Below are 48,058 nucleotides of genomic sequence, written 5' to 3' on the forward strand. Positions count from 1 at the left end.
CTCAGCTGGATAGAGTACTCGGCTACGAACCGAGCGGTCGGAGGTTCGAATCCTCCTGCGCCCACCACTTTCATAAACAAGCCGACATTAAGTAGGTTTTTTTGTGCCTAAATAAAGTGAAATGTAAACTACCACTCCTGTAGCCGCAGAGCTTGCTCGCGTGAGAAGCGGAAGCTTCTAATCACTGATACTTTATTTACGAGCTTTGCTCGTCGCGTCAGCAAGCTGCACGCCTACAAGTAAAACCAGCCCTAATCTTTAAATCTAAACTCCGAGTTTATTTATCCGTTGTAGACGCTGAGCTTGCTCGCGTGAGAAGCGGAAGCTTCTAATCACTGATACTTTATTTACGAGCTTCACTCGTCGCGTCAGCAAGCTGCACGCCTACAAGTAAAACCAGCTCAAATCTTTAAATCCAAACTCCGAGTTTATTTATCCGTTGTAGACGCAGAGCTTTGCTCGTCGCGTCAGCAAGCTGCACGCCTACAAGTAAAACCAACCCTAATCTTTAAATCCAAACTCCGAGCTTATTTATCCGTTGTAGCCGCAGAGCTTGCTCGCGTGAGAAGCGCCAGCTTCTAATCACTGTATCTGCTCAAGTCCACTAACCCTTTTCTAAAGCTGCTCTTTAATATTACCTATGTTATTTTAAACGCCTTGTTTAAAAGGATATTGCAGTATGTTCAAAACCCTATTTATTACGTTATTTTTTATTTTTAGCGCTATTTGTATTTCCAGCGCACAAGCCAACGAAGCTAATAACTCACTTATGGTAGGTGCGCAGCAATATGCTAAATATTTACCGCAGTTAAAAAATAAACGCGTAGGGCTAGTAGTTAATCAAACATCAATGGTAGGGCAAACTCACTTAGTAGATGTGCTGCTGACTAAAAATATTAATATAACTAAAATTTTTGCACCTGAGCATGGCTTTCGCGGCGATCATGATGCGGGCGCCCATGTAAAAAATGCCGTTGATAGCAAAACCGGTATTCCGCTTATTTCTATTTATGGTAAAAATAAAAAACCAAGCCGAGCTGCTTTAGCCGATGTTGATGTCATTATTTTTGACATTCAAGATGTCGGAGTGCGTTTTTATACCTACATAAGCTCTATGCACTACATGATGGAAGCCGCTGCAGAGCAGGGGATAGAATTTTTAGTACTCGACAGACCCAACCCAAATATTGCCTACGTTGATGGGCCAATATTAGAGCCAGAATTTAAATCGTTTGTAGGCATGCACCCAATTCCTGTGTTACACGGCATGACCGTTGGCGAACTTGCCAAAATGATCAAGGGCGAGGGCTGGATCAATAAAGCGCCCGATTTAAAATTAACGGTGATCCCTGTTGATCATTACACTCGCAAAAGTACTTACAGCTTGTCTGTAAAACCCAGCCCTAACTTACCTAACGATCAAGCCATTGCGCTTTATCCATCACTTTGCTTTTTTGAAGCAACACCTATCAGTATTGGTAGAGGCACCGACTTTGCATTTCAAGTAATTGGCTATTCGCCAGTTGCATTAGGTGATTTTAATTTTACACCGCGCGCAATTAAAGGCGCTGCTTTAAACCCTAAATTTAAAAACCGAACCGTACAAGGGCTCGATTTAAGACAAGCAAACATTACAGGCCTAAATTTAACTTACTTAATAAATGCGTACACGGAGCTTAGTAAAAATAACATCTCATTTTTTGAGCGCGCTGACTTTATGGATAAACTAGCGGGTACTAATAAATTGCGCTTAGCTATTGAAGCAGGGCAATCAGAGGCGCAAATAAAACAAAGCTGGCAGGCGGGACTTGCGCAATTTAAAGCGCAAAGAGCGCCTTACTTGTTATATAAATAAGGGCTAAGCATGTTTATTGCTTTAAAAAATCAAAGGTGTAGTTATATAAAAAAAGTATTTATAGCTACGTTAAGCCTTATTGTTGTGGGTTGTAGTACACCACCTGAGCCTATTAGCTCGGTGCTACCACTTACAAAGAGCCAACTTGTAGAGCTGCCTAATGCACAAGTGGTTGTAACGTTTCCTGAGGTAAACCCAAGTAGCCGGTTTTATGTAAATAACCGAGGAACGTTTAAAGCTTACAAAGGGCGCGGGCAATTATTAATACAAAACCACAACGCACAAAGCGCCGATATTTACATTAATAATCAAAAGCTCGACGTTAACCAGCTAAGCGCCAACACCTTATACAATTACAGTTTGGCAAAAAATACTCACAATGGTGTTAATACTTTTAAAGTTGAAAATATTTTCCCTGTTGGCGCAAGTTTAACGCTAAGTTTTGCATTTCCTACTTTAAGCGATGAGCCAATAAAGCTCGTAGATTTTAGTGAAGTAGATGAATTAATTGAGCGTGATGTAAAAGCGGGTTTTCCTGGGGCTGTGTTGGCCGTTGTTAAAAATGGTGAACTAATAAAATTAACCGCCTATGGCGATGCAAAGCAATATCAGCAAAGTGATTTAATGCTACTCCGCCCAGAGCCCATGCAAACTAATACCTTGTTTGATCTTGCCTCAAACACCAAAATATTTGCCACCAACTTTGCACTAATGAAATTAGTAAGCGAAGGGCTGTTAAATATTAATAAACCCGTGCAAAGCTACCTAAGCGAATATAAAGGCGAAGGCCGAGCGAAGCGCACAGTAAAAGACTTACTCACTCACAGCGCCGGATACCCGCCAGTATTTGACTTTCACCGTAAAGATGGCAGCAATGGCGACGCGTTTTATTCGCAAAACAGTAAAACCACCAAACAGCTATTACTTACCAGCGTGCCTTTTAGTAGTAAATCATCTGGGCAGCATGTTTACTCAGATATTGATTACATGATTTTAGGCGTACTAATTGAGCGCATTACAGGGCAGCCCCTTGACGAGTACCTAGAGCAGCAAGTGTACGCGCCACTAAAATTAACTAACACGTTATTTAATCCACTTAAAAAAGGCTTTAAGCCGCAGCAATTTGCAGCCACCGAGCTTAGCGGCAACACACGAGACGGGCGCATTAAGTTTGATAATGTTCGCACCGGAGTTTTACAAGGCCAAGTGCATGACGAGCGCGCTTACTATTCTCTTGATGGTGTAGCAGGGCATGCGGGATTATTTAGTAATGCCCACGACTTAGCTGTGCTTTGCCAGCTATTATTAAATAGCGGTGGCTACGGTGACCAACAATTATTTAGTGCCAGTGCCTTAGCACAATTTTTAACGCCGCAAAGCAGCGATGAAACTTACGGGCTTGGCTTTAGGCTTGCCGGTAACAACCAAGCAAGGCGTTGGCACTTTGGCCCTTATGCAAGCGCGCAGGCTTATGGCCACACAGGTTGGACAGGTACAGTGACCGTAATTGATCCCGCTTACGACTTGGCTATTGTTTTACTTACCAATGCTCGCCATAGTGCAATTAAAGGCTCGCTAAAACGTTACGAATTTATAGGCAAACAATTTGAAACCGCACAGTACGGATCGGTGGTGTCGCTTATTTATGAAGCGTTACTAAATCAATAAGCTATCGTATAGGTTAAAACGTACTAACCGTGCCACCTTAAGTGATTTATTTACAGGTGACTTGAGTAAGCCAATCCATTAAGCTAAGCGGTCTATAAAACTAAGCCGGTTTATGTTGTTAGGCTTAACAAATAAGCGTTAAAACGCGTACAAAGCGAGGTTTACTCGCTAATAATTAAGGTTAACTTTTTATGCATTGGTATTCTATTTTACCGCCGCTAATTGCGATTGCTATCGTGTTTTGGCGAAAAGAAGTGATTATGGCGCTACTTGTTGCTGTTGCTTCTTCTGAGTTTTTACTCGCCTTTCAGGGCGAAGGTAATAGCTTGTTTGATACTTTTTTAAATACCATTGAACGTATTATTTCGGTTGCCAGCTCGCCAGGTAATACACGCATATTAATATTTAGTATTTTAATTGGTGCACTGCTTGCCTACATTCGCGAATCTGGCGGCGTTGCAGCAACTGTTAATATGCTAATGAACAAAGGCATTGCAAAAAGTAAGCGCCAAGTGGGCTTTTTAACCATGTTTACCGGCATTGCGGTGTTTATAGAATCTAACCTGAGCGTACTCACCTCGGGTATTTTATCGCGAGGCTTGTTCGACAAATTTAAAATGAGTCGAGCGCGTCTAGCGTATATTATTGACAGCACCAGTGCGCCAGTGTGTATTTTAATACTACTTAACGGCTGGGGCGCATTTGTACTTGGTTTGTTAGGTAACTACGAGCTAGGTGAGTCGGCTGTATCGGTATTGTGGGGCAGCGTTGGGTATAACTTTTACGCCATAATTACCCTTGTTATTGTTTTTTACACAATCGCGTTTGATAAAGTGCACGGTCCAATGAAAGAAGCCGAAGAAAAACTAGAGCTTCAAACAACCGACTTAAAAGATGAAATAAAAGCCTCTAAAGCGCGTTACATGTTAATCCCGCTTATTACGCTTATTACCAGCATGGTTGGCTTTATGTACTACACCGGTAATGGTGTACTAGCCGAGGGCAGCGGTTCTAAATCAGTATTATATGCAACGGTTTTAGCCATTGTTGTTGCTTACTTTTTAATGATTGGCTCACGTAAATTTACCCATCATCAATTAGTTGATACCGGTTTTAAAGGTATGGGCGAATTAATGCCGTTAGTCGCCATTGTACTGCTTTCGCTTACACTTGGCGCAAGCTTAAAAGAATTGGGTACTGGAGTATTTGTAGCGTCGCTTGTTGGCGACTACCTACCTATTTACTTAATAGTACCGGTGCTGTTTTTAACCGGTGCAGTAATGTCGTTTACTACGGGTACATCGTGGGGCACGTTTGCTATATTAATCCCAATTGGTGTGCCACTTATTCAAGCGCTAGGTTTACCACCATCGCTTGTGGTAGGCGCTATTTTGGGTGGTGGTATATTTGGCGATCACTGTTCGCCTATATCCGACACCAGCGCTGTATCGGCTATTGCATCGGGGTGTGACTTACTCACCCACGTTAAAACGCAGCTACCATATGCCTTATTTGGTGGCGGCCTTACGTTTTTAGCGTACTTAGTAACAAGCATTATTGTTTTATAAAATACAATTGCTTAAATAGTCAAAAGCCGCTTATTGCAGGCTTTTTTGTTTATTAAAATTATAAATGAATACTCTTCAATAGAATGAAGCTAAATTGACAAGGTGGGATTGTCCTCGTATATTTATGCCCATAATGGAATTTAAATATATTAGGGATAAAAATGGTAAAGGAATACATTGTAAAAAAAGGTGATACATTATGGGATATATCTTCTAAGCACTTAGGGTCTCCAATGGAATGGCCTAGGTTGTGGAGGTTTAATAACCGAAAAGAAGTTTTAGCTATTACTAATAAGCCTATAACTAATCCTGACCTAATTTATCCAGGGCAAAAAATACTTATACCCTTGCTTGGCCAAGCGATTAAAAATCAAAAAGATATAGGAAAACCTCAAGTAAGGCCTAAGAAATCCCCCTCAGAAAATCTGAGAACATTAAAATCTCCAATTACTATTAGCTATAAACTAGATGATATAACACATCCTCCTATCGTTTTACCCAATGCTATCGTAGAGGTTAAAATGACGGGTAACATTACTTTGTCTAGTGTGGATAAATACCCTGTTAATTATGTAGTGAATGATAAAAAATTAGAAGCAACTGTCTCCTCTCAAGCAAATAAAGCTTTTGGATCGTTAATTGGCGAAACGAAACTAGCTTTCGACAAAAAAACTAATGAGTTAACTCTTGGAACTAATATTGTTTCTAAAAGTACCACACCAAATAGACCAACTACCTCGGTGGGAATAGAAATGACGTCTAGCTCTCCGATACCTAAATTGAAATATGAGGTGCGACTTCAGCAACTAAAAGGAAAAATAAATCAATTCAATTATATTGCTGAAAATGTGTCATTTGTATTAGAGGTGACATTTACATCTGCTGGTGATATTGGTACACGGAAAGGGAAACCGGATAACTCAACCCCTTGGGATAAGATTGTGGCCGTTGGGTTATTTGCTGGGGCAACTGTAATTGTTGTAGGGACTATTGTTGAGGATTACGTTACATTTGGTGCAGGTGTTGCAGATGATCCTGCTAGTTTTGCATTGGCTGCGGGTATGACTGCTAGGGGGGTTGCTTTATGGGGAACAGCGAGGGCTGTCGTAATATCAGCATCATTACCAGCGGTTGTTAGGTTTACTATTTCAGTAGTACCAGCTGCAACACTTAGACATGCACATTAAAGTAGGCCATACATGAAAATTAAAGCTTTTATTGTATTTACTTTATTACTATTTATCTACGGATGCTTAGATATAGAAAGTGAAATAGAACAAGCTAATAGGTTAGCAGAAACATACCAGCTCAATATAAAAACAGATAATCCAAAGCAATTTTATTCGAAAGATTTTACCGAAGAAGAGGGAAGTTTAGCGAATGTTGAAGTGACTATAACCTCTTTAGATAGTGCACCTGAAACTCTTGATGGGATTGAGTCTGCCTTGGGAGTTTACCCAGAAGGATTTATTTCTGAAGTAATTGATACTATCTATATTGCTGGCTCTATAACTATTGAAGGTGCTGCGGCTGGCGGAACTTATGGTTCTAGGTGGATAGCTTTATCTAATGTTGCACAATGGAATGGAACAAAAGCTAACTATGAAAATGCGCATCGTGGAGTACATCATGAACTTAGTTCACTCATATTTAATAACTCACCATTTAGCGTAATGACATGGCAAAGTTTATTAAATAGAGATTGGAAACCTGCAAAATCAAATTTTGAGGCACTTACAAAAGATGAGTTAGCGCCAGATTATAGCGCGGGCTTTTTATCTGATTATGGTAAAACATCTATGGGTAATGATTTTAATATTTACGCCGAATTTGCTTTTGCAGAGCCTGAAAAACTACGAGAACTCGCTGCAACGTATCCGATTATAGCTAAAAAGTTGAGTGTATTTATTACCGCGTATACGCAGTTTTCGGCCAAATATCAGCAAAACTTTGAAGATTATTTTGCGAGAACGGGTTTAAGCGATGTTGCCGTAGAACCTGATAATGTAGAAATGACGATTCATTTAGACGTGAGTAACGTTAAGCCACAAATAATTAGATAGTGCTTTGTAATTAGTATATTACGTTTGTAAAATTGTTTAGTATTTAATATGAATTTATACAAGTTGAATAAAAAACAATCCAAATATTTGTTTTTAGATATTAATATTATTGACCAACATGATATAATTTTGACCATAAAATGATTAATAAGGATATTTTAGTGGATATAATTATCGGCCAACATGCGCTAAAGAAAAAAACACAGCTAACGCAACTTTCTGAACGTGCGATTGGTAAAGCCTTTAAAGATCAAGCTGCTTTAGCAATACAAATGACGCAATGTAGTGCAGCTGTTTATCGTCGATTACAACGTACTTATAAATCAACTGTAACGCCACGCGATGAAAAAAGAGTTAAAGCAGGTGGCTTAAGTACACAATCAGTTACTTTTTCAACAAGTAATAGTAGCCAAAAATCCTTTAATAGCTTACTTCCTGCAATGCGAGGAAGAGGTGCACCTACAAATACTTCAAAAACGTCAAATGATGTTGCAGTTGCTTCTAATCAACCACAAGCAGTTAACTTACTAGCTTTGTTGCACCCGGTTATAAGTGGCGACATAATGAAAACGGGTAATGCTGTTGAAAAAACAGCGACTATATTAGGGCTAGTAACAACGACTGTTGGTTTTGTAGTTCCAGGCGGTGGAGCTGTTTCATCAATTGTTAGTTGGGTAGGAAGTGGTGCTACGTATTCAGGTTTTTCAATGTCTAGAATTCGCTCTGATGCGCCAGACCGAGCTTATCACCAACTAACAAATTATATTACATGGCTAGCCGCTTGGAATAAAAAAGCGTGTGAGTTAATTGATATAGCAGATCCTAATGGTCAATGGACCTTTAGGGATATCGAGCATGGACTTTCATAAGATTAGACTGTAAGCAGCGTTTTAAAAGAAAGTGTAAGTACGTTATACCTGTAACTTACGATTATTGAAAAGCCTGCTTAATTGCAGGTTTTTTGTTTTTAAAAACAAATAAAGTTAAGTTGAATGGAGCTAAGCTAAGTAATATTAAGTTCAATAACACTCTCTCTATTATCTAAACCACTTAAATATAGACTTAATTACCCGTATTTATATTTTTTAGGTTATTGTATAGCATGAGCTTTAAGCTTTTTAATAGCTATAAATTCTTACTTTTTAGTACCAATTCGCTTAATTAAGTGATCTATTTTGAGGCTGGAAAAACGTGTTGATAGCTAGGCAAAAAAATCGCTACTTAGTTGTTCTAAATGAGAATTTTTTTAACGCCGATAGCGACACGTTTAGCCCCGTAAAATGATTAAGTATTATTGCGGATTGGTATAACTCATATAAGGCTGTAAATCCACACTATGTTTGCAATTGATAATATCATTCTCGTTAGTGCCATATTAATTTTACTAGGAGTGATCTCGAGCAAGTTATCTGCACGCGTTGGCTTACCTGTGCTGGTGCTATTTTTACTTGTAGGCATGCTCGCAGGTGAAGATGGTATTGCAGGTATTTCGTTTGATAACGCAGAGGCTGCACATGCTTTGGGTACTCTTGCGCTTGCCATTATTCTATTTGATGGCGGTTTACAAACGCCTACCAGTTCAATTAAACAAGTGTGGAAACCCGCGTCTGCTTTAGCAACTGTCGGGGTGTTATTTACCGCTGTAATTACAGGCCTTGTGGCCACTTATATTTTAGACCTGCCCATATTACAAGGTGTATTACTGGGCGCTATTGTTGGCTCTACAGATGCCGCAGCAGTGTTTGCACTTTTACGAAGTGCAGGTATTCACTTAAATAAAAAGCTTAAATCTACCCTTGAAATAGAAAGTGCATCGAACGATCCAATGGCTATTTTTCTAACGGTTGGATTGCTCGAAATGCTCGTTAATGACATGCCAGTAGGGTTGGGCTTACTGCAGTTATTTGCTCAACAAATGGGTGTTGGCGCTATTTGTGGTCTTTTAATTGGTAAGGTATCGGTTTGGTTTATTAATCGAATTAAACTAAATGCATCGGGTTTGTACTTAGTGATGGTAACCGCATTTGGACTGCTTTCTTTTGGCCTTTCTGCAACGCTCGGCGGCAGTGGATTTTTAGCTGTATTTATAACAGGCGTCATTTTAGGTAACAGTAAATTTGTATATAAACGCGGTATTTTTCTGTTTCATGACGGCTTAGCATGGCTTGGGCAAATAACCATGTTTGTTGTATTAGGACTCCTTATTAATCCGTCGTCGTTGGTTGATGTATGGTTAGAAGGATTGCTTATTGCACTAGCACTTATTTTTGTTGCTCGGCCATTAGCGGTAGCGCCTATTTTAAAACTGTTTGGCTTTAATAATCGCGAAACCCTGTTTGTATCTTGGGTTGGCCTTAGAGGCTCAGTACCCATTATTTTAGCTATATTTCCATTATTATTTGGCCTTTCAGGGGCTGAACTTATTTTTAATGTTGTTTTTTTCGTGGTGTTAATTTCAGCCACGTTACAGGGCTCAACAATGCCTTGGATGGCTAAAAAACTAAATTTAGTAGAGCCGCCGCCCGACCTAGCCGCTGCAACACTCGAAATCACAGCCCTAAACGATATTGATATAGAAATTGTAGAATACACCTTAAGTGACGTTTCTCGGGTTTCTGGGCGCAGCTTGTCACATGCCGCACTTCCTGAAAGTGTGGTTGTTGCTATGATCACACGGGGTCCGTCAATCATACCGCCACGAGGCTCAACTAAGTTAAAAGCAAATGACCACTTATTTGTTGTTTTAAAACCAGATAACAGACCTTTTGTTGATTTAGTTTTTACAGCAACCGATAAAACAAACCACCAAGATAGCCACTTAGCCCACAACGAACTTAAAGTGAAAGGGGTAACGTTGGTAGGTGATATATTTTACTCTTATCACATGCAAATAGATGCCCCAGAAGAGATAAGCTTGGAAGAAGTGATCAACCAAAAGCTTTCAGGAGAAGTCAGTAAAGGCGATATTGTTGTTATTGGTAATGTGCAAATACGCGTTATAACCATGGTACATACACGCATAGTTACCATTGGCTTAAAGTACTTAAATAATCCAGAAAAGCGACTTTTAAAGCAGTAATCATTAACAATGATTTATTTAGCGCTAGGCTCACGTTTATAGCGTACGTAGGTTGGGTTGAGTGGCACGAAACCCAACGTGTCTCCAATGCAATAAGCACACTCAAAGCTAGTTATATGTAGTGTTTGTTGTAGGCGCATAGCTTGCTGGCGCGTCGGGTGTTAGCTCGGAGAACTCAGCGGCGATCGTTTTATATTGCACTATGGAAAAAAGACTATTTAAAGGGAATTAAATGAAAGAAATTAAAGAATTCAATTGGAGTAAAGCAACTAAGCCTCCATTAGAAGAATATTTCCCAGCAGATAAATTAGACAGAGCGCGCTATGCTATGTTTCTATCAAAACTTTTGGTTCAAGAGGGTTTTGATGAGAGTCGTACTGAAGCAGAACAGAAGCGAAATTATGTATTAAATTTAAATGCAGAGTGGGGCGCGGGGAAAACATATTTTCTAAAACGTTGGTCACAGGATTTAGCTGTAGATTATCCCATTGTTTATATTGATGCATGGCAGCAGGATTATTCGGACGACCCGTTTTTAACTGTAATTGCCGCAATAATTGAGCAACTAGGTAAACAAGCTTCATTTACTATTAAAATACCTAATAAAGCAGCATCAATATTTAAGGCTGTAGCACCTGCAATAGCGCAAGGGTTAACCAAAAAAATATCAGGCATTGATCTAGCAGAGCTTAATACATTATTATTTTCTGAAGAAGATGAAGAGAGTGAGGACAAAGATTCTGTAAAGCAAAATAGCTCCGAATTTTCACCAGCTATAAAAGCTTTAGCACAAAACTTGATTAAAGATCATGAAGCTAAAAATAAAAGCGTTGAAGTAATCAAAGCTAAGTTAGCTGATTGGGTCAGTAAGTTTGAAAAGCAGGAAGATAAGTCGTTACCCATATTTATTTTTATTGATGAATTAGATCGTTGTCGCCCAAGTTATGCAGTAGAAATGTTAGAGACGATTAAACATATTTTTGATGTTAAAGGTATTGTGTTTGTTGTAGCAACAGATACAGAACAACTCCAACATACAATCAAATCAATTTATGGTGAAGGCTTTGATGCTAAGATTTACCTAGGCCGTTTTTTTAATAGCCGCTATAGCTTAAAGCGACCTGTTTTAAATGATTTTTTATCAGTACACAGCGATATTACTAAATTTGAATCTGGGTACTTAGAAAGTAAAGATATTGAGATACTCCCTCGGACAAAGACACCCGAAGCCGCTTTAGCTAATATCTCAGTTGTATTAGATGCATTCCAGGTATCTCCAAGAACAGCCATTCAAATTACTGAGCGCATTACAGCAATTATTGTAAATTTACCAAGTGGTAAAAAAGTTGATGTAATTGTGCTCGCTATTTTGTTTTGTATCCATGAAAAAGACCACCCACTTTATGAAGAAATAATTAGTGGACTATTTCAGCGGAAAGAACCAAATAGTAAGGGTAATATGCAAAATATAAGTTTAAGCAGCTTTTTACAAAAAAATATTTTGGAAAAACATTTTTCGGCCGAGTTAACCTATTTTATTGACCCTGACTCATATACGAATCAATTTTACCATGACAATTTGGGTACAAAAGTAAGTGATTACTATGAAGACGATTATCCTATTTCACTATCTAAATTTATTGAGAATATTTTTTGCAGTATTTTTGTCTTAGAATCAAGTGCTTATGATGTTTGGATTTCTGATAGCGATGACGGTTTAACTGAGTTGCAAAACGCAGAAAAGAACCTAGCTCAGCATTCAATGCGAATTTCTCCAGAAGTTACTTTATTATGGCTTGAATATATCTATATCAAAGATGAATACAACAAAATTACTAAAGAGCAATATCGTGATTTTATAGAGCTTTCCTCACCATTAGATTACATGGGCGATAGTTAACTATCTCTGTGCAGCGCGAAGCGCCTCTGTGTTCTCGGTGGTAATATTTATCTAAATTACCACCAACCTAAACTGAGCCAAACCACCTAAGCCCCACATTGCCTAACCCCATTTCCCGCATGTTTAAGCGCAATAATCTGCCCTTTACCGTTATGCGCCATAGCGAGCATATCGCCTGTATTTATATTGCTTTCTACCGCGTGTTTACCCTTTAAATCACTCAACAGTGACTGCTTAATTTGCACGAGCACTTCATCATTGCAGCTGGCTATGTACCAGTCGTTATCTACCTTCACTAGAGTGCCGTATTCTATATGGCGTTGTTGGTGGCGGCGTAAATCGTTAGCTAATTGGCTATCGAGTGCGTCTTTTTGCTCTGTAATAGAGCTTGCGTAGCTACCAGCTTGGTTTATTTCGTGTGTTTTAATAATTGAATAGTCGTGAATGTCTATGGTGTTAAATACGCTGTTAAGCACGCTTTTAGGCGCGTGGCTAATGCTATCGTTATTATCAAACACAATAAAAGCAAATACACCCAGTGCGCAGGCAAGGCTGGTTAGCTGTAGCGTAAAGCCGAGCTTTTTAGGCTTTGTGTGCGTGGCCTTTTTAAGTAAAGATTTTTGCTGAGCGCTTGTAAGTGTTGTGCGCTCTTTTCGCTCTTTGTAGTGTTGTGTGAGCTTTTGATCAAACGGCTCATCAGGCTTGTTCATTGTTTGCTCCTAATAAACGTTTAAGATTTTGCTTGGCGTAGCGCAGCCTTGTTTTAATGGTCTCAAGGCTGCTTTGCGTTATAAGTTCTATGTCGGCGAGCGAAAAGCCTTCTTGTTGCAAGGTTATGGCTTCGCGCTGTACAAAGCTAAGTTGTTTTAGGGCGGCGTCGAACGCGTCGTAACTTATGTTTGAGCTGCCTATAGTTAAGCCACTTTCGCTTTTATCATTTTGTGCTGCTAAATGCGTGTTTTCGTCAAGCTCTACAAAGTGCTGTTGCCTGCGGTATTCGTCAATGAGTGTGTTGCGGGCAAGTTTAAACAACCACGCTTTGGGTGTGGTTTGGGCTTGGTAAAGGTGGCGTTTTTCGATTACTTTTAGCCATGTTTGTTGGCTTACGTCGTATGCTAAATGCGTATTAGATTGCGTAACAAGGTAGTGGTATAAGTCGTTACTGTAGAGGGCAATAAGCTGCTCTAAGTAACGATTGTCGCCACTTTTTGCGTAACTTGCCATGCAGTCCTTGCTTGGCGTTTCAAATAACCATGACTTAATACTTAGTAGCATAGGCGTTTAGTCCGTTAAATAGAGTTATCTAATTTAAAATCGAGCTGTACAGTTTGACCTGTTTGTAATTGTGCCACACCTTCAATTACTTTGGGGCGATATTTCCAGCGTTTAATTGCTCTTATTGCTTCGCGATCAAAGGTACGTTTTGGCTCGGCGTTAATAACTACTGGGTCGATTACTTCCCCCGTTGGCGAAATACTAAAGCTTAGTTGCACCCAACCTTCAATACCATCGCGTGCTGCTGTGGTTGGGTATTTAGGGTTTATGCGCACTATGGGTGTTGCATCCCCTGTTGGGCGATTAATGGTGTTGTTAATTTCGCCACCAAAATCGTCAATTGTAACCGGCGTAAAGTCGTTAATTGCCAACACAGGATCGGCTGATGTATCAAGCGGTGGAGCTTTTTGCGGCACTTTAGGCATCGGCGGTGGCGGCTGTATTTTTTGTATATGCCTTAGCTTTGAATCCTCAGGTGCTTGAAAAATCTCTACTATAATATCGTCCCCTGGTTTAACCGGTGCGCGTTGCTCGCCACTTATTAAATATTGCATAAACGCAAAAGCTGCAAAGGTCATAGCGGCGCCGCCGATAACGGCAGTCGATGTTTTAATAAATACTGGGTTGTTAGGTACTTCAAGTGTGTGCATAAGCCGCTCCAAATTTTATTGACCACTACAATTAGGGTATTTTCAAAGCTATAACGGGTGGCAAATCAAAAAGGGGTGAAATAATTTTATAAAAAATGTGGGGTTTAGTTACAATAGCCATTCGCAAATATTAAAACTTAACTTTTTAGGCTGTTATGCAACTCATTGAAATAAATAAAGCACGTTACCGTAAACATTTAAACCGTGTTATTGCAGGATGTGGTATTGGTTTGGCTGTAGGCAGCTTGGCTATATCGCAAACGCTGATTGCTTTATTTCCTGATGAAAGTGGTAGCCACTTTCATTGGAACTTAATAGGTGTTGCTATTACTAGCGTTGGGCTTGCGTGGTTACTTCATAAATACCGTACACATACGTTTATGACAGAAGTTGTTTATGTGTGGGAGCTTAAAAAAGCACTTAACAAAATAACCCGTAAAATGGCTAAGTTAAAAGCTGCTGGCCGTGAAGGTAATGCCGATGCGTTATTAGCGATTCACTATAGCTACGCGGGCTCTCGGTTATTGTGGCAGTTAGACGATAACCTAATCACTATGGACGATTTAGCCATTAAACAAGCTGAGCTTGAATCTGTTGCAGCGCAACATAACGTAACGCTTAACGTTGAAGATTACGACGCAAGTATTTTAAAACAGTTTTAAAGCTTAGGTTTTTAAATTAGTTAGAGGAGCCTTAATGAAAAAAGTACTCATAGTTTGTTTAGGTAATATTTGCCGCTCGCCAACCGCAGAGGCGGTATTAAAAGCCCGCGCTAAAAAGCTAGGTGTTAACGTTAAAGTAGATTCGGCAGGGACTATTGGTTACCACGAAGGTAAAACGCCTGATAGTCGCTCAATGGCAGCAGGGGAGAAGCGCGGTTACAGCTTTAAAGGTATTTATTCACGTAAAGTACGCACAATCGACTTTACTGAATTTGATTTAATTTTAGCGGCCGATACGCAAAATTTAGCTGATTTAACAGCGCAATGCCCTGAGCATTTACGCTATAAGCTGGAGCTATTTTTAGAATATGGCGAGCAAGCCCAAAGCGCTATTCCCGATCCTTATTACGGCGGCGATGATGGCTTTGAAAATGTGCTCGATTTAATAGAAGCGGCTAGCGATAAAATACTCGCTAAAATTTAATCCCTATTTTATTACTAAAGCTAAATTTAACGAGCTTTTTGTCGTATTGCATGATGTTCCTAAAGTAAGTACATTTTATACTTACTCAAAGGGAACTTTATGAAAATAAAAATATTACTACTCACTTTATCTATCGCTTCTTGTTCTACTTTTGCTAACGATGTTAGTTTTTCGATTGGGGGTGGCTATCCTTATTTAGTTATTCCTGAAGTGTCTTTGTCGGCTAACGACGACACACAACGCTGGTATGCAAACTATAAACTAGGCCTTGATGATGGTTTTTCAGCCGGTTTTGAACAAGCAGTTAGCGATAATAAAAAACATGCTTTTGGCGCGCTTGTAGGTGCAATTGGCGCAAGAGATACAGACCAAGAGTGTGAAAGTTCAACTAATGATGTAGCAACTGACTTTGCTAATACGCTAGGTTGTGTAATTGGCGGAATTTTTGATGAAGAAACAACAAACGGCATAGGGCTTACGTACAGCTATAACTTTAATGGATTGAACAGCGCTGGTTTTAGATTAGAGCTAGATGTGGGCTATGGTAAAGCAAGCGACAGCAACGAAAAAAGAGCCGATGGCGGTATTAGCGTAAGTTACGAATTTTAACTACGTAGAATTTGTATTAGTTGGTATTAAAAAAGGCGCATAAAGCGCCTTTTTTAATGAGCCGCTTTTAGTGGCGGTTAATTTTAAAGTCGAGCTGTACCTGAGAAATAGCGCTAACAGGTTTACCATTTTCAAACTTTGGCGCGTAACGCCATTGCTCAAGCGCTGCTTTGGCTGACTTTTCAAATGCGCTGCCGCCTTCAGAGCTAAGTACTTTTGGGTTTTTTACAAAGCCTGCGGCGTCTACCTCAAACTCCATAACAACGCTACCATCGGTACTAAATCTAGCTTTGTGTACTGGGTATTTAGGATTAACACGATAGAGTGGTGTTTGCTCTTGCGATTCTTTCCATGGCACCATTTGAGCGATAGCGAGGCAATGTTTAGTTGCTTCTTCGCTTTTGCCTTGTTTTTCGTACAGACCTACAAGTTTAGAGTGAGCGGTTAGCTCAGCACTGTGATCGTATTTTAAGTTATCGTTAAACGCGGTAACTATGTTGTTTAAGCGCTCAATTGCCTGATTATACTTTTTACTACCTTCGGCAAATGCGGCTATTAAAAAATTAGCTTTAATTTGCTCTACCGAGCTACTAGGCAGATTTTCACGGTAGTATTCGTCGGCTTCTTCTAGGTAGTTTTTCGCTTCGCGATATTTTTTAGAGCTAAACTTTTTAGCAAGCAGTGATGCTGCTTCTAGTTTCATGTCGGCTACAAATTTAGGCTTATTTTGTGTTTTAGCTATATCTATTACTTGTTCTAAAAAGTTAGCTGCTTTGTAAGCTGATGTTGTGTAGTTAGCTTGGCCGAGTAGTGCATCAATTGTTTCTATTGATAGTTTACCGTGGTTTGCAGCTAAAATAGTATGGGCTTCGTTATAGAGTGCAAAACGCTCTTCGTTTAGCTCATCGCCGTAGCCTTTTATTGCTTTAGCGTAATTAATAGCTAAGTTGGCAGTATTGTCGTCGCTTTTACCGTAAACGGCTTTACCTGATGTGTAAGCAAGTTTGGCAGTTTGTTGTACGTTTTCGTCTGCTTTAACTGCTGCTAAATAGCTTTGGTATGCTTGGCTAAATACCGTTTGAGGATCGCTTGCTTGGCTGGCAAGTGCTGTAGTACTTAAAGTTGTTGCGCTTAAAGCAGATAAACTTAAGCCTATAAATAAAGCGAGTTGCTGACGTTTCATAATAATCCCTATCGTTGTTTAAAATATAAAATACCAAACGCGCCTGTAAGTGTCACTGATTAAGGTAAATCAACGTAAATAACATTGGCTGTTATTTGTATTAATTTATTGCTAACAATCATTGAAAATAACGCCTGTCGTCGCCATATATTTGCCATAAACAGTCTTGTACTACGGTGTATTTATCCTATTTTGTGATATTATCACTTTATTGTCGTGTCGTAGTTATTTAAATATTTGGATTTGTCGTGGCGCAAGTAAGAGCAAGAGTCCAGCTTAATGTTGGCAGAAATAGTGATATCCCTGCAGAAATAATCTCATTTACTGATTTAAAAGATGGTAAAGAACATATTGCTATGGTGTTTAACAACGCTGATACAGAGCAAGATGTACCGCTTATTCGTATGCATTCAGAGTGTTTAACAGGCGATGTATTTTACTCATCGCGTTGTGATTGCGGCGAGCAGCTAAATGAGTGTATTGAAATGATGCACGAGCAAGGCGGTATTTTATTGTATTTACGCCAAGAAGGCCGTGGCATTGGTTTATACAACAAAATTGATGCTTACGTACTGCAATCGCAAGGTATGAACACCTACGAAGCTAATAATCATTTAGGCTTTGCTGATGATTTACGTGATTTTTCGGATGCGGTATTAATGCTTAATGCGCTTAATTTAAGCCACGTTAAATTAATGACCAATAATCCTAAAAAGCTTAACGCATTAAAAGATGCCGGTATTAATGTTGACTCGGTTGTGGGCACGCATGCGCACATTAAAGCGGGTGTTGCGGGTAATAAATCGTACCTAGAAACAAAAATTAAGCATGGCGCGCATATGTTAGATATTAAGAAAATTAAAAAACCTTAATCATTTAATTACGTTTCGTCTATTAATACCCCCTCACGCCAAGTTATACTTGGCGTGTTTCGTTTTAAATTAAGAGCAAGTATGTCTACACAATTACGAATTTTTAAAGCCGATGCAGGGCTAAAGTGGTTAAAAGCCGGATGGCTTATTTTTAAAACCCAGCCAGCAACCTTTATTTTTATGCATTTATTTATTGGTATTGTAGGGCTGCTGTCTTTATTTTTACCGCTGCTGCAAGTAGTAGCAGCACTAGCTACGCCATTTTTAACCGCAGGGTTTTACCAAGCGGTGCTTAGTAAGCAGCAGGGCGGAAAAATTATGCTAGCCGATATTCTCAAGCCATTTACGGCTAAGGGAAATCGTTTAGGGTTATTGCGTTTAGCACTTTATCAAATGGGTGCGGGCATTTTAATGGCGTTACTTGCTAATGGCTTATTTGCCGATGCAGTGGCTGTTATGAGCCAACCAGGACTAGATCCAAACGTAGCACTTGAACAAATGCTTGAGAGTATTTCGGGCGCGAATGTCATTTTGTTTTTTATGGCAATGCTAATTTATTTAACGGCGTTTGCTTACGCTGTACCGCTTGTTTATTTTAGTAAAGAAACACGTATTTTAACGGCGCTTAAAAAATCGTTAATGGTGTTTTATCATAACATTTTGCCACTTGGCGTTTTTGGCCTTATTTGCGCATTATTTATGGCGCTTTCGATGTTCTTATCGTTCTTACCACTGTTGATTTTAATGCCGATTTGCTACATTAGCTTTTTTGTATCTTATCAAGCCATTTTTATGCCTGTTGTACCACCAAGTGACGACATTAATGTTAAGCCACTTAGCAGTGAAACAAGCGGGCGTTTTGACGCTTAATGGATGATAAATTAAAGCAAAAACTAAAAAACTATGTACTTTGGTTACTAGGGCGCCAAGAATATTCGCGTCGTGAGTTAACGCTAAAATTACAGCAAAAAGAAGCCACAGAAGAGTTTATTGAAACGCTGCTTGATTGGTGCGAAAAGCATAATTTTATTAACGAGCAGCGATACTGTGAAGGCTTTGTAAGAAAACACATATTTAAATGCCACGGGCTTAAGCGAATACAAAGCGAAGCTATGGGCAAAGGGATTGATCGTTCGCTACTTGAATTGGTAGTTGAAGAGCTTGAAGTAGATTGGTTTGAGCTTGCGCAGGATGCGTACAATAAAAAATATTCAAATACACCGCCAGATCTCGATTACAAAGATAAAGCTAAGCGCGTGCGCTACTTAATGTATCGGGGTTTTAGCTACGATGAAATTAATTTTGCAATGCAAGCACAGTAAATACAGGTGAGACTTTCAAATGCAGCACATGACTACCGCACAAATTAGGCAACAGTTTTTAGACTTTTTTGCCAGCAAGCAACATCAAATAGTACCTTCTAGCTCGCTTATACCGGGTAACGATGCCACGTTGTTATTTAACAATGCCGGCATGGTGCAATTTAAAGATGTATTTTTAGGCGCAGAAAGCCGCCCTTATACACGTGCGACAAGCTCGCAGCGCTGTGTACGTGCTGGCGGTAAGCATAACGATTTAGAAAACGTAGGCTACACTGCTCGCCACCATACATTTTTTGAAATGTTAGGTAACTTCAGCTTTGGTGATTACTTTAAGCAAGACGCGATTAAATTTGCATGGGAGTTTTTAACTGAGGTAGTAAGCCTACCTAAAGAAAAACTTTTAGTAACTATTTATCACGATGATGAAGAAGCGTTTGGTTACTGGGCTAACGAAATTGGCTTACCTGAGGATCGTATTATTCGTATTGCGACCTCAGACAACTTTTGGTCTATGGGCGATACTGGCCCGTGTGGTCCGTGTTCTGAAATATTTTATGATCACGGCGAGCATATTTGGGGCGGGCCTCCGGGCTCTCCTGAGGAAGACGGCGACCGTTTCATCGAAATTTGGAACCTTGTATTTATGCAATACAACCGTCAAAGCGACGGTACAATGTTGCCTCTACCTAAGCAATCTGTTGATACGGGAATGGGCCTTGAGCGTATTTCTGCTATTTTGCAGGGCGTGCATTCAAACTACGAAATCGATTTATTTCAAGGCTTAATTGCTGCTGCTGCAAGTGTTACTAATGCACAAGACATGGACGACAAGTCACTACGCGTAGTGGCGGATCATATTCGTTCGTGTGCGTTTTTAATCTCAGACGGTGTTATGCCATCTAACGAAGGCCGTGGTTATGTACTGCGCCGTATTATTCGTCGTGCTGTGCGCCACGGTAACAAGTTAGGTGCACAAGGTTCGTTTTTCTATAAATTAGTTGCTGCGCTAATTGAGCAAATGGGTCAAGCGTACCCTGAGCTTGCTAAGCAACAAGAAATTATTGAAAAAGTATTACGCATTGAAGAAGAACAGTTTGGTAAAACACTTGAGCGTGGCTTAGCTATTTTAGAAGAAAGCTTAAGCGACCTTAAAGGCGATATTATACCGGGCGACTTAGTATTTAAACTTTACGATACGTACGGTTTCCCAGCTGATTTAACGGCCGATGTTGCGCGTGAGCGCCAGATGACAATTGATCATCAAGGCTTTGAAGAGTGTATGGCTGTACAACGTAAAACAGCGCAGCAAGCAGGTAAATTTGGTGCAGATTACAATGACCAATTAAAATCAGATAAACACACTGACTTTAAAGGTTACGACAGCACACATTACAGCGCGACCGTTATTGAAATTTTTGCCGGTGGCGAAGCTGTTCAGTTATTAGAAGATGGTCAACAAGGTATTGTAGTACTAGACCGCACACCGTTTTACGCTGAATCAGGCGGTCAAACGGGTGACACGGGTACTATTACAGTTGCTGGTGGCGAATTTAATGTTACTAATACCACTAAGCTTGGTAATGCTTTTGCTCACCACGGTACTGTACAAGGCCGTATTGGTGTTAATGACAAAGTTGACGCAACTATTGATGATACGCGCCGCGACAGCATTAAGAAAAACCACACAGCTACGCATATTTTACACGAAGCACTACGCCAATTATTAGGTGACCATGTAGGCCAAAAAGGCTCGCTTGTTCAGCCAGATCGTTTACGTTTTGACTTTTCGCATTTTGAAGCAGTTACTAAAGATGAGCTACGTGAAATTGAGCGTGTAGTTAATGACGAAATTCGTCGTAACTTTGCACTTAATACTGAGCTTATGGCTATTGATGATGCTAAAGCGAAAGGTGCTATGGCATTGTTTGGCGAAAAGTACGATGACGAAGTACGTGTAGTTACTATTGGCGACTACTCTATTGAGCTTTGTGGTGGTACTCACGTTGAGCGCGCTGGCGATATTGGTTTATTCAAAATTGTATCTGAAAGCGGTATTGCCGCAGGTGTTCGCCGAATTGAAGCGGTAACCGGTGCAGAGGCTGTAGCGTACGTTAGCGAGCAAGAGCAACAACTTAGCGATGTTGCAGCTTTAGTTAAAGGCGATAGCGCATCGGTACTTGAAAAAGTAACTGCGTTGCTTGAAAAATCTAAAGGCCTTGAAAAGCAAATTGCACAGCTTAGCGATAAGCTAGCAAGTGCAGCGGGCGCGTCTTTACTTGATTCGATTGTTGAAATTAATGGCGTTAAGCTACTTGTAGCAAACGTTGAAGGTACTGAATCTAAAGCGCTTCGCGGTATGGTTGATGACCTTAAAAACAAGATTGGCTCAGGTGTTATTGCACTGGGTGTTGCCAGTGGCGACAAAGTAAGCCTAATTGCCGGTGTAACGAAAGACTTAACAGGCAAAGTAAAAGCCGGTGAGTTAGTTAACCATATGGCAGGTCAAGTAGGTGGTAAAGGTGGCGGTCGTCCAGATATGGCACAAGCTGGTGGTAGTGAGCCACAAAATCTTGCTGCTGCACTAGATAGCGTTACAGCTTGGTTAACTGAGCGTACTTAAGCCTAAGTGGCACTTATTGTTCAAAAATTCGGTGGCACTTCGGTCGGCTCAATAGAGCGAATTGAAGCAGTCGCCGACCTTGTTGTTAAAACCAGACAACAAGGACATCAAGTGGTTGTGGTTCTCTCTGCTATGTCGGGAGAAACCAACCGCTTAATTAACCTCGCCAAACAAATTGATACTCGCCCGAGTAGCCGTGAACTAGATGTACTTATTAGCACCGGAGAGCAGGTTTCTGTATCACTGCTTGCTATGGCTATTATCAAACGTGGTCATTCAGCTGTAAGCTTATTAGCCGATCAAGTCAATATTCTAACCGACAACATGTTTGGTAAAGCCCGTATTGAAGACGTTGCCGCTACACGTTTAAAGCATGAGCTTGAGCATAACCGTATTGCTATTATTGCTGGCTTTCAGGGGCGTGACGTTGAGGGCAATATTACAACGCTTGGACGCGGCGGCACCGATACATCGGCTGTAGAAATAGCAGCGGCTATAAAAGCCGACGAATGCCAGATCTATACAGACGTTGACGGCGTATATACTACAGATCCTCGTGTTGAACCTAACGCGCGCAGAATGAGCCAAGTTACTTTTGCCGAAATGCTGGAGCTGGCAAGTTTAGGCGCGAAAGTTTTGCATATTCGCTCGGTAGAAGCTGCAGGTAGACACAATGTGCCACTTAGGGTGCTTTCTAGTTTTAATCCTGATGAAGGCACATTAATAAGTTTTGAGGAGAACGATATGCCAAGCAAGGTGGTATCGGGGATTGCGTTTAATCGTGACGAATGTTTAATTAAAGTAGATGGTGTGCCAAGCGGTACGCAATATCTTTCAAAAATATTGAAACTTTTTGCTGATAATGGCATCGAAATAGATATGATTAATCAAGTTAATCATATCTTTGAAAAAATAGACTATGCTTTTACTGTGCACTCGAATGATTATCTGCAAGCACTTGAATTATTGAGCGAAGATCAAGCTCAACTCAGTGCTCAAAATATAAGCGGATTACCAACAGTCGCTAAAGTTTCTGCTGTTGGAATGGGTATGAAATCGCATTCTGGTGTAGCAAGTTTATTTTTTGATGCATTAGCGCAGGAAAATATTAATGTGGTTTTAGTCTCGACTTCTGAGATCAAAATTTCAGTTTTAATAGATGAAAAGTACCTAGAGTTGGCAGTTCGTGCATTACACAAAGCATTTTTAACAGAAAATGGATAGATTGAGAGTTTTTACTTACTTTTCAGTCTAATTTTCATTAGTATGTTTAAGCGGAATCTTATAATTTTTATTGGAACATGGGAGCAAGAGAATGCTAATACTAACTCGTAGAGTAGGTGAAACCCTAATGATTGGTGACGAAGTAACAGTTACTGTTCTAGGTGTTAAAGGAAATCAAGTTCGAATCGGTGTTAATGCACCGAAAGACGTATCAGTGCATCGTGAAGAGATTTACATGCGCATACAAGCTGAAAAGTCGAACCCTAATCCGGGCAATGCTTAATCAACACGTATACGTAGTTGAGTAATTAACTCAACTAGTCAAAAAGCCACTCACTGAGTGGCTTTTTTGTTTATAAAAGCGAGTGTTTCTGGGGTTAGTATTTGTTTTGAAATGTATTGCATGCCGCTTTTATTTTTAATAATAATACCTTGCTGAGTATCTATTACTTCGCTTATGTCTTGCCAAGTTAGCTGAAAGCTTTTGTAATGATTAGCCGATTTAATGCCTTCTTCATCAAAGGTAAGTGTTACCTCAGAGCCTGACGCTCTGCTGAGCATTTGTCTGGTTACCCACCAAGGTCTGCGATAGTAAAAAGCGACGCACTCTAGTACACCTAGCATGATCATAAACGATCCTAAGTAATGATCGTTTAAAACATAAATGCCAAATAAACCAAGCGCAACGAGGAGTACAAGTAAAAAGTACTTAGGTTTGGCGCGCTTACTGTAGGGGAGTGACTCATCAAAGCACTCGTAAAAGTAAGGTTTATCTAGTGTGTAGGTTGTTGTAAATGCCATATTGCCTTGCTTTAAATATCGTTTTTTTTATTTTAACAAGCTAACCGCTAAATGAGCAGCTTTATAGTCAGTGATTTTATTACAGGCACAAAAAAACGGCCCTAAGGCCGTTTTTTAGCGATACAAGAAGAATTAACAGTTAGTTTCTTCAGCGTTTACGCCTTCTTTAACATTTTCACATGCATCTTCTACTTTGTTTTGCACGTCAGTTACTGCTTCGTCAATACGTTCGCCTGCGTCTTCTGCGTGATTGTCTTCACAACCCATGATGAAGAAACTTGCGAATAGACCGATTAGTGCTGCTTTTACAGTTGTTGAATTCATAATGTAATTCCTTGTAAGTATTAATTAAATTTTAGTGTTTGTTACTTGAATGCTTTATCTACCTGGGTGATTTACCACGTAGTGCACCTGAAACTAATGAGATCACTAAAAGTACTAAAAATATAAAAAATATAATTTTTGCTATACCAGCTGCGGCACCTGCGATGCCACCAAAACCTAACACTGCAGCGATTAAAGCAATAACTAAAAATGTAATTGTCCAGCGTAACATTGTTTTCTCCTTGGTTATCAAATTTGCTCACAATAACTAATGCCAGTTATATGCCAAATTTTATTTTTGTTTTATATCAGATAGTTATGGTTTTTAACTGTGTTTTTAGTTATTAGTTAGTTAGTAATTTTTACGCTTTGTTATGTAAGTTATTCACACTGTTACAAGTTACCGGTAAATATTCACTAAAAATAATGTTTTTGGTAAGACCAATTAACAATTGATGTGTGTTTTTGTACTTATTATAAAATTTGGCGGTTATTTTTATTAAGTTGAATAGTTAATTAACAACTTCCATATAACTATTAGCTATAGTCGTTATTTTCTGTATGTATTGTAGGGCGCATGATTGCTGGGTTATGGCATGTAAATTTGTTGAGTGTTATGTTGTTTATAGTTTAATTGGTTTTACCAATTTACAAGATGTAGACAAAGCGACTAGTTTTGTTATTATCCAGTGAATAAATATTTAATTAAATCGATTTTTTATTTTCGATATGGGTTTCAAGGGGGAGAAAAATGGATATAGGTGCTCTACTCACAACGGCTGGTAGCTTAATGCTAACTGGTATGGTTGGGGTGTTTGTATTTCTGTCGATATTAATTGGTGCAGTAACGCTTATGTCTAATTTGGTGACGCGCTATAGCGAACCAGAGGCATCACCAGCTAAATCACCGTCTTTTAAATCTCAAGGTGTGCCTAATGAGCACATCGCTGCTATTAGTGCTGCCATTGCTCAGTACAAATCAAATAATAAATAAGGGGCACACACATGGCTAAATTAAAATTAACAGAATTGGTATTACGCGATGCGCACCAATCATTGCTCGCAACACGTATGCGCCTAGACGATATGCTACCTATTGCTAGCAAGCTAGATGATGCAGGTTATTGGTCTATTGAATCGTGGGGCGGTGCTACATTTGATTCGTGTATTCGTTATTTAGGCGAAGATCCTTGGGAGCGTATTCGTGCGCTTAAAAAAGCGATGCCTAATACTAAACAGCAAATGCTATTACGCGGTCAAAACCTATTAGGCTACCGCCATTACGCTGATGACGTAGTTGAAAAGTTTGTAGAACGCGCACATAAAAATGGCGTTGACGTATTTCGTATTTTCGATGCAATGAACGATGTACGTAACCTAGAAACAGCGATTAAAGCGGCTATAAAAGTAGGCGCACATGCTCAAGGTACTATTTCGTACACAGTAAGTCCTGTTCATACGCTTGATATGTGGCTGACTCTTGCTAAGCAATTAGAAGATTTAGGCTGTCACTCAATTTGTATTAAAGACATGGCGGGTTTATTAAAGCCGTACGATGCTGAAAAACTAATTAAAGCACTTAAAGAAACCGTATCGGTTCCTATTGCTATGCAGTGCCACGCTACAACAGGTTTAAGTACTGCGACTTATCAAAAAGCGATTGATGCGGGCATTGATATGCTTGATACCGCTATTTCATCTATGAGTATGACTTACGGACACACAGCAACTGAAACTATTGTATCCATAGTTGAAGGAACTGAGCGCGATACCGACCTTGATTTAAACCACCTAGAAGAAATTGCTGCTTACTTTAGAGATGTACGTAAAAAATATGCGGCATTTGAAGGTAGCTTAAAAGGGGTTGATGGTCGTATTTTACTAGCTCAAGTACCTGGTGGCATGCTTACAAACATGGAAAACCAACTTAAAGAGCAAGGCGCGGCAGATAAGCTTAATGAAGTTTTGCTTGAGATCCCACGCGTACGTGAAGATCTTGGTTTTTTACCTTTAGTAACACCCACGTCGCAAATTGTAGGTACTCAAGCAGTACTTAACGTGCTAACCGGTGAGCGTTATAAAACAATTACTAAAGAAACTGCTGGCGTATTAAAAGGTGAATATGGCTTAACACCAGCACCAATGAATAAAGAGCTACAAGAGCTTGTGCTTGATGGAGCAGAGGTTATTACTTGTCGCCCTGCAGATAACATTGCACCAGAGCTTGCAACGCTTGAAGCTGAATTATTAAAAGAAGCGCAAGAGCAAGGTTTAACACTTGCTGATGAGCAAATTGATGACGTACTAACTTATGCATTGTTTCCGCAGGTTGGTTTGAAATTTATTAAAAATCGTAATAACCCTGATGCATTTGAGCCTATTCCTACCGTTGAAGATAAGAGCAATAAGGCAGCACCAAAATCGGGATCAAATAATAACAGCGTTAAAGCTGAGCAATACAGCGTAAAAGTAGATGGTAAAGTTTACGACGTAGTAGTGGCGCAAGGTGGTGAGCTAAAAGAAGTAACATTAAAAGACTCTGAGCACATTCCTCAGTCTGCTTCAGTTGCATCAGGTGAAACACTTAACGCACCTTTAGCCGGTAATATTTTTAAGATTAAGGTAAAAGCTGGGCAAGTTGTTAACGAAGGCGATGTAGTGATTATTATGGAAGCCATGAAAATGGAAACTGAAATACGCGCTACGCATACCGGAACAATTGCTGAAGTGTTAGTTGGTGAAGGCGATGCTGTAACTACCGGCGACGCTATGATTGCATTAGCTTAGGAGTAAATAGAGGATGGAAGGTATTTTAAACCTCTGGAATGCTACTGGCATTGCTAACTTTACAATCCCATCGTTAATTATGATTGCGGTAGGGTGTTTATTACTGTTTTTAGCGATAGCTAAAGGCTTTGAACCACTATTATTGCTACCGATTGGTTTTGGTGCGATTTTAACAAATGTACCTGTGGCAGGTTTGTCAGACCCAGGTGGGCTTTTGTACTACGTTTATTATGTGGGTATTGATACGGGGATTTTTCCGTTATTGATATTTATGGGAGTAGGGGCGCTAACCGATTTTAGTGCGCTTATTGCTAATCCACGTATGTTGCTATTAGGTGCGGCTGCACAGTTTGGTATTTTTGCGACTCTGTTTGGTGCGATATTATTAAACTATGTGCCAGGCTTTGAGTTTACTTTACAGGATGCATCGGCTATTGCGATTATAGGTGGAGCAGATGGACCGACTGCAATATTTTTAGCGTCAAAACTGGCACCTGATTTACTTGGTGCAATAGCGGTAGCCGCATACTCATACATGGCACTTGTGCCAATTATTCAGCCGCCAATTATGCGTGCGTTAACAACCCCAGAAGAACGTAAAATTAAGATGCCAGAGCTTCGCAAAGTATCTAAAAAGGAAAAGATTATTTTCCCTCTTATGGTGCTTAGTTTAACGGCTATGTTTTTACCGGCTGCTATACCGCTTGTAGGTATGTTTTGTTTAGGTAACTTAATGCGAGAGTCGGGTGTTGTTGATAGATTAAGTAACAGTGCTCAAAACGAAATCATCAATGTTACAACTATATTTTTAGGTTTAGCTGTAGGTTCAAAGCTTGCTGCAGATAAGTTTTTAACTGTTGAGACGATTGGTATTTTAGTGCTTGGCGCACTGGCTTTTGCAATTGGTACGGCATCTGGCGTATTTATGGCAAAAGGACTTAATCGCATATCTAAAACACCTATAAACCCATTAATTGGAGCGGCAGGTGTATCGGCTGTGCCAATGGCGGCACGAGTAGTTAATAAAGTTGGCCTTGAAAGTAACCCACATAACTTTTTACTTATGCATGCTATGGGACCCAACGTAGCGGGTGTACTTGGTAGTGCAGTTGCTGCGGGTATTTTATTAGCACTTGTTGGCTAATAATTAACGTGGTAGTTAATAAATGATTTAGCGCAGTTTACTGCGCTTTTTTTTGTTCTTAATTTGTTCACCGCTAAATAGTTTCTTGTTCAGCGCTTTTTGTTTACAGTAACAGCTCTTCAAAATTTTAAGGATAGTTATCATGCTTCACACACCTTTAGCAAAGCACTTACCTCATGTTAGTAAACTTGTATTCGGATGCATGGGTCTGGGCGGCGGTTGGAATAAAGACGCAATCACTGATGCACATGTTAAGCAAACTCATGAATGCATAGATAACGCTATTGAAGGTGGCATTAACTTTTTTGACCATGCTGATATTTATACTTTTGGTAAAGCGGAGCAGGTTTTTGGTAAAGCATTAAGCGAGCGACCAGAGCTTAGAGAGCACATGTATATTCAATCTAAGTGTGGGATTCGTTTTGAAGATGACTTAGGGCCAAAGCGCTATGATTTTTCATCAAAGTGGATTGAGCAATCAGTTGAAGCATCCTTGAAGCGATTAAATACAGACTATTTAGACGTACTTATGCTGCATCGTCCTGATCCACTCATGGAAGTTAACGAAATTGCTCGCATATTTAGTTGCTTAAAAGAAAGCGGTAAAGTGCGCAATTTTGCAGTATCGAATATGCAGCAACATCAAATGAATTTTTTACAGCATGCACTTGATATGCCGATTGTGGCTAATCAAATTGAGGCTAGTTTACAAAAGCATCAGTTTGTTGATGAAGGTGTATATGCCGGTAACAGTGACGGTAAGGATCTTAATTTTACGCCCGGTAGTATTGAGTACTGTCGCCATTTTGAAATTCAAATTCAAAGCTGGGGCAGTTTATGCCAAGGATTATACAGCGGCAGTGATTTATCAAACGCATCGCAGGCTGATATTAACACCAGTCTTTTAGTTAATAAGCTGGCTGCACTTTATGATACGTCTGCTGAGGCTATTGTTATTGCATGGCTACTGCGCCATCCCGCATCTATTCAGCCGATTATTGGAACAACTAATGCCAAGCGTATTAAAGCCTCTTGTGATGCTGTAAACGTACAACTAACTCGTGAGCATTGGTATGCACTTTATGTAAGCGCTAAAGGCCATGAGCTACCATAAGTAGGGCATTGATATGAATATATTCGTTATTTTAATTGGTTTGTTTGTCGCGCTAGCGATACTTATTCCACTGCTTGAAAAATATCAAAGTAAAATAGGGCTCAACGGTGCAACCAAATACAGCAAATATATTTGGCCATTAGTGATGGTGTCCTTAGTGATTCAGCTCATTTATGTATTAATGTATTAATGGTTTTTAGCGTATACAAAAAAGCCTTTGCAGGTTTAACCTGCAAAGGCTTTTTTAATGTTTATTAATAAACTTTATTTAAGTGCTAACTGTAGCTCGCGATTGCGCTCAAGTTGGGCAATAAAGTTATCTGCAATCGGTTTAAACTTAGCAAGTTCTGAGCGAGGTAGTGGCTCTGACTTAGGAAGTTTTACTGTTTTAGGATTACGGTGAACGCCATTTACTAAAAATTCATAGTGTAAATGCGCGCCAGTAACACGACCCGTAGAACCTACAGTACCAATTTGTTGGCCCTGTTTAACTTTTTGGCCCGTTTTAACTAGTTTCTTATTTAGGTGTAAGTACTTAGTTACATATTGTGTGCCATGGCTAATAAATACGTAGTTACCGTTGTACTTGCTGTAACCCGCTTTAACTACCTTACCGTTACCTGATGCAACCACCGGTGTGCCAGTGCGTGCCGCAAAGTCGATACCACGGTGCGCTCTAACTTGCCCAGTAACTGGGTGTAAGCGACGAGGATTAAAGCTCGAACTAATATATTTAAAGCTTACAGGTGCACGTAAAAATGCTTTTTTCATGCTACGCCCTTCAGGCGTATAAAAATTGCCGTCGGTATGGCGAATCGCTGCAAAGCGCTGACCTTGGTTTACAAATTCAGCAGCAATAATTTTACCGGTACCAATAAACTCGCCATCAACATAATGAGACTCGTAAATTAAGCCAAACACATCGCCTTTACGAATGTCGTTTGCAAAATCAACATCCCAACCAAATATGTCAGCAAAGTTCATTATTTGACGTTCGCTTAAACCTGCCGCTATTGCTGAAGTCCAAAAGTTGTTAGATATTTCGCCGCCAGCGGTTTTGGTTAGCGTTTCAATTTCTTTACTATCAATAGCTGTATCGTAGTTACCTTCTTCATTTAAGGTAACAAATAAAGTATCGGTTTTTGAAATCACATAGCGCAGTTGAGCCAAAGAGCCATCTTCAGCTGTCGCAAAGCTAAGTATTTCACCGGGGTGAATTTTAGTTAGCTTGCGCGTTTCTGCGTTAGTGTTAATTAGTTTATGGAGCGTTTGAGCTGAAAAACCAGCACGTTTGAAGATAATTGCTAAATTGTCGCCATTTTTAACTTTATGATCGACAAAGTCGTATTCTGGTAATTTTTCTGCTGCTTGCTCTGAATTTAACTCAGTTAATTTTTCGTTGTCATCAACTTTAACTTGTAACTCATAGCGCTTGCCTATCTCTAATGCATCTGCATTATTGTCTTTAGAAGCAGTCGCTTTTTCAGAAGGAAGAAATGCCAAGCCGGCAATAGCAGAAACTAAACCTAAAATAAGCAATTTGTGTTTTTTTGGGAGAGTGTTAACCACGTGAACCATAACGTGCCTTTTTCTGCTGTCAAGATAATAAATACATAATATTGCAGGATATACTTAATAATGTACGAATACTAGTGCTTTGTAGATTTAAACTAACCTTAAACTACGCTAAAATCAGGGTTAAGAAGCCTTTTTTAACGTCCTATCTAACTAAGACTCAATTCATTTTGTTTAGTTGCATTAATAACTTAAAAAGTTATTTTAATTAGGTAGAAATTTGTTATGTTAGCTACATATATATATTCGGTTTAAACCTATATTAAACCGTGATTACAAGTAACTAGTCCGCCCCTTCGTAGGCAGAATTTTGGAGTAACACAAAGTGGATTTACAAACCGCTCTAGCAGAGATAAAACGCGGTGCAGAAGAAATATTAATTGAAGACGAACTAGTTGAAAAACTAAAGTCGGGCAAAAAGCTAAAAATAAAAGCTGGCTTTGATCCTACAGCCCCTGATTTACATTTAGGGCACACTGTACTAATTAATAAAATGAAAACCTTTCAGGATTTAGGTCATGAGGTTATTTTCTTAATTGGTGACTTTACTGGCATGATTGGTGACCCAACAGGTAAAAACGTAACGCGTAAACCACTTACTCGCGAAGACGTACTAGCCAATGCCGAAACATATAAAGAACAAGTATTCAAAATTCTAGATCCTGCTAAAACCACTGTTGCATTTAACTCTACTTGGATGGAAAAGTTAGGCGCTGCAGGTATGATAAAACTTGCTGCTAACCAAACAGTAGCGCGCATGCTTGAACGTGATGACTTTAAAAAGCGTTACGGCAGCGGTCAACCAATTGCAATTCACGAGTTTTTATATCCACTGGTACAAGGTTGGGATTCGGTTGCACTAGAGTCAGATGTTGAACTGGGCGGTACTGATCAGCGCTTTAACTTGCTAATGGGTCGTGAGCTACAAAAAGTTGAAGGCCAAAAGCCGCAAACAGTATTAATGATGCCATTACTTGAAGGTACTGACGGCGTTCAAAAAATGTCTAAGTCGCTTGGTAACTACATTGGTATTACTGATGCGCCAAACGATATGTTTGGTAAAATAATGTCAATTAGTGATGTGCTAATGTGGCGTTATTACGATTTATTAAGCGCGCTTTCTATTGAAGAAATTGCAGCTCAAAAAGAACGTGTTGAGCAAGGTACTAACCCGCGCGATATTAAAATAGAACTAGCTAAAGAGTTAATTGCTCGTTTTCATAGTGAAGCTGATGCACAAGGTGCACATGATGATTTTATTCAGCGTTTTCAGAAAAAAGCGTTACCAGATGAAATCCCAGAGCTGACAATCACTATTGCAGAAGATACTATTTTAATTGCTAACTTGCTTAAAGAAGCAAATTTAGTAGTAAGTACATCAGAAGCAATGCGTATGATTAAGCAAGGTGCAGTTAAACTTAACGGTGAAGATAAAATCACTGACACCAAACTTGAAATAGCAAAAGGCACAACAGCTATTTACCAAGTAGGTAAACGTAAGTTTGCAAACATCACTGTAGCTTAAATACCGTTTGAAAACTAAAAAACCAGCCTAGGCTGGTTTTTTTGTGCTCGTATTTTGGCTGAAAAATTAGTTACGAGGTAGTCACTAAATAGTCACTAAATCACTTTTAATATTTCAATACTTACAATTACTAACAACCAAAATACACGCGCCTGATTTAATCTATTAATTATTACAGGTACATCCTCGGGTGTAGGTAGTCTATCAGTACCAATACGCATTTTATTAAAGCGAGTACCTAAATAAACTGCAGGCCCGCCCAGCTGCACACCAAGTGATGCAGAGCATGTGCTTAGTAGCCAACCTGTATTTGTTTGATAAAAATGTCTGCCATAATGCTTTATGTAATGCATGCTTTGTTTGCTCGCTCTACTTGCTGCAATAGTTAAAGCGAGTAAGCGCATTGGAATATACTCAATAATAAACAACAGAGTTTTAAGCGGTTTTAAAAAGTAGCTATTTGGGGATATGTCACTACGCCAGGCTTGTTGTATTAAAGTAAGTAATCGATAGGCGAGGGCCGCAATAGGGCCAAAGGCTAAAAATATAAATATAACTACGAAATAGTATCGAGCAGTGCGCAGTATTAAGCTTTCAATTAATGCTTTGATAATACCAGGAGATGAAAGCCTATTAACTTCACGGGCAAGCAGTGGTTTTAGTAATTCGCGTGCTGTCGATTTTTGATTTTGTTTAGTTAGCTTTGCAATGCGAAGTGCTTTTTTATCAATACTCTTACTTTCTAAGCATAAGTATAAAATAAGGCCAGCGAGTAATTCAGGATAAAAAGCAAACTCGAGTAGTAGCACTACAATAATGAGAATGACACTTAAAATGAGCGTGCTTGCGAGTATAGCTGCCAAATATTGATAGCTTTTAGGTTCTTTGCTTTTGTATATGCGCTTGCCAATAGCACTAAAAACAGCATTTAACGCTGTATTAGGATGATACCAGCTAATAAGGGGAATAAAGCGCTCAGCAAGGAGCGCTAGTATGAAGGCAATAAAGTCCAAGTGGTTTTGAACAATATTGCTAAGCATTTACAGAGACACTGCAGTTAGCTTTTCTAAAAGTGCGACAACCATTTTAGATGAGTTGATTGATGCTGTTTCTAGGTATTCTTCAAATGATTGTGGTGACTCTTTACCTGCAATATCAGACATTGAGCGAATTACAACAAATGGTGTGTTAAGCGTAAAACACGTTTGTGCAATTGAAGCGCCTTCCATTTCAACGGCAAGCATTGTAGGAAAATCACTGCGTGCTTTATCGATACGCACAGGGTCACACATAAATGTGTCACCAGTACAAATTAAGCCAACAAGTGTTTTAACATCACTGATTTGTTCGATTGTTTGTTGTGCTGCTTCAACTAATTTAGGGTGAGCTGTAAAGCCTGCTGGCATTTGTGGTACTTGGCCAATTTCGTAGCCAAAAGCAGTAACATCTACATCGTGATGACGTACTTCTGACGAAATTACTACGTCGCCAACACTTAGAGAAGGATCGAATCCACCGGCAGAGCCTGTGTTAATTACGCAATCAGGTTTGAAGTTGTCAATTAGTAAGGTAGTTGCAATTGTTGATGCTACTTTACCAATACCAGATTGAACAAGTGTTACTGTGTTACCAGCCAATTCACCAGTATAAAAAGTGAAACCTGCTTTAGTTAAAATTTGTGGGTTTTGCATCGCTTCACGTAAAATTTTAACTTCTGGCTCCATTGCGCCAATAATACCAACATTCATAATGTTTAATTCCTGAGTTTGAATCACTTGATTATACGTGAAGTTAGCAATAAAAAACAAAAAAGCGAGCTTGTTTATGAGCTCGCTTTAAATACTTTTTAGGAGAGTATTTAATTTGGTTTTTAAATTTCAGCTAAAGCAGTTGTTTGTGCTTTGGCTTGAGAAGGTGAAAGTACCGCTGGCTTATGTGAGCGATTACGAACAGGGCGCTGCGTTTGTGTTGCTGCAGGCTTACCAAGTTTAAACATAATTGCATCGCGTACTTCAGAAGGACGGTAGCCCGATTTAACTTTCATACGAATATGTGGAATGCCCGCAGACTCTAGTGCACCGTTTACAAACCAGTCACGTTGAGCTTTGTGGCCATCTTTATTGGCATTGTTAACTAGGTCAACGGCCGCAACAATAGTTAGTTTTTCTTTATCGATCAATACAAAGTCGAGTTGCTTATTTTTAGCTTTAGCTAAAGCAGCACGTTTAGATTTAATAGAAAGACCTTGCTTACAGTCAATAACGTCAATTAGCTTAACGCGACTAACAATTTTATATTGATCGCCTACAGCACGCTCGAGAAGATTTAGAAAAGCGCCTTCAACCTGCGTAAAAACAGTTTGCTTGCGGGTAAAAGGATACGGGTTTCCGCCATCGTCATTAAATTTTGACGCAACAACAGAAGCCCCGACAACTAATACTAGAATTAATAATAAAGCGAATTCCATACGGTAACTCCATAACAACAAATTGACACTGCTCAAATAAAGCAATTTACGTGCCTAAAAAGTATGAGTTATAAAATAATTACCAACTGTTTGTAAAAGCTAAAACGATGTAGCTATTAAGCTTTGTATCCACCTTCAATACCTTTAACCGCAATAGCTACAGCATCGTGTGCATGGAGTGATTCATAATGGTTTATTTGTAGCCAGTAATCGCTGTAATTATCTGTTTCTAATAAAGCTTTAATTTTACGCGCTGCATCTTCACAAAACATAAGATTTTGACCATTTAAACGGGCAAATTCTTGCTCGTCTTCGCGTTTTACTGCCGCTTGTACAGGCGTTTTAAGTTCAGCTTCGAGGGTGTTTATTAGAGTCACTACGTCAAATTCTTGAATATTGCTATCAAGCTTTACTTTTACGTTGGCAATAGAGCGCTGCGAGTGAGGTGTAGCAACTATGCCTTGTGTAGTGCCTAGCCATTCGTGCACATCTTTTTGGCTTAAGGTTTCTTGGTTAAACTTTTCGTTAAACGCGTTTTGTATAAGCTGGCGCGCAAGTGCTGCAGAACAAGGGCATGTTGAAGAATAGGTAACATTTACAGTTAGCTCGTAGCTAATAATGTTATTTTCAATTGTACTGGTAAGTACAACTGGGTAGCTTTTCCAGCCCGCTTTACCACTTAATAGTGATTTACGGCGTAGCGGTAATTCAAATTTAAATTCAATTTGTGCTTTATCGCTCAGCCCTTCGTGGCTAGTTATAAAGGTATCGAGTGCTTGCGCTATTGTTTGCGGATTGACTTGCTGCTCAGTTGAAAGCAGGTCAAGTGCTAAAAATAGACGTGACATATGAATGCCTTTGGCATCTTCTTTATGCAAATTTACAAATGCACGAGCTTTGGCATTTACTGTAACTGGAGATAAGTCTCGTGACTCAAAAATAAATGGCAGTTCGATTTCGCCCATGCCAACCCAGTCTAATTTACCTGTTTGTAAAGCGGGTGCAGTGTCTGCTATATCTGGCATATTGGTTTGCATGTGCGCTACTCGTATTTTGGAGATAATAAAGCGGGGCATTTTACACTAAATAATTTATTGCTGAAATGATGAGTTTAAGAGATGAGCAAAATCAAACATGAAAAATTCTGTTTTTATCGCACAACATGGGTAGTGGTAGGAGAAAAATGCTAAAATCTGGGAAAATGGTATGTTTATACATGCGCATTGCCTTCTTTATATTTAAGCACACAGCTAAGAGATAAAATTACGTATGACCGATTATTCTTTGAGCCCTTGGGCTCGGGTACTTTCCAGCTCAATAACGCGATTTGGTGAATTTAAAACCGCAGCTATTTGTTACACTTTATTTTTAACTGTATCTCTTATTTTATCGAGCATGTTTTATTATGTGGCGATAGGCGAATTACATCTTGTTGATATTTTGGCTGTGGTATTTTTTACGGCTGTGGTTTCTCCTTTAATTATAAGTGTATTACTTAATTCAATACGTCAATTAGATGCCTCGTATGCTTATTTAGATAGCGCAACCAAGCAGGAGAAGCTCTTAAACCAAACCCTAAAAGACAACATTAGTCGTTTAAATATTGAAATTGATGAGCGTAAAATGGCATTTCATGCCAAGCATCGCGCTATTGAAGAGCTGCGCCGAGAAATTGCTGAGCGTAAAAAAACACAACAAGAACTTGCCCAACAAAGTATGTTGCAACGCTCAATCGTTGATTCATCTCCCGATCTATTTTATTACCGTGATAACAACGGTGTATTTGCCGGCTGTAATAAAATGTTTGAAGAGGTAATGGGAAAATCAAGTAGTGAGCTAATAGGAAAAACGGTTGAGCAGATATTCCCGAGTCATTTTTTAGCTGAGGTTTTAGCAACCGATAAAGAAGTAGAGCAAAGCCATAAAGCACTAACTATAGATGTAGGCTATGAAGTAAATGGTGAAACACGTTGGTTTGAGCTGCGTAAATTACCTTTTATAAATGATGACGGTGACTACATTGGTTTACTGGGTTTTGGTCGTGATATCACTAGCCGTAAAGAAGCTGCACAAGCACTCGAAACTGCCTATAAAGACAAAGGTAAGTTTATTGCTACGCTGAGCCATGAACTACGTACTCCTTTAAATGGCATTGTTGGTTTAACGCGTATGTTATTAGATACAGAGCTTAATAAGCAGCAGCGTAGTTGGGGCAATACTATTTTTTCGAGTGCTGAAACACTCGGTAATATTTTTAACGATATTATAGATTTAGATAAAATAGATAGGGATCAGCTCGATATAGCAACCAATTCTATTAATGTGTCAGACTTTATAAACGATGTAGTTAATTTTGCAGGCTTAATAGCAGAGCAGAAAGAGCTTGAGTTTGATATTAAGCGCAATGGCATACTTGATGTTTACGCGCAGCTCGATCCGACTCGATTACGCCAAGTTGTTTGGAACTTAATTAACAACGCCGTTAAGTTTACTCAGCAAGGCAAAGTAACACTCGAATGCAGCAGAGAAAATCGCGTAGAAGGCCCATGGTTAGTTATTAAGGTACTGGATACCGGTCAAGGTATTCCACCAGAGCAACTTGCCCATATATTTGATATGTATTACAAAGCGCCGGATTTAAAAGGCACTAACGCGATAGGTTCAGGTATTGGTTTAGCTGTAACTAAGGCACTTGTAAGTGCAATGAAAGGGATAATTACGGTAAATAGTACTGAAGGCGAAGGAAGTTGTTTTACAGTGCAAATACCGCTTAGTTTATGTGTTGCACCAACAGAGCAAAGTTATGTTGGCCGTGGTTTGTATATTCTACTAGTAGAAGATGTGCCTCTTAACGCCGAAATTGCTACAAACCTATTAGAGCAACGCGGCCATGAAGTGTTATGGGCTGAAACCGGTGAAGATGCGCTCTCGTTTGTCGAAACCGAAGATGACTTAGATTTAGTACTACTCGATATGCAATTGCCAGATATAAACGGTGACGTGGTTGCTAAACAAATACGCTCAGATAGCCACTTCGATAAATTACCTATAGTTGCTTTAACTGCCAATGTACGCAGTGCTGAAAAAGAGCTTGAAGGTATATCAATACAAGGTGCGTTGGCTAAACCAATTAACACAGTTAAGCTTGATAAAATGCTGGCTGACTTATTTGGCATTAAGCAAAGTGAATGCACAGAGCCACAGCTAAAAGTAAGTGAAGAAGCGCTAGAGGGCATTGATGCACACTTATTAGATATTGAAACAATAGAAGACTTTGTAAATTCGATGGGCTTAGTTGTATTTAGACGCAGTAGTCAGTTATTCGAAAAGCTAAGTCCACAATATCAGCAAGAATTACTTACCTCATTAAATACCGGCGATAGAGAAGAGTATGAATCAGTAGCGCATAAACTTAAAGGTGCGGCTGGATCGGTAGGTTTAAATGATGTGCAGCTTCATGCCAAAATAATGGAGCATGGTGCGATTGATGAATCTGATGAAATGTTAAAGCAGTGGTTAGATGTTTTAGCAGATAAAATAAATGAAGGACAAAAAGCCCTTCATTTATTTTTACAGCAATTAGAGTAAAACTAATTAGCTCTAATTAAGCGTCAATTTTACCAATGAAACGGTAACCTTCACCATGGATGGTGCTGATTAACTCTGACGTTGAGTTATCACTTTCAAAATGCTTACGAATGCGACGAATAGTAACATCAACAGTACGGTCATTTGCGCGAAGCTCACGGCCTGTCATGTGCTTAATTAATTGCTCACGACTAAAAATACGACCTGGAGAATCAAGCATTAAACGAAGTGCTCTGTACTCACCTTTTGGTAAACGTTTAGCGTCGCCATTTGGAGAAGTAAGACAGCGGCTATTTTCATCAAGTTCCCAACCGTTAAACGTAATAACACCATTTGTTTCTAGTGCTGACTCTTCACCGCCTAAAGCAGTACGAGTAATAAGGTTGCGAGCTCTAATAGTTAATTCACGCGGGTTGAATGGCTTAGTAACGTAGTCATCTGCGCCAATTTCAAGACCTAAAATACGGTCAACATCGTTGTCACGACCCGTTAGGAATATAAGACCTACTTTACGCTTTTGGCGTAATTCACGGGCTAAAATAAGACCGTTTTTACCAGGAAGGTTGATATCCATAACTACAAGATTAACGTCATCGTTATTTGTAAGCTTGTCATGCATATCATCGCCATCAATGGCTTCAATAACTTTGTACCCTTCAGCTTCAAATAAACTAACTAGGTTCAGTCGAGTTACGTCTTCATCTTCTACGATTAGAATGACTGGCGTTTGCATTATTAATTAACCTTTTGGAATATTTTATTTATAAAAAAACCGGTGACGAATTTATAACCGATTACTAGAGATTATAGGATTATACCCATTTGTTAACAAGGAAAAAACAAATTGGATAAAAATAAAACAGTAGGGTGTCCAAAGTCTACTAAAAAGGGCAGTGCAAAAACTACTGTTTAATTGATATATACGTGGATGTAGCTATTTGAATCATAAAGTCGAAGCCATTTTCCTTTAATAATTGATACATCATTCAATCAAACAAGGTACTTAAAATAATCAGACTAATTCAAAGCAAAACTATATCACTTTCTAACCTTTCATCAATGTATGTGATACAGCAAAGATAAAAAAGTTCATAAATCGCTTGGTAATATTTATTTAATGCAATTAAATAATGTTACGCGCTTATCACATGCCTCATTAATGAGGTCATTAAATGCTAATTCAAGGATAAATTTTAAATATATGCACTTTTTAGTGATCTTTATTTAAGGAATAGTAATTATAAAGCGAGCACCGTGTTTTTCTTCAAGATCAAACATAACTCTTCCGCCAAGTGCTTGTGTTACTAGGTTGTAGACCAAGTGCATGCCTAAGCCGCTTGCGCCTTGTCCGCGCTTTGAAGTTACAAACGGGTCAAAAATTCTATTTTTAATGTTTTTATCAACGCCTTGACCATTGTCAGAATAAACTATTGTTAATTTTTTCCCTACCAGTTCTACGTCAAAGCGAATTTCATTATTTTCTTTACCTATAAATCCATGAATCACAGAGTTCATGAGCAACTGCTGAAACACTTGTTGCAGAGGTTCAGACTTACTATGAATAGCCAAGTCGGTCGGACAGTTAATAATAACGACAGGCTTTTTAGGCAGTAGTTCAGATTGAATCGATGTTAAAACATCACTTATTAATTTATGTACATTAATATGGGTATTAACACCGTCATCTTGAATAACGGCCACTTTTTTAAAGTTAGATATCAGGTCTGCGGCACGATTTAGATTACGATAAATTAAGTCTAAGTTTTCAATACCTTCATCTATAAAGCGTTTTAGATGGCTTGAGGTAAGTTTTTTATCGTCAAAGCTTTGCTGTATATCTGCCAGTTTATCTCGAAGTAATGTAGAGCCTGTAATACCTAGCCCTATTGGTGTATTCACTTCATGGGCAACCCCAGCAACCATTTGCCCAAGCGATGCCATTTTTTCGTTTTCAACAATTTGCGTTTGGTACTGATGCATTCTCTCAAGGGTTGATAAAAGCTCTTGATTTGCTTCTCTGAGAGCGATTGTTCGCTGGTTTACTTTTTCTTCAAGGCTCTGGTTTAGTTGTTTTATTTCTTGTTTATCTTTTTCGTGGCGCTCAAGTTGCTTTTTGGTACGTGTAAGCATGATATTTAAACTATTTGAAAGAGCGGTTATTTCTTTTACATCGGTTATTGGCGCGCGTGCATCATAGTTATGATTTTTAGATACATCCTGCAATAGCATGCTTAACTGCTCTATTGGCTTGGCTATACGTCGTTGAACTTTTATAGCAATAAAGTAAACAACGATTAAAATTAATAGAGTTAATAGCACATCTATTAATATTTTTCTCTCAATATAAGTCTCTAAACTTTCGAGGCTCCCTCGCATATATACATAACCTACCAACTTTTCGTTATCGTAAATAGGGCGGGTTAGTTCAATATGATCGCTCGTAATTCGTGGCGTTTTTAGCTCATCAACACTGTCTATTCTTAACGGCACCGGAGGCGTTTTTTTTGCATTAAAGCTAATAAAAAAAACAGGTTTTTGAGATGCTTTTTCTATTGAATAAATATGTATGTTTTTTACAAGGGGGATATTTTCAAATGACTTGAGGCGTTTTTCTTCTGTTTTTCTATCATCTTCAACTACTGATTTACCAGCATCAAAAGCTACAATTTCAGAAAGTATGACGAGTTTATTAATGATTAATTGCTTTTGCTCTTTTACGCTTAAATAAGTAGATATCGAAATAGATAGCGACAAGCAAATAGCTGTAATAAGCATAATTAAATTTATGAGTGCTTTGCGAATGCTACTTTGATGAACTTTTTTAGGCATTATTTCGTTATCGCCTGAATTAATTTTGATTATTTAGAGTTTTAGTTTAGCAAAGACGGGAGAAAATGAAGGAAAAAAGCTAAATTAATTCTTATATTTATGCGAAGGTTAGCTTGAGCGCGTTTGCACTCAAGCATTTTTAAAAATAATACTAGCTGCTATATACGGCAAACTTGTTATTTTTAAATACCGTTTGGTAGCTTTCAAATTGCGTTTCTAAAATAGGCGGGTATTTTAAAAAGCTGTTAGCAACAATATTCAGCTTTCCTACTTTAGTTAAATGCTGTTTTGCATTTGCTAAAAATGTTTCTGCTACTGTGTAGTCGGTTGCAATACCTGTATGAAAAGGTGGATTGCTAATAATTAAATCAAACTTACCGGTAATGCTTTTAAGGCCGTCACTTAATATCGCTTCGCCTTTGATGCTGTTAAGCTTTAGAGTTTGCTGTGTTGCGTAAGTTGCCAGTGCACTTACATCACTACACACAAACTCAAGTGCTGGATTATGCAGCCCTAAAAAGGTTGCTATTAAACCTGCGCCACAGCCAAAGTCGAGAACCCTACCTTGCTTAATTGTCGGTGCGTTTTCGAGTAGAACTTTCGTTCCCATATCTAAACTACCGTGATTAAACACCCCTGGGACACTAATAGCTGTAAACTCGGTGTCGGCAACATTAACAATAAACTTTTTATGGTAGGTCGTAATATCAAAGTCAGGATGCTGGGTAATCTCAGCAAATGAGTAAAGAACGCAGTGCTTAGCTGAATCAATTTTGTTACTAAACTCAGCTTTACCAGCTAATTGCTTTTCAATTGATTTAACACCACTTTTGTTTTCACCTACCACCAATAGTTCGGCATCGTCAGTAATAGCAGATCGAATATTATCAAGCGCCATTAATAACTCAGGTTTTGATTTAGGATAGTAAAGAATAACTAAATCGTAGCCGTTACCAGGTATTGTGTGATTTACACAAATCTCAACGTCTTTGGTGTTTTTAGCAAACTCACCGTTAGCATGGTTGTAGCTAAATGCAGTTACCTTGCTTTGCGGGTTAAGTTTTTTAAGCTCTGTTAAAAAGCCATCTTGAACAAAGTTGACCACCAAGATAGATTTGCCCGTTAGTGCCTCGCTATTACGAAGTAACAGTAAACTTGGGTTGGTTAGTACGCTCATAAATGGCTTTGCCTTACAGTATGTTTAGTTTTATCAAAAATAAAAGTGAGTGCTTAAAGTTACAAATTACTCAGTACGTTCAAACATTAAATCCCACACACCATGACCTAGGCGATGTCCGCGCTGCTCAAACTTAGTAAGCGGGCGCAAATCTGGACGTGGAACATAATCGTTTGTTTCTGATTGGTTTTTAAAACCAGGAGCTACATTCATTACTTCGAGCATATGCTCTGCATAGTTTTCCCAATCTGTTGCCATATGAAAAACGCCACCCATTTTCAGTTGGGCTCTTAGTTTTTCAACAAACTCAGTTTGTACGATACGGCGTTTATGGTGACGCTTTTTATGCCAAGGATCAGGGAAAAACAACTGTAGTGTTGTTAAGCTTTCATTAGGTATACAGTCTGCAAGTACTTCAACTGCATCGTGTTCAAAAATACGTAAGTTAGTAATGCCTGCTTCATCGGCATCCATTAAACAAGCACCAACGCCTGGGCGGTGTACTTCAATACCAATAAAGTTTAGGTGAGGGGCATTTGTTGCCATTTCGACAAGCGATTTACCCATACCAAAACCAATTTCTACTACTACATCGTTGTTGTTGCCAAAAACTTCGCTTAAATCAAGCATACCGTTTTTATGCTCTAGGCCCATTGTTGGCCAGCATTTTTCGATTGCAGCGGCTTGGCCTTTGGTTAATCGACCTTCGCGTTTTACAAAACTGCGAATGGTGCGGATGTATTTACCTTCTTGCTTAGCTTGCTCAAGGTTAGTGTTGCTTGATTCACTCATATTATTGGCCTGACAAAAACAATGTGTTTAAAAATGGTTGCATATTATCCCTGACCGAGCCCGCAATCACAAGTATTAGCTGGTTTTACACGCCCTATAGCTTGATCTTTTTATTAACTACAATAGACTGAGCCGCCATTGAGCATCAGTAAAAGTACAATATGTTGGATTTAAATAAAGAACAGTCTAATTCGTTTTCTAATCAAGTCGTTGATTGGTATCACCTTCATGGGCGTAAAACACTTCCATGGCAGTTGGGTAAAACACCTTATAAAGTGTGGGTGTCTGAGGTGATGCTCCAGCAAACTCAAGTTATTACTGTTATCCCATATTTTGAAAAATTTATGCAAAGCTTTCCAGATATTATTGCTTTAGCCGATGCTGATGAAGATTTAGTACTGCATCACTGGACCGGCTTAGGGTATTACGCTCGTGCGCGTAACTTACATAAAACAGCTAAAATAGTACGTGACAAGTACCAAGGCGAATTTCCGCAAACGCTTGATGAAGTAATGGATTTACCGGGAATAGGACGCTCTACTGCCGGGGCTGTTTTATCATTGTCGCTTGGGCAGCATCATCCAATTTTAGATGGGAATGTTAAGCGAGTCTTAGCGCGCTACTTTATGATAGAAGGTTGGTACGGTGTTAAAAAAGTCGAAAACCAGCTTTGGCATTTATCAGAGCAATTAACACCTAAAAATAATGTCACCGAATTTAATCAAGCTATGATGGATTTAGGTGCGAGTGTTTGCTCACGCAGTCGTTTTGATTGTGAGGCTTGCCCATTAAATTCAGGTTGTGGTGCTTTTAATGCAGGTAAAGTAAAAGAGTTTCCACGTTCTAAACCTAAAAAAGCAGTGCCGAAGAAGAGTTGTCATCAGTTAATTATTCAGTGCGGCGATAAAGTGCTTATGGAAAAACGCCCTAACAGCGGTATTTGGGGAGGACTATTTGGCTTTTTTGAATTTAATGAGTACGAGGAGCTTCAAATGTTTTTAGCTCAGCAAGGATTAGAAGCCGACTTAGTAGAGCTTGAAGCGTTTATTCATGTGTTTTCACATTTTGAGCTGAAGATTAATCCGCATGTGCTCAATGTTAAGAACATTCCTGATGTAGTAAATGACAAACAATTAGTGTGGTATCCGCTTGATCAATCAATAGAGGTTGGCCTAGCAGCGCCAACTAAAAAGTTGGTTAAACAAATTACAGCAATAGTATAGAATAGCCCCATATTTAGCGTTAGAGAGAATCAATCATGGCACGTACAGTATTTTGTCAAAAGTTACAAAAAGAAGCCGAAGGGCTTGGCTTTCAGTTATACCCTGGTGAAGTTGGTGAAAAGATTTTTAATAACATCTCTAAAGAAGCGTGGGGTCAGTGGCAGCATAAGCAAACAATGCTTATTAACGAAAAGCATTTAAATATGATGGACCCAGAGCACCGCACATTTTTAGAAGAGCAAATGGTTGGCTTTTTGTTTGAAAACAAAGATGTGGAAATTGAAGGTTATCGACCGCCTGAAAAATAATATTTTGAACATTAAAAAAGGGCTAAATAGCCCTTTTTTTGTGTGCGATTATTTAATCACTTAACTCATCTTCTTGCTCAGAGATTTTAATTTGTTCTTTTAAAAATTGAGCTGCCTTAGAGTATTCAATTTCTAACTTATCTCTTAAGTCTATTAATTCATCGGTAGTGAGTTCACCTTTTTTACATTTATCTTCAAATGCACTTGAAAGTTCAGCCACCGTTAGGGCACCAATTGTTTTAGAGATCGATTTTAATTGATGACACCCTTCAATAATCTCATCTAAATCGTTAACCATAACGCCTGAATTAATCCCCTTAATTAGCCCTTGGCTTTGTTCTAAATACATTTTGAAAAAGCGTAACTGTTTAGCTTCGTCACCATTTACATATTTAGCAACCGCTTCCATATCAATAGGTAGCGCCATGGTTTGATGGATAACTACATTTGGGTTTTGGCTTTGCTTATCGCTCCAGCGTTTTAAGGTGTCCTCTAACGCGTTTAGCTCTATAGGTTTGGTAATGAAGTCGTTTATACCTACGGCTAAACAACGCTCTTTTTCGCCTTTAAGTGCGTTTGCTGTTACAGCAATAATGTAAGGCTGTGCATCAATTGATTCTAATAGCTCTGCTTCGTTACGGATTTTTTCGACCATATCGTAACCCGACATTTTAGGCATGTGTAAGTCGGTTAAAATAAGTGAGTAATCACCTTTTCTCCACATATCTAAGCCTTCTTCACCGTTGTTTGCTATCTCAACGCCAAAACCTAGTATGTGTAATTGATCGGTCAGCACTTGTTGGTTTAAAAGGTTATCTTCAACAAGTAAAACCAATTTGTTTGATTTACGAGCTTGCTCAACATTTAAATAGTTATTAAGTGTTTTGGTTTTTTTAATTTGTTTAGGTGTATGCAAACCTGCAGCGACTAAAATAGACAGCATAAAGTTAGACTTACATAAAGGAGAGGCATTAATATAAAAAATATTATTATGATTTATAGCCGCTTCATCAAGCTTGCTTAGTACAACAACTTGTTGGTTATAATCCTCTAATGAATAAAATAAGCGTCTTAGCAGCGCGTTTGTTTTATCCATATTGTCTATGCCATCAGCCACCCAAATAATATCTTGCGAATGTTGGTGCTCTTCAATTTCTTCTTCTGTGTGTGCATAAACTATTTTAGCGCCCATAAACGATAAATAACGGTACATTGTTTTTTCACGTTCTAGGTGATTACTAACTACAACAATTTGCTTACCATTTAATGCACCTTTGTGTGCGTACTTAATTCTACCCGATGTGCTAAACGGCAGTTCAACAGTAAACTCACTGCCAATTCCTGTATGGCTAGTTACATGAATAGTACCTAGCATAAGCTCAGTTAAGCTTTTACAAATAGAAAGACCTAAACCTGTCCCTCCATATTCTCGGGTAATCGAATTTTCGGCTTGAATAAACGGATTAAATATTTCGCGTAGTTGTGCCTGCGACATGCCTTTACCGTTATCAGTTACGCAAAAGCGTAAGGTAAAGTGATCAGTCGTATTATGTACCACCTCTACTGATATTTTTACATGCCCTTGGGTTTTTTCATCAGTGCTCGTAAATTTAATTGCGTTGCTACATAGGTTATAAAGAACCTGACGTACACGTACGCTATCACCGGTAAGATTTATAGGAATATCTGGTGCTATTGCTAGCTCTAAATCAAGCTCACGTTTTTTAGCAACAGATGAGAGCACACGAGCAACTTCTTCAATAGTATCGGTTACCGAAAATGGGATCGGGTCAATATTTAGCTTTCCAGCCTCAATTTTAGAAAAATCTAAAATATCATCCAAAATGCTCAATAACGAAAATGCTGATTCACGAATAATCGTACTTAAACGATGCTGAGCGCCATCAAGTTCGGTCTGGCGCAGTAAATCAATAGTACCTATAACACCATTCATCGGTGTTCTTATTTCGTGACTCATCGTTGCTAAGAATGTTGTTTTAGTTTCGCTTGCTCGCTCTGCTTTTAATGTGGCTTGCTCAAGCGCTAAGGTACGATTTTGCACTTCGGCTTCTAGGCCATTTTGTAATTTATAAAGCTCTTTTTGTGCAGAGTCATTCTCGCTCATTGCAGTTTGTACTTTTTGTAGCAATAAGTTGATGTTTTTTGCTACTACACCTAAACCAATATCAAGTTGCTCATCAACATTACTATTGTAATTAGCATCTTCAGTAATTGCCTGTAACTCTTGAGTAAGAGTGTCAGTACTTTTACGTAAGCGCGTATTAATGTACATATTAAACATTAAAGTAAGTATAAATAATGCAGCAACACTCGCTATCGCGATGATGTAAGCGATAACTTGAGAGTCTTGAACGCTTAAAGGCGTGGCTGGTATGTTTTGCTTAATAATAAGCTCGCCAATGGGCTGATCGTTTAACAATAGTAGGTGATGCAGAATACCTTCTTCTTTTAAGTGCTTTTCAGTTTTAACAGAAGCGATGGCTGGTTTACTGCTGCTATATACCAACTGAGTATCTGATGTAGCATTGAAGCGATATAGAGTATATTCAAAGTCACCGTCTAATAAGGAGGTTAAATCAAGTAACTGTTTTACTTTACCTTGACCATACATAGTTAATGCATCAACCATAGGTAAGTCTAATCTATCGGCAAGCGTTACAATATTAATAGATGATGCTGGTTGGGCTGTCTTAACTTCAGTTTGTGTATAAAATGAGTGGGCAACAATAGCGAGCGCTGTTACAGCAATATTAATGATTAAAAAAAGTGGCAGTAAGCCTTTTACTGGCGATGAGAATTTACTCTGCATTGATTGTTTCCAATTGATGTGTTTTTACTACGATAAGTCCCTATCGTACGTATCTAAGCTAATCGTAACATTTACAAAAAATAATTCACTACGGTTTTAGTCTGATTTAGTTATATTTATTTATAGTTATAGCCCGATTTGTGGTAAAAATGAACGTTATTAATAAAAAATGTACTGAGTTGTCTGAAAACCGTTCAAACAGTTATAAAGAAGAAAAAAAAAGTTGACTTGTAAGGGCAAAACTCGTTTAATACGCCGCACGCCCAGATAGCTCAGTCGCTAGAGATGAGTGGGAATTGCATTAAAAATCCTTTAAGATTTTTAATTAGCACTGTTTAAGTGCCTCGATAGCTCAGTTGGTAGAGCAGAGGATTGAAAATCCTCGTGTCCCTGGTTCGATTCCGGGTCGAGGCACCATTTATTAAAGTAGTGGTGTTTAATCAACAGTTTAAACATTATTACGCGTGCCTTAGCACACAGTTTTGTGTGCCGACTTAGCTCAGCTGGTAGAGCAACTGACTTGTAATCAGTAGGTCAACC

43 protein-coding genes and 1 tRNA gene are annotated in these 48,058 nt (G+C 39.0%); 27 read left to right on the forward strand and 17 right to left on the reverse strand.

Annotated features, from left to right (window positions below; genetic code table 11):
• The first annotated feature begins 679 nt into the window (after nucleotides 1–679).
• From I6E72_RS18140 to I6E72_RS18175, 8 genes are all read left to right on the forward strand, one after another.
• Nucleotides 680–1,855 carry an exo-beta-N-acetylmuramidase NamZ family protein gene (locus tag I6E72_RS18140; protein ID WP_197113587.1) on the forward strand — a complete coding sequence of 392 codons (1,176 nt, stop codon included), beginning with the start codon at nucleotides 680–682 and terminating at the stop codon, nucleotides 1,853–1,855.
• A 9-nt stretch (nucleotides 1,856–1,864) separates the two neighbouring features.
• Nucleotides 1,865–3,523 carry a penicillin binding protein PBP4B gene (gene pbp4b, locus I6E72_RS18145; RefSeq protein ID WP_197113590.1) on the forward strand — a complete coding sequence of 553 codons (1,659 nt, stop codon included), beginning with the start codon at nucleotides 1,865–1,867 and terminating at the stop codon, nucleotides 3,521–3,523.
• Between the two features lie 191 nt (nucleotides 3,524–3,714).
• Complete coding sequence (locus tag I6E72_RS18150; protein WP_007583783.1) at nucleotides 3,715–5,091, forward strand: Na+/H+ antiporter NhaC family protein; 1,377 nt, start codon at nucleotides 3,715–3,717, stop codon at nucleotides 5,089–5,091.
• 161 nt (nucleotides 5,092–5,252) lie between these two features.
• Entirely contained in the window at nucleotides 5,253–6,278 is a 1,026-nt protein-coding gene (locus I6E72_RS18155) for a LysM peptidoglycan-binding domain-containing protein (protein ID WP_197113593.1), read from the forward strand.
• 12 nt (nucleotides 6,279–6,290) lie between these two features.
• Entirely contained in the window at nucleotides 6,291–7,154 is an 864-nt protein-coding gene (locus I6E72_RS18160) for a hypothetical protein (RefSeq protein WP_197113596.1), read from the forward strand.
• A gap of 161 nt (nucleotides 7,155–7,315) precedes the next feature.
• Entirely contained in the window at nucleotides 7,316–8,023 is a 708-nt protein-coding gene (locus tag I6E72_RS18165; protein ID WP_024599053.1) for a hypothetical protein, read from the forward strand.
• 467 nt (nucleotides 8,024–8,490) lie between these two features.
• The gene (locus I6E72_RS18170; protein ID WP_197113599.1) at nucleotides 8,491–10,233 is read left to right on the forward strand and encodes a potassium/proton antiporter; all 1,743 of its coding nucleotides are present in this window, start codon (nucleotides 8,491–8,493) and stop codon (nucleotides 10,231–10,233) included.
• 232 nt (nucleotides 10,234–10,465) lie between these two features.
• Entirely contained in the window at nucleotides 10,466–12,133 is a 1,668-nt protein-coding gene (locus tag I6E72_RS18175; RefSeq protein WP_197113602.1) for a KAP family P-loop NTPase fold protein, read from the forward strand.
• 86 nt (nucleotides 12,134–12,219) lie between these two features.
• Here I6E72_RS18175 and I6E72_RS18180 read toward each other — a convergent pair whose 3' ends face one another.
• Genes I6E72_RS18180 through I6E72_RS18190 form a run of 3 tightly spaced genes read right to left on the reverse strand, consistent with a single transcriptional unit; the run spans nucleotide 12,220 to nucleotide 14,058 of the window.
• Nucleotides 12,220–12,843: a hypothetical protein gene (locus I6E72_RS18180; RefSeq protein WP_197113605.1), complete on the reverse strand. Its 624-nt coding sequence runs from the start codon at nucleotides 12,841–12,843 to the stop codon at nucleotides 12,220–12,222.
• The gene (locus I6E72_RS18185) at nucleotides 12,830–13,408 is read right to left on the reverse strand and encodes a sigma-70 family RNA polymerase sigma factor (RefSeq protein WP_170072940.1); all 579 of its coding nucleotides are present in this window, start codon (nucleotides 13,406–13,408) and stop codon (nucleotides 12,830–12,832) included. The genes I6E72_RS18180 and I6E72_RS18185 overlap by 14 nt, the downstream gene beginning before the upstream one ends.
• Before the next feature lie 14 nt (nucleotides 13,409–13,422).
• Nucleotides 13,423–14,058, reverse strand: a complete 636-nt coding sequence (locus tag I6E72_RS18190) for an energy transducer TonB (RefSeq protein WP_197113608.1) — start codon at nucleotides 14,056–14,058, stop codon at nucleotides 13,423–13,425.
• Nucleotides 14,059–14,213: 155 nt separating this feature from the next.
• Here I6E72_RS18190 and I6E72_RS18195 point away from each other — a divergent pair, with 155 nt between their 5' ends.
• From I6E72_RS18195 to I6E72_RS18205, 3 genes are all read left to right on the forward strand, one after another.
• Nucleotides 14,214–14,720 carry a DUF3087 domain-containing protein gene (locus I6E72_RS18195; protein ID WP_007583795.1) on the forward strand — a complete coding sequence of 169 codons (507 nt, stop codon included), beginning with the start codon at nucleotides 14,214–14,216 and terminating at the stop codon, nucleotides 14,718–14,720.
• A gap of 34 nt (nucleotides 14,721–14,754) precedes the next feature.
• Entirely contained in the window at nucleotides 14,755–15,204 is a 450-nt protein-coding gene (locus I6E72_RS18200; RefSeq protein WP_197113611.1) for a low molecular weight protein-tyrosine-phosphatase, read from the forward strand.
• A gap of 99 nt (nucleotides 15,205–15,303) precedes the next feature.
• On the forward strand, nucleotides 15,304–15,813 hold the full coding sequence (locus I6E72_RS18205; RefSeq protein WP_007583799.1) for a hypothetical protein: 510 nt from the start codon (nucleotides 15,304–15,306) through the stop codon (nucleotides 15,811–15,813).
• 67 nt (nucleotides 15,814–15,880) lie between these two features.
• Here I6E72_RS18205 and I6E72_RS18210 read toward each other — a convergent pair whose 3' ends face one another.
• Nucleotides 15,881–16,996: an energy transducer TonB gene (locus tag I6E72_RS18210; RefSeq protein WP_197113613.1), complete on the reverse strand. Its 1,116-nt coding sequence runs from the start codon at nucleotides 16,994–16,996 to the stop codon at nucleotides 15,881–15,883.
• Nucleotides 16,997–17,244: 248 nt separating this feature from the next.
• Between I6E72_RS18210 and I6E72_RS18215 the strand changes: the two genes are divergently transcribed.
• The 6 genes from I6E72_RS18215 to csrA all read left to right on the forward strand — a co-directional run bounded on the left by I6E72_RS18215 (nucleotide 17,245) and on the right by csrA (nucleotide 23,317).
• Nucleotides 17,245–17,868 carry a GTP cyclohydrolase II gene (locus I6E72_RS18215; RefSeq protein ID WP_007583803.1) on the forward strand — a complete coding sequence of 208 codons (624 nt, stop codon included), beginning with the start codon at nucleotides 17,245–17,247 and terminating at the stop codon, nucleotides 17,866–17,868.
• A gap of 81 nt (nucleotides 17,869–17,949) precedes the next feature.
• Nucleotides 17,950–18,738 carry a BPSS1780 family membrane protein gene (locus I6E72_RS18220; protein ID WP_007378958.1) on the forward strand — a complete coding sequence of 263 codons (789 nt, stop codon included), beginning with the start codon at nucleotides 17,950–17,952 and terminating at the stop codon, nucleotides 18,736–18,738.
• On the forward strand, nucleotides 18,738–19,190 hold the full coding sequence (locus I6E72_RS18225) for a regulatory protein RecX (RefSeq protein ID WP_121954069.1): 453 nt from the start codon (nucleotides 18,738–18,740) through the stop codon (nucleotides 19,188–19,190). Before I6E72_RS18220 ends, I6E72_RS18225 begins: the two co-directional genes overlap by 1 nt.
• A gap of 19 nt (nucleotides 19,191–19,209) precedes the next feature.
• Nucleotides 19,210–21,810: an alanine--tRNA ligase gene (gene alaS, locus I6E72_RS18230; RefSeq protein ID WP_024594513.1), complete on the forward strand. Its 2,601-nt coding sequence runs from the start codon at nucleotides 19,210–19,212 to the stop codon at nucleotides 21,808–21,810.
• Nucleotides 21,811–21,816: 6 nt separating this feature from the next.
• The gene (locus I6E72_RS18235; protein ID WP_101217461.1) at nucleotides 21,817–23,034 is read left to right on the forward strand and encodes an aspartate kinase; all 1,218 of its coding nucleotides are present in this window, start codon (nucleotides 21,817–21,819) and stop codon (nucleotides 23,032–23,034) included.
• Nucleotides 23,035–23,125: 91 nt separating this feature from the next.
• On the forward strand, nucleotides 23,126–23,317 hold the full coding sequence (gene csrA, locus I6E72_RS18240) for a carbon storage regulator CsrA (protein ID WP_004587515.1): 192 nt from the start codon (nucleotides 23,126–23,128) through the stop codon (nucleotides 23,315–23,317).
• 50 nt (nucleotides 23,318–23,367) lie between these two features.
• Here the strand turns inward: csrA and I6E72_RS18245 are convergent, their stop codons facing one another.
• From I6E72_RS18245 to I6E72_RS18255, 3 genes are all read right to left on the reverse strand, one after another.
• Entirely contained in the window at nucleotides 23,368–23,835 is a 468-nt protein-coding gene (locus tag I6E72_RS18245) for a YcxB family protein (RefSeq protein ID WP_007583811.1), read from the reverse strand.
• 132 nt (nucleotides 23,836–23,967) lie between these two features.
• A complete protein-coding gene (locus tag I6E72_RS18250) occupies nucleotides 23,968–24,159 on the reverse strand; it encodes a hypothetical protein (protein WP_007378921.1) in 192 nt (63 codons plus the stop codon).
• Between the two features lie 58 nt (nucleotides 24,160–24,217).
• Complete coding sequence (locus I6E72_RS18255; RefSeq protein WP_002961939.1) at nucleotides 24,218–24,391, reverse strand: DUF1328 domain-containing protein; 174 nt, start codon at nucleotides 24,389–24,391, stop codon at nucleotides 24,218–24,220.
• Nucleotides 24,392–24,910: 519 nt separating this feature from the next.
• Between I6E72_RS18255 and I6E72_RS18260 the strand changes: the two genes are divergently transcribed.
• The 5 genes from I6E72_RS18260 to I6E72_RS18280 all read left to right on the forward strand — a co-directional run bounded on the left by I6E72_RS18260 (nucleotide 24,911) and on the right by I6E72_RS18280 (nucleotide 29,394).
• Nucleotides 24,911–25,153 carry an OadG family protein gene (locus I6E72_RS18260; protein WP_007583814.1) on the forward strand — a complete coding sequence of 81 codons (243 nt, stop codon included), beginning with the start codon at nucleotides 24,911–24,913 and terminating at the stop codon, nucleotides 25,151–25,153.
• A gap of 11 nt (nucleotides 25,154–25,164) precedes the next feature.
• Nucleotides 25,165–26,946, forward strand: a complete 1,782-nt coding sequence (gene oadA, locus I6E72_RS18265) for a sodium-extruding oxaloacetate decarboxylase subunit alpha (RefSeq protein ID WP_197113616.1) — start codon at nucleotides 25,165–25,167, stop codon at nucleotides 26,944–26,946.
• A gap of 13 nt (nucleotides 26,947–26,959) precedes the next feature.
• On the forward strand, nucleotides 26,960–28,090 hold the full coding sequence (locus I6E72_RS18270) for a sodium ion-translocating decarboxylase subunit beta (protein ID WP_002961942.1): 1,131 nt from the start codon (nucleotides 26,960–26,962) through the stop codon (nucleotides 28,088–28,090).
• 142 nt (nucleotides 28,091–28,232) lie between these two features.
• Entirely contained in the window at nucleotides 28,233–29,204 is a 972-nt protein-coding gene (locus tag I6E72_RS18275; protein WP_007583820.1) for an aldo/keto reductase, read from the forward strand.
• 13 nt (nucleotides 29,205–29,217) lie between these two features.
• Nucleotides 29,218–29,394, forward strand: a complete 177-nt coding sequence (locus I6E72_RS18280; RefSeq protein ID WP_007583822.1) for a hypothetical protein — start codon at nucleotides 29,218–29,220, stop codon at nucleotides 29,392–29,394.
• Nucleotides 29,395–29,468: 74 nt separating this feature from the next.
• Here the strand turns inward: I6E72_RS18280 and I6E72_RS18285 are convergent, their stop codons facing one another.
• Nucleotides 29,469–30,782 carry a peptidoglycan DD-metalloendopeptidase family protein gene (locus I6E72_RS18285; RefSeq protein ID WP_007585425.1) on the reverse strand — a complete coding sequence of 438 codons (1,314 nt, stop codon included), beginning with the start codon at nucleotides 30,780–30,782 and terminating at the stop codon, nucleotides 29,469–29,471.
• 322 nt (nucleotides 30,783–31,104) lie between these two features.
• Here I6E72_RS18285 and tyrS point away from each other — a divergent pair, with 322 nt between their 5' ends.
• Complete coding sequence (tyrS, locus tag I6E72_RS18290) at nucleotides 31,105–32,304, forward strand: tyrosine--tRNA ligase (RefSeq protein ID WP_007585427.1); 1,200 nt, start codon at nucleotides 31,105–31,107, stop codon at nucleotides 32,302–32,304.
• Nucleotides 32,305–32,399: 95 nt separating this feature from the next.
• On the opposite strand, the gene I6E72_RS18295 is transcribed toward tyrS, so the two are convergent.
• From I6E72_RS18295 to folE2, 4 genes are all read right to left on the reverse strand, one after another.
• Entirely contained in the window at nucleotides 32,400–33,344 is a 945-nt protein-coding gene (locus I6E72_RS18295) for a cobalamin biosynthesis protein CobD/CbiB (RefSeq protein WP_024594516.1), read from the reverse strand.
• Nucleotides 33,345–34,052, reverse strand: coding sequence for a 5'-methylthioadenosine/S-adenosylhomocysteine nucleosidase (gene mtnN, locus I6E72_RS18300; RefSeq protein ID WP_024589694.1), 708 nt, complete (start codon nucleotides 34,050–34,052; stop codon nucleotides 33,345–33,347).
• A gap of 122 nt (nucleotides 34,053–34,174) precedes the next feature.
• Nucleotides 34,175–34,771: a DUF2726 domain-containing protein gene (locus I6E72_RS18305; RefSeq protein ID WP_007582968.1), complete on the reverse strand. Its 597-nt coding sequence runs from the start codon at nucleotides 34,769–34,771 to the stop codon at nucleotides 34,175–34,177.
• A 116-nt stretch (nucleotides 34,772–34,887) separates the two neighbouring features.
• Nucleotides 34,888–35,808: a GTP cyclohydrolase FolE2 gene (folE2, locus tag I6E72_RS18310; RefSeq protein ID WP_121954074.1), complete on the reverse strand. Its 921-nt coding sequence runs from the start codon at nucleotides 35,806–35,808 to the stop codon at nucleotides 34,888–34,890.
• Nucleotides 35,809–36,040: 232 nt separating this feature from the next.
• On the opposite strand from folE2, the gene arcB reads away from it, so the two are divergent.
• Nucleotides 36,041–38,359, forward strand: a complete 2,319-nt coding sequence (gene arcB / locus I6E72_RS18315; RefSeq protein WP_165722089.1) for an aerobic respiration two-component sensor histidine kinase ArcB — start codon at nucleotides 36,041–36,043, stop codon at nucleotides 38,357–38,359.
• 16 nt (nucleotides 38,360–38,375) lie between these two features.
• On the opposite strand, the gene arcA is transcribed toward arcB, so the two are convergent.
• The 4 genes from arcA to trmB all read right to left on the reverse strand — a co-directional run bounded on the left by arcA (nucleotide 38,376) and on the right by trmB (nucleotide 43,157).
• Nucleotides 38,376–39,092, reverse strand: a complete 717-nt coding sequence (arcA, locus tag I6E72_RS18320) for a two-component system response regulator ArcA (protein ID WP_002962549.1) — start codon at nucleotides 39,090–39,092, stop codon at nucleotides 38,376–38,378.
• Between the two features lie 491 nt (nucleotides 39,093–39,583).
• Nucleotides 39,584–41,188, reverse strand: a complete 1,605-nt coding sequence (locus I6E72_RS18325) for a sensor histidine kinase (RefSeq protein WP_024594519.1) — start codon at nucleotides 41,186–41,188, stop codon at nucleotides 39,584–39,586.
• A 151-nt stretch (nucleotides 41,189–41,339) separates the two neighbouring features.
• A complete protein-coding gene (locus I6E72_RS18330) occupies nucleotides 41,340–42,365 on the reverse strand; it encodes a methyltransferase (RefSeq protein WP_197113619.1) in 1,026 nt (341 codons plus the stop codon).
• Between the two features lie 66 nt (nucleotides 42,366–42,431).
• A complete protein-coding gene (gene trmB / locus I6E72_RS18335; protein WP_007582957.1) occupies nucleotides 42,432–43,157 on the reverse strand; it encodes a tRNA (guanosine(46)-N7)-methyltransferase TrmB in 726 nt (241 codons plus the stop codon).
• 161 nt (nucleotides 43,158–43,318) lie between these two features.
• Here trmB and mutY point away from each other — a divergent pair, with 161 nt between their 5' ends.
• Together mutY and I6E72_RS18345 are read left to right on the forward strand one after the other, a co-directional pair.
• Nucleotides 43,319–44,380 carry an A/G-specific adenine glycosylase gene (gene mutY, locus I6E72_RS18340; protein WP_197113622.1) on the forward strand — a complete coding sequence of 354 codons (1,062 nt, stop codon included), beginning with the start codon at nucleotides 43,319–43,321 and terminating at the stop codon, nucleotides 44,378–44,380.
• 35 nt (nucleotides 44,381–44,415) lie between these two features.
• The gene (locus tag I6E72_RS18345; protein ID WP_007582954.1) at nucleotides 44,416–44,688 is read left to right on the forward strand and encodes an oxidative damage protection protein; all 273 of its coding nucleotides are present in this window, start codon (nucleotides 44,416–44,418) and stop codon (nucleotides 44,686–44,688) included.
• A 52-nt stretch (nucleotides 44,689–44,740) separates the two neighbouring features.
• On the opposite strand, the gene I6E72_RS18350 is transcribed toward I6E72_RS18345, so the two are convergent.
• Nucleotides 44,741–47,518, reverse strand: coding sequence for an ATP-binding protein (locus I6E72_RS18350; RefSeq protein WP_197102763.1), 2,778 nt, complete (start codon nucleotides 47,516–47,518; stop codon nucleotides 44,741–44,743).
• A gap of 341 nt (nucleotides 47,519–47,859) precedes the next feature.
• Between I6E72_RS18350 and I6E72_RS18355 the strand changes: the two genes are divergently transcribed.
• Nucleotides 47,860–47,935 (forward strand) — tRNA-Phe (locus tag I6E72_RS18355).
• Nucleotides 47,936–48,058 lie beyond the last annotated feature (123 nt).

It is taken from the genome of Pseudoalteromonas sp. NSLLW24 (assembly GCF_015864725.1).
Lineage (GTDB): Bacteria > Pseudomonadota > Gammaproteobacteria > Enterobacterales > Alteromonadaceae > Pseudoalteromonas > Pseudoalteromonas arctica.

Excerpts from the sequence above, each read along its gene's own strand:
- I6E72_RS18140 (WP_197113587.1), top strand. The coding sequence starts at position 680 with ATGTTCAAAACCCTATTTATTACGTTATTTTTTATTTTTAGCGCTATT.
- pbp4b (WP_197113590.1), top strand. The coding sequence starts at position 1,865 with ATGTTTATTGCTTTAAAAAATCAAAGGTGTAGTTATATAAAAAAAGTA.
- I6E72_RS18150 (WP_007583783.1), top strand. The coding sequence starts at position 3,715 with ATGCATTGGTATTCTATTTTACCGCCGCTAATTGCGATTGCTATCGTG.
- I6E72_RS18155 (WP_197113593.1), top strand. The coding sequence starts at position 5,253 with ATGGTAAAGGAATACATTGTAAAAAAAGGTGATACATTATGGGATATA.
- I6E72_RS18160 (WP_197113596.1), top strand. The coding sequence starts at position 6,291 with ATGAAAATTAAAGCTTTTATTGTATTTACTTTATTACTATTTATCTAC.
- I6E72_RS18170 (WP_197113599.1), top strand. The coding sequence starts at position 8,491 with ATGTTTGCAATTGATAATATCATTCTCGTTAGTGCCATATTAATTTTA.
- I6E72_RS18175 (WP_197113602.1), top strand. The coding sequence starts at position 10,466 with ATGAAAGAAATTAAAGAATTCAATTGGAGTAAAGCAACTAAGCCTCCA.
- I6E72_RS18180 (WP_197113605.1), bottom strand. The coding sequence starts at position 12,843 with ATGAACAAGCCTGATGAGCCGTTTGATCAAAAGCTCACACAACACTAC.
- I6E72_RS18185 (WP_170072940.1), bottom strand. The coding sequence starts at position 13,408 with ATGCTACTAAGTATTAAGTCATGGTTATTTGAAACGCCAAGCAAGGAC.
- I6E72_RS18190 (WP_197113608.1), bottom strand. The coding sequence starts at position 14,058 with ATGCACACACTTGAAGTACCTAACAACCCAGTATTTATTAAAACATCG.
- I6E72_RS18195 (WP_007583795.1), top strand. The coding sequence starts at position 14,214 with ATGCAACTCATTGAAATAAATAAAGCACGTTACCGTAAACATTTAAAC.
- I6E72_RS18200 (WP_197113611.1), top strand. The coding sequence starts at position 14,755 with ATGAAAAAAGTACTCATAGTTTGTTTAGGTAATATTTGCCGCTCGCCA.
- I6E72_RS18205 (WP_007583799.1), top strand. The coding sequence starts at position 15,304 with ATGAAAATAAAAATATTACTACTCACTTTATCTATCGCTTCTTGTTCT.
- I6E72_RS18210 (WP_197113613.1), bottom strand. The coding sequence starts at position 16,996 with ATGAAACGTCAGCAACTCGCTTTATTTATAGGCTTAAGTTTATCTGCT.
- I6E72_RS18220 (WP_007378958.1), top strand. The coding sequence starts at position 17,950 with ATGTCTACACAATTACGAATTTTTAAAGCCGATGCAGGGCTAAAGTGG.
- I6E72_RS18225 (WP_121954069.1), top strand. The coding sequence starts at position 18,738 with ATGGATGATAAATTAAAGCAAAAACTAAAAAACTATGTACTTTGGTTA.
- alaS (WP_024594513.1), top strand. The coding sequence starts at position 19,210 with ATGCAGCACATGACTACCGCACAAATTAGGCAACAGTTTTTAGACTTT.
- csrA (WP_004587515.1), top strand. The coding sequence starts at position 23,126 with ATGCTAATACTAACTCGTAGAGTAGGTGAAACCCTAATGATTGGTGAC.
- I6E72_RS18245 (WP_007583811.1), bottom strand. The coding sequence starts at position 23,835 with ATGGCATTTACAACAACCTACACACTAGATAAACCTTACTTTTACGAG.
- I6E72_RS18250 (WP_007378921.1), bottom strand. The coding sequence starts at position 24,159 with ATGAATTCAACAACTGTAAAAGCAGCACTAATCGGTCTATTCGCAAGT.
- I6E72_RS18255 (WP_002961939.1), bottom strand. The coding sequence starts at position 24,391 with ATGTTACGCTGGACAATTACATTTTTAGTTATTGCTTTAATCGCTGCA.
- I6E72_RS18260 (WP_007583814.1), top strand. The coding sequence starts at position 24,911 with ATGGATATAGGTGCTCTACTCACAACGGCTGGTAGCTTAATGCTAACT.
- oadA (WP_197113616.1), top strand. The coding sequence starts at position 25,165 with ATGGCTAAATTAAAATTAACAGAATTGGTATTACGCGATGCGCACCAA.
- I6E72_RS18270 (WP_002961942.1), top strand. The coding sequence starts at position 26,960 with ATGGAAGGTATTTTAAACCTCTGGAATGCTACTGGCATTGCTAACTTT.
- I6E72_RS18275 (WP_007583820.1), top strand. The coding sequence starts at position 28,233 with ATGCTTCACACACCTTTAGCAAAGCACTTACCTCATGTTAGTAAACTT.
- I6E72_RS18280 (WP_007583822.1), top strand. The coding sequence starts at position 29,218 with ATGAATATATTCGTTATTTTAATTGGTTTGTTTGTCGCGCTAGCGATA.
- I6E72_RS18285 (WP_007585425.1), bottom strand. The coding sequence starts at position 30,782 with ATGGTTCACGTGGTTAACACTCTCCCAAAAAAACACAAATTGCTTATT.
- I6E72_RS18295 (WP_024594516.1), bottom strand. The coding sequence starts at position 33,344 with ATGCTTAGCAATATTGTTCAAAACCACTTGGACTTTATTGCCTTCATA.
- mtnN (WP_024589694.1), bottom strand. The coding sequence starts at position 34,052 with ATGAATGTTGGTATTATTGGCGCAATGGAGCCAGAAGTTAAAATTTTA.
- I6E72_RS18305 (WP_007582968.1), bottom strand. The coding sequence starts at position 34,771 with ATGGAATTCGCTTTATTATTAATTCTAGTATTAGTTGTCGGGGCTTCT.
- folE2 (WP_121954074.1), bottom strand. The coding sequence starts at position 35,808 with ATGCAAACCAATATGCCAGATATAGCAGACACTGCACCCGCTTTACAA.
- arcB (WP_165722089.1), top strand. The coding sequence starts at position 36,041 with ATGACCGATTATTCTTTGAGCCCTTGGGCTCGGGTACTTTCCAGCTCA.
- arcA (WP_002962549.1), bottom strand. The coding sequence starts at position 39,092 with ATGCAAACGCCAGTCATTCTAATCGTAGAAGATGAAGACGTAACTCGA.
- I6E72_RS18325 (WP_024594519.1), bottom strand. The coding sequence starts at position 41,188 with ATGCCTAAAAAAGTTCATCAAAGTAGCATTCGCAAAGCACTCATAAAT.
- I6E72_RS18330 (WP_197113619.1), bottom strand. The coding sequence starts at position 42,365 with ATGAGCGTACTAACCAACCCAAGTTTACTGTTACTTCGTAATAGCGAG.
- trmB (WP_007582957.1), bottom strand. The coding sequence starts at position 43,157 with ATGAGTGAATCAAGCAACACTAACCTTGAGCAAGCTAAGCAAGAAGGT.
- mutY (WP_197113622.1), top strand. The coding sequence starts at position 43,319 with ATGTTGGATTTAAATAAAGAACAGTCTAATTCGTTTTCTAATCAAGTC.
- I6E72_RS18345 (WP_007582954.1), top strand. The coding sequence starts at position 44,416 with ATGGCACGTACAGTATTTTGTCAAAAGTTACAAAAAGAAGCCGAAGGG.
- I6E72_RS18350 (WP_197102763.1), bottom strand. The coding sequence starts at position 47,518 with ATGCAGAGTAAATTCTCATCGCCAGTAAAAGGCTTACTGCCACTTTTT.